Raw genomic sequence first — 57483 nt, 5'->3', positions numbered from 1 at the left:
AAACGCGAGATCTTGCCAGATCCTAAGTTTGGCAATGTCACATTAGCGAAATTTATGAACCACGTTATGATCAGTGGTAAAAAGTCAGTCGCCGAGAGAATTGTTTACGGTGCTCTTGATATCGTTGGTGAAAAGCTTAACAAAGATCCACTGGAAACATTTGAAGAAGCATTAGAAAATATTGCTCCTCTTGTGGAAGTAAAATCTCGCCGTGTTGGTGGTGCTACTTACCAAGTTCCAGTAGAAGTAAGACCTTCTCGTCGTGTTGCTTTGGCAATGCGGTGGTTAGTGGAATACTCGCGTTCTCGTAGTGAAAAGTCTATGCCTCAGCGTTTGGCTGGTGAGTTAATTGACGCTGCTCAAAGTAAAGGCGGCGCAGTTAAGAAGCGTGAAGATGTTCACCGTATGGCAGAAGCAAACAAAGCGTTTTCTCACTTCCGCTTTTAAGGTTTTTGCTAATATCCGAGTGCGTAAAAAGGCAGCTATCTATGCTGCCTTTTTGACGTTTAGCAGTTGCCTGAATGTGTTCAAAATTACTTGAAAATGCCAAACAATAATCAGTTGCTGCTTTTAAAAAGAAAACGAAAATATTGATTATACGTTTAATGACTGTTATCCCCTCCTATAATGGACTAACCGTTATTTACTAAACGAATAATTACTTTTATGTTCAATGCTCTCATCGAGGTAATAAATCGTGGCGCGTAAAACACCTATAGAACGCTACCGAAATATCGGTATATGTGCGCATGTTGACGCTGGTAAAACTACCACCACTGAGCGTGTATTATTTTATACTGGTCTATCTCATAAGATTGGTGAAGTGCACGACGGCGCAGCTACTATGGACTGGATGGAGCAAGAGCAAGAACGAGGCATTACGATTACCTCAGCTGCAACCACATGCTTCTGGCAAGGGATGCAACAGCAGTTTGACCAACACCGAATTAATATCATTGATACACCAGGGCACGTAGATTTCACTATTGAAGTAGAGCGTTCCTTGCGTGTTCTCGATGGCGCTATTGTGGTTTTGTGTGGCTCTTCGGGAGTGCAACCGCAGACGGAAACCGTTTGGCGTCAAGCTAATAAGTATGAAGTTCCGCGCATGGTTTTTGTTAATAAAATGGATCGTGCGGGCGCTAATTTTATGAGCGTTGTTGAACAGCTCAAGGATCGCCTAAACGCCATGCCTGTGCCTTTACAGATGACCATAGGTGCAGAAGATGAATTCAAAGGCGTTGTCGACCTAATTAAAATGAAGGCCATTCTTTGGAATGAAGAAGACATGGGAATGACCTTCGAATACGGCGATATTCCAGAAGATATTGCCGTCGAATGTGAAAGTATGCGCGAATATCTCGTGGAAGCTGCCGCTGAAGCTAATGAAGAGCTTATGGACAAGTACCTCGAAGAGGGAGAGTTAAGCGAAGCCGATATTAAGAAAGGTATTCGCATGCGTACACTTGCCAATGAGATCGTACCGGTATTGGGCGGCTCTGCTTTTAAAAATAAAGGTGTGCAAGCTGTGTTAGATGCGGTGATTGAATATTTGCCCGCACCAACAGAAGTTAAGGCTATCGAAGGTACGCTAGATGACGGTGAGACCAAAGACAGTCGCTCAGCAGATGATAATGCCCCTTTCTCTGCACTGGCTTTTAAGATTGCTACCGATCCCTTTGTTGGTACCCTCACTTTCTTCCGAGTGTATTCCGGTAAGTTGGAAAGTGGAACGGGTGTTTACAATTCGGTAAAACAGAAAAAAGAGCGTGTAGGTCGTATGGTGCAAATGCACGCTAATAGCCGTGAAGAGATCAAAGAGGTACTGGCCGGAGATATCGCGGCAGCAATCGGACTCAAAGATGTCACCACGGGAGATACTCTGTGCGCGGAGAACGGCAAAATTATTTTGGAACGAATGGAGTTTCCAGAGCCGGTTATCTCCGTTGCAGTTGAGCCAAAGTCTCAGGCAGACCAGGAAAAAATGGGCATTGCCTTAGGCAAGCTTGCACAAGAAGATCCCTCATTTCGTGTTAAAACCGATGAGGAAACTGGTCAAACAATTATCTCTGGTATGGGCGAGTTGCACTTAGATATACTTGTCGACCGCATGCGCAGAGAATTCAATGTGGAAGCCAATATTGGTAAACCACAAGTTGCTTATCGTGAGAGAATTACCAAGATAAGCGATATCGAAGGCAAATTTGTTCGTCAATCTGGTGGCCGCGGGCAGTTTGGCCATATTTGGGTTAAATTTGAGCCAGCAGAAGATAGTAATGCTGAAGGCCTTGAATTTGTAAATGAAATTGTTGGTGGTGTTGTACCTAAAGAATATATTCCTGCTATTGAGAAAGGCATTTCTGAGCAAATGCAAAACGGAGTACTAGCGGGTTATCCTCTTCTCGGTTTAAAAGCGACACTTTACGACGGTTCATACCACGATGTGGACTCAAGTGAAATGGCATTTAAAATTGCGGCATCGATGGCGACCAAAAAATTGGCACAAGAAGGCGGAGCTGTATTGCTTGAGCCAATGATGAAGGTGGAAGTAGTAACACCTGAAGAAAACATGGGGGACGTAGTCGGAGATCTGAACCGTCGTCGTGGTTTGATTCAGGGTATGGAAGACAACTCATCCGGAAAGGTTATTAAAGTAGAAGTACCTTTGGCGGAAATGTTCGGCTATGCAACTGATTTACGTTCCGCAACACAAGGCCGCGCAACATTTACAATGGAATTCGACAAATATGCCGAAGCACCGAAAAATGTTGCTGACAGTGTGATTGCAAAAAACACAATTGGTGAATAAAGACCTGGGCCTGTTGAAAGTTCAACAGATCCTATTTCTTTAAAGAGATAAAATTTTTTAGAGGAAATTAAGAGTGGCTAAAGAAAAATTTGAAAGAAATAAACCGCATGTAAACGTAGGCACGATAGGTCACGTTGACCACGGTAAAACAACATTAACAGCAGCCTTAACGCGCGTATGTGCGGAAGTATGGGGCGGTGACGCCGTTGCTTTTGATGGTATCGATAATGCACCGGAAGAGCGTGAGCGCGGTATCACCATCGCGACGTCTCATGTTGAGTATGACTCGCCTACGCGTCACTACGCCCACGTTGACTGTCCAGGACACGCGGACTACGTGAAAAACATGATCACTGGTGCTGCTCAAATGGACGGTGCGATCTTAGTGTGTGGTTCTACGGATGGCCCTATGCCACAAACACGTGAGCACATCTTGTTGTCTCGTCAGGTAGGTGTACCTTACATTGTGGTGTTCTTGAACAAAGCAGACCTTCTAGCAGAAGACTGTGGCGGTGTAGACTCAGAAGAATACGCAGAGATGTTGGAATTGGTTGAAATGGAATTACGTGATCTTCTTTCTGAGTATGAATTCCCAGGAGACGACACGCCCATTATTGCGGGTTCTGCTTTGATGGCGTTGAACGGTCAAGACGACAACGAATTGGGTACATCAGCGGTTAAGAAGTTGGTTGAGACGTTGGATGAATACATTCCTGAGCCAGAGCGTGCGATCGACGGTGCTTTCATTATGCCTATCGAAGACGTGTTCTCGATCCAAGGTCGTGGAACGGTTGTGACAGGTCGTGTTGAGCGCGGTATTGTTAAAGTAGGTGAAGAAGTTGAAATTGTCGGTGTTAAAGAGACGACAAAGACGACTGTCACCGGTGTTGAAATGTTCCGTAAGTTACTTGACGAAGGCCGTGCAGGTGAGAACGTGGGTGTTCTGTTGCGTGGTACTAAGCGTGAAGAAGTAGAGCGTGGTCAAGTATTGGCGCATGTAGGTTCTATTACGCCTCACACGACTTTCGAAGGTGAAGTATACGTCTTGTCCAAAGATGAAGGTGGTCGTCATACGCCTTTCTTTAAAGGCTACCGTCCCCAGTTTTACTTCCGTACCACGGACGTAACCGGTGCTTGTGAATTACCAGAAGGCGTTGAGATGGTGATGCCAGGTGATAACATTCAAATGACAGTGACGTTGATCTGCCCAATTGCGATGGACGAAGGTTTGCGTTTTGCGATTCGTGAAGGTGGTCGTACTGTAGGTGCAGGTGTTGTAGCAAAAATTATTGCGTAATTGACACTGTTTCACTGCGATAAAAAAGGCTGCCATAGGCAGCCTTTTTTGTGCGCCACTCTTGAGGAAAGAGTGCGGAGAAAAGAGTGCCGGGAAAATTTCTCGATAAAGCTTTTTGGACAGTTAAATGGTTATTATTTTGATATGGCGCAAAAAATACGCTTCCAATTATTGTAAGTCGTCTTATTTTAATGATGAACTAAAACAATAGATGTAAAGTCGAAGTTGGACAGATAAGATATCTATTGATCAGCTTATTAAAAAGATATGTTTATGATGAATGTTAATTACCGCAACATATTACAAACAGGACAAACACTTTGGTTTTGGCTGGTAGTATTTATTCTGTGCGTGGGTTTAGACCTAGGTGCATTGTTTTATCAGCATGTTTTACACGTATACCCATGCGAGTTATGTATCTATACCCGCGTATGGTTGTTCGCCATTGCTCTAGTGGCATTATTGGCGATGTTTGTTAAAACTTGGTTGCCGGCTAGAATTCTCATGAGTCTTAGCGCATTGATACTAGCATTGGGCTTAGCACTAGAAACTTGGAATTTAATTGTTGTCGAATACAGTATTGGCAATGGTGGTTCTTGTGCTTTTTTTGCTAACTTTCCTGAATGGGCACCATTAGATAAATGGATGCCAGCCGTTTTTGAAGTGCAAGATTTTTGTCAGGCGACACCAAAAGTTTTCTGGTTTATTTCTATGGCACACGTACTTGCTTTGGTCAGTTTGAGTTTGATTATTGCGTTTAGTGCAGCTTTAATTGGAGATGTACTCTCAATTGTTAACAAAGATTAGCTTCAAAGAGGGGGGTGTATAATATAAGCTCGGCTTGTTTAACTCCGAGCTTTAGCTTAGATATATAGCTTATATATTTGTTCTTTCTAAATTAACCAGCCTTTAAAGATCTACAATTTGCCATTTGCTTGGCTCAGATAAATTTGTTGTTAGAGTACGACAGTCGTTATATTTAATTTCACCACAAGCGTTGTCATTTCTGTCGCCATCTTGAACTTCTATAACTTCTCCACGGCAACTATTTCTATTAATAAATAACCTTCTGCCATCGATATTCATTGCTCTTCCTATAAAGCAGTCACTTCTAAATAAATTATCTTCGATGGTTGCTTCCCGTAAATGTCTTCCTCTTATTCCATCTGCCATGGAAGCTTGATCTCCACGAATTCTGCAGTTTTTTATAATGACACCGTGAATCATTTGAGCACTGTCATCGCCAAGGTCAAATCCATAAGAGCTATTTGGAAGACTGGGTCTGTTTAAAGTGTTAACGTCCACACTGTCGAATATTGTGCCATCGTGAGGCACTGAAATTCCGTAGCCCGCACGTTTAATGCGTTTAATTCCTGTCCATTCATTAGCATCTTTTGAACACCCCATTATGCTGCCATGCATATAACATTCTGCTTCAATAAAAGCGCCATATTTCGTTGTTTCTGTGTCAAAATTGAGAAACTCAATATGGGCACCAGCTAAATGATATATTCCTATTTCACCGCCAATATAGGCACAGTTTTCAAAGACAATATTTTCACAAACTAGGCCTTCTTTCTCCTGAATATTAATGCCATAGGGAGAAATTACCGTCGATGAAGCCGGATCATCGTTGTTACTCATAACGTTACGAAAAGTTGCTTGTACTACGCGACCGACAATCTGAACCATGCAGGAAATGTCTGTCATACCAACATTTTCAATGTGCGCGCGATAGAGGTTTGTTAAATAAAATCCGCCACCAAAGGGCCCTTTTATTCCGATTTCTAGATCTCGTACGGTAAAACCAATCTTATTCTTTGTAGCGGGTTCAAACTTAAAACCCCAATTATCTTTGCACAAGTCACCGTGGAGGGAATTTATACCGAATTTTTCAAACACTCTTGCTGGTCGGCCACTCCAATCGATATGGCCTTGAATAACAAAAGCGTCACAACCATTGCACCTGATCACTGAATTTAAACTTGATTCTCCATGCATGCCCAGTTGGCAAGGGTAGATAGACGCTGAGATTACCCAGCCACCTCCAGGTAAGTAAGGTCTGGCACCACCAACTTGATCGCCTTGATCATGAGCGGCTTGTAGCGCATACCTTACGTCTTGGTCATTTGCGGTTTCACTGCTGTATTCGTTGTAACGGGTAAGTTCTCCAGTTTTATATCTGGATAAATCGCTAGTTGTAAGGTAGCGCCTAATATCACCAGGACAATATTCTTCATTGACAGCAGTAATTCCAGAGGCTGCTTCGGCACTAGTAAGACTTGATCTATTGGTGGTTGCAGAGAGGCTAGTTTGGGTACTAGCAAGAATCCCAATTCCGCCGATAGTACTGGCACTTCTAATAAAGTTTCTTCGATTAAATTTTGACATGTTAATTCTTCCCTTGTTAGTCGAAAGCATTTTGTATTTTGTCACATTTTTTATAGTGATTTTGTTGAGCGAGTATAAGTAGTATTTAACTGATTAACTATTAAATAAGTATTTAGTGAATAACTATTTTCATCAATTGTACTTTTTTAAATGAAATTTTCAGAAATAAAGTTTTTGTGTTCTTTGAGAATGTTGCGCCCCTGGGGCATATAAATAGGTGGGTATATATAAAATTTTATTTATGTAATTTCATGTATTTATGGTTTTTCGGTTAGTCAGAATACTCTGACATCGTTATTGAGTAAGGAAATTTCCCCACTTTGTTCCGAGTAATTTTCGTATTTAAAAAATTATGAAGTTCGTTTTCTTTTTGAATTTATTTTAAGAAATAAAGAATAGTTGTCCTCGTCTATTTTTCGCTGTTGCAACAACTTATCCTCCCGCCCAAAAGGCTTCCCTATTTAAGTGCATCCCATACCCAATCTATTATTCAAAGCGTTTATATTAAATCAGATTTATAACTTGATGTAATTAAATTGGTACAAATAAAAAGTGTATGAAAGAAAGTCTTTAATAGTGTTTTTGTTAAATTTAAAGTAAAAAATTTAACTGCGAGCTAAAAACTATATGGAGTAAGAAATAGAAATAACTATTATGGTTTCCACCGAAAATAATGCCAGAAGATGAAAAATAGAAGGATAGCAATTTAAATAGTTGGGGAAATTATTCAGTTTTAAGATGTTATTGTGCGCTGTTGCCGCTTACTCTTTCTTGTTATTTTTATTTTTCATAAACTTATGAAAATAAATACTAATCTAAAATTAATAAATATATTTTGGTCATATATGTTGTGCGATTAAATTTCCTTGTATGAGTAAATTGTGAATTCGTATTTTTTATTTTCCCATATTCTTAAAAGAGCTGATATCCATTTATCGGTTTGATCACAATAAGTGAAATATGACACATTTATTACAGTAGAGAATATGTATTATCTAGATCGGTTAAGTCAAATCCATAAATATTTTTGCTATTAGTCTAGTAGAATTTTCTGATGGGTTGATTTTATGTGTATTTTAAATTTTAGGTCATAACTATTTTAACCGTAACGATAGTGATACACCTGGTTTAGCTATTATCATTTGTAATTTATAAAATTTTTTTTAACAACTTTATTTTCTTCACTCGTATCAGCTTTATATACGGTCTAGTATTTGTATATATTTAGTTGGCTTAACTTAATGTAACTATGAGAATCATATAATTTATGAAAGCAGTTCAATATTTAACAGCGATAGCCTTGTGCTTATCTTTGTTGCCATTAGGTGCTTGGGGACAGGAGGCTTTATTAGTAAATAATGTCTTCGACAATAAAGATAATAAAGAGTACTTTGTGGGTAGCTCAGAAGGTACTGAGCCTTTAGATGAGATAAATTCTCTAGATGAAGATGAAAAACTAGAAATACTGGGAAGCGACCCATCATTTTGGTGGGAAGCTCAATATAATGATCCAGATATTAGCCTTGGTGATCCAACCGAGGTTTTAATTACCTTCAACTATCGACCAGAGAAAGATTGGACAGGCAACTTTACTGCAGAGTATCGTGTAGGCGACAGTATTTTGGCATCTACAGTTTTGCCAGGTAATAGTTCGGGTAAAATTAATAATTTCGTATGGGATTTATCTTCTATTATTACGACCAGGAACCAACTGGTCGAGGGTCGGCTACGATTTATTAATGATGACCCCGATAACGGCAAAAAAATATTTATGAATTTCTCGCAAATGGATGTGGAGTTGGGGGATGCGATACCCAATCAAACGCCTAGGCCAATGTTTAGTTTTGTCTGTTCGGAATTAAGCTGTGATTTTACCAATAGCTCCAGCGATGCAGACGGTGTAATCAGAAGTTATGCCTGGAGTTTTGGTGATGGTAACCAATCAGCAGATATCAACCCGAGGCATACTTATTTAAATTCGGGTACCTACACTGTAAGCCTGACAGTAACAGACGATGATGGTTCTATGGCCAGTGTTCAGCAAGGCCTCAGTGTCTTGATGTTACCTAATGTTAATCAGGCACCTGTGGTGACTGCGGGATCTGCACAAACGATTACACTTCCCGCCACCGCATTACTTAGTGGCACCATAAGCGATGATGGTTTACCAAATCCTCCCGGAGAGGTGTCCGCTATGTGGAGTCTAGTTAGTGGCCCGGCAACCGTGAATTTTAATAATGCCAATCAAGCTAGCACCAGTGTAAGTTTTACCGAAGCAGGAAGTTATGTTTTGCAACTACAAGGGAATGATAGTGAGTTGAGTTCGCAAGCAACAGTAGCAATTAACGTTAACCCAGAACCGAGTGCTAACCAGGCGCCAGTAGTAGCAATTAGTGCGCCTGTTAATGATACACGTTTTACAGATGGCGAAACTGTTACCTTTACCGGTAATGCCAATGATTTTGAAGATGGCAATATCAGCAATAGTTTGCAGTGGACTTCAAGTATCGATGGCGCCATTGGTATGGGTGATAGTATTACTATTAACACATTAAGTATTGGAACTCATATTATAACAGCAACAGTGACCGATAGCGGTCTTCTAACTGCGAATGCAGCTATAAGCATTGTTGTTGCTTCTGCGTCAACACTGCAAGACTGGCCGGCAGAACCAGACAATCAAGCGACAGTATTAACTGATTTGGATAGTGAGTTTCGTGCAGATTTAAGTGGTGCTCATTGGAATCCAGTTACCAGAACATTGTGGGTTTGTACCAACAACGGGCCTGGTAAGTTCTGGGCGCTGAAAGAAAATGGCCGAGGTGGATTTGAGATAGATTCAAATACAAGTGGTATCGCTAAGTGGCAGCACGATGCCGACCTTGAGGGAATTACGCAGGTGGACTATCGCCAGCCCTATGTTTATCTGATGCAGGAACGAGACAATATTATTCATCAATTTGATATTTCAGAATTTGGTGTTACTAAAAGTGTGCATCGTTGGGATGTTAGTGAATATGTTGGTAATAACGGTAATAAAGGCCCCGAAGGCATTACTTTCGTACCTGATTCATGGCTGCAAAACAGAGGCTTTAGAGATGCTACGGGACAACTTTATACCAGTAAAAACGGTATGAACGGTTTAATGTTTGTGGCTCGTGAAAAAGGCGGGATTATTTATGTATTCGATCTAGACCCGAATAATGATCGTAATATTACTTTCGTCGGTAGTTATGCTACTGGACGTGAGCAAAACGCAGGGCTGGAGTTTGATCGCTCCAGTGGCATACTTTATATATTACACAATACTGGGCCTAACTATCTCGAACTTAGCGACTTAAGCTCAGTTGCATCTAGCAATGGTAACCGTCAATTTAACACAAGAGTCGAATATATCGCACCAAATAGTAGTAACTTAGAAGGCTTTGCAGTAAGCCCAAAAGATACAAACGAAAACTGGGCATTTTTTACCGATGATAATAATGCAAATAATGCCGCTTTATTATGGTTTAAACAGTTTTCTCCACCGTCTTTCTAAATCCTTTAAAGAGATAATTTAATCCATAAATCAAACAGGCAGGACTTGTTCTGCCTCAATTTTTTATTCACCATATCGAGGTAATCTTTATGAACAAACCAACATTTATTATAGCAGCGTTAATGACTCTTATATCTGCGAATGCTATCTCTGATTCTGGCTCCGCAAATAAAGTTTATGATGAAAATTCTTTACGTAGTGCCATAGAAGCAGCGAATTATGACAGCAGCATCAAAAAGATAGTCTTTCGTAGTAATAGCGAAATTAAATTAACCGCTCCTATTATCTACAGTGGCGTTCAATCATTAAAATTGATTGGTAAAAATACCGTTATCGATGGCTCGGCGGCAGGTAGTTTTATTCTTGACCCAGATTTAACTGCTATTACTGAAGATGGTACATTAGTTTTTAATACTGCCTCTGATGTTAGTATTAAAGACCTAACTATTAAAGACAGTGCTACGAGAGGGATTGTAGTCAATGTTCCTAAGGAGGCTGTAGGAGACGATATTTCAATACGTCTAACAGGTGTCAATATTGTAAATTCAGCATTGTATGGTCTGCATATAGACGACAACGCCGATGAATTTGATGAAGGAAATATTGGCTCTGAAATTGGTATTGACCTAGAAATCCGCGATTCTAGTTTTATTGCAAATGGCACCGGCGCTATAGACTTTGATGGTGTTCGTGTAGACGAGCGCAGTGGTGGTGATATTGTTACGGTTATCATTGATTCTCATATTGATAGTAACGGTGGTGATGGCATAGAGCTTGATGAAGCCGGTGACGGTGGCGTCGATTTGATGATGGTAGATTCAACCATTAACCAAAATGGAGGATTTAACCAAGAAGATTTAGATGATGGCCTAGATATTGATGAAGCAGATGGCGGTGATGTTAGTGTTTCTCTACATGGTGTCGATGTGAATAATAACCAGGATGAAGGCTTTGATGTTGATGAAGAGGGGCAGGGCAATGTGCAATTAGATTTCAACTCTATCAATGTGATCGGCAATATAGACGAAGGGATTAAAATAGATGAGGAAGATGAGGGCAACATCCGAGCGAAGATCAGAAATGCTATTATCGATGCAAATGGTGATGAAGGTATGCAGTTTACCGAAGTTGATGAAGGTAAGATAAAAGCATCATTTAAAAAGCTCAATGTTACTAATAATGCAAAAGCTGGTATTAGACTCGACCAGTTCTTTGTTGAAGACGAAGAGGTCACTGTAGAAGAAGCTGGCAGTTTAAAAGCTAAAAAAGTTATCCTTAATGGCAATGGTAAAAACGACGAAATCAGAGTTACCAATATAGAAATAAAGTAGTAGGAATAGCTTATACTGCTACTTCTATATGGAACTTTAGTAATAAATATTTGGTAATAAATATAATGGTGCTTGACCGATAAGGGTAAAATTCTATTGGTGGCATTTACAGAAAACACTGCTAGCCATTATTGGTCAATTGTATCGCTATTTTATGCGGGTAAATAATTTTTGTTTGCCCGCACATTTCTGTCTCAGATCGCCGCCTCGACCAACTGACCGAGTCCGCTCCCTTTAAAGTAAGTAATAGTGGCCGACCATTCAATATCGAGCAATAGCCCATTTTCCAGACCTCAGACGATTATTATTTAATATTCATTTAAGTGCAGTGTTTACTAAAAGATGAATTTTCTTATCGATTTGATCTAATTCTCAAGTGATCATCTCTATTTTGCAAGTTCTTGAATGTTTGTTAAGTATAACGGAAGCCTTGTTGTTAATGAGTTTTTAAAATAGGGAACTATATCTAAAAAATATTGTATTTATATAGGTATATATATTTATGATTATGGAGTTCTCATGCTTTTACGATATTTTATTATTGGAGTTGTTACTTTTTTAAGCACCTTTAACCCTGTGCAAGCAAAGCAATCCCTGGGCTTAGACTATTTGCACGGCAGTGATGACATAACCGGGCTAAGGCTAACCTATCGGCCCATAGTCAACCATGTTCCCTTTGCTAAGTGGATAGGTAAGGCTAGCATCTATTGGGAGGGAAGTATTAGTTTTTGGGAGTATGGCGCTGAAAACTCTCATCAAACCAATTTTGCACTTTCTTTATCGCCAGTCATTGTTAAACGGCTTTCTAGGGAAGGTGTGCGGCATCCTATTTTTATTGAAGGGGGAATTGGAGCGTCTCTTGTCCATGACCGTAAGTTTGCTGGAAAAGATATAGGTTCACACTACCAGTTTGAAGATCGCCTAGGTGTAATTATTGGGTTAGATAAAGAGCGCTCGAGAGAGCTCTCAATACGTTATATGCACTATTCCAATGGTGGTTTAGATTCTAAAAATCCAGGTTTGGATTTCCTTAGTGTATCTTACGTACACAATTTTTAGACATTCTCCAAATCTACTTCTAGAGCTCTCTTTGGCACTTTGCGACCAGGTTGAGAGAGGGGAAACACGCTTTGGCATCAAGATAAAAATAATAAGCTTGTGCTAACGCTAGTTTGGATCTACGCCAAAATATGTTTTCATACTCATATATCTTTCCAAAAAAATGAACAACTTCATCTTACTGCTCACTTATTAGTTTGTCGCATATGTGTTGTGCTAGGGCTTCAACTAGCATTATTAATGTATTAGGTGAGAATACTATGATAAATGCTGCCTTCAAGCTTTACGAAAGAATATGTATTTGCTTTTACTATCTAACTAATCCTCGATTTTTTGCTACGGACTTTCTCTGTTTATTGCAATACGCCGTCAGTAATCCTTTTAGCCTATGCGATAATTATAATCGGCTTTATCCTGAAAATAGAACACAATGCTATGGTGAAACACCGCTTACAACGTTAAAGCAAGTTATAGGCTCATTGGCTATTAGCTCCGATGATACTGTATACGAGTTGGGCTGTGGGCGAGGTAGGACAATGTTTTGGCTACATCATTTCATTGGTTGTCGTGTTATCGGTATTGATATTAATCCTTTCTTCATTAAAAGAGCACAAAGAGTTAAGAATATATTATCTCTACAAAACCTTAAGTTTAAACAGTCTTTTATGCACAAGGCAGATTTAAGTGATGCTAATCTAGTCTACTTATATGGCACGTCGCTTCATGATGAATACATTGTAGAACTAGTTGAAGCATTAAAAACTATCCCTACAGGTGCTCGTTTAGTGAGTGTGAGTTACTCTATCTTAGATTATGCTTCTGATTCAGATTTCGTTGTTGAAAGAAAATTTAAAGCGCGATTCCACTGGGGAAGAGCGACAGTATATGTACATAGAAGAATATAAATTCATCTAGATTCTTGGCCCAATGTAATTGTTTTTACAAGACGTGTAAATCTTCTTCCGTGAATAGTATGTGAATTCGATATGTGAAAAATAGAGTATACAGTAACTGGCCTTTAGAGATTTCAATTAAGTATAGTAGTAATAGATTTTACGTAGGTTAATGATATCCTGCCTATTAATTCAAACGACGTAGCTGTTCTTACTTTCTATTAAAACTGTTATTTCTGACTCTTTATTGTTCAATATTAATGTGAATAAACTTAGAATCATAATTTTCAACGAAAGGTCGTAATTTCACTCCGACTTCTTCCCACTCCAATTTTTACCATATAGCGCCCAACTAGGTTCCATAAATTGAACTACTAGAATGCTTTAACGTAAAGTAAGAAAACGACATGGTAAAAATAGCCCTAATACCCCCTCATTGAATGAAGAACAGCTAAATTTTGTTGGTTTGTCAGCCAATGGAGTGATCGAGGCTTAAAATCCTGCAAGCCGCTACAAGCAGCGTACAAACCCTATTAACCAATCACATCTTTGTTTAATACTCATGATGATAAGGTAACCTTTAATATTTCTAAAAATCAGAATTTCTCAGTGTTAGTACAACAAGATAATGTATGAAAAATTAGTCTGATATAAGTCATACTTTCTTATCAGCCATTGAGCTAAGAGTAGTTTGGGATGCAAAGCATAGAGGGAAGTTATCGATTTATTGTTGAGAGAATATATTATGCTAATTGACTTCCCAGTGGCCATTGATTCGGCTAAATCGGATGAGGTCACCTTACACAAACACTATAGTGTGCGTGTGGACTTTGAAAAATTCTGAGATTTATAAACCAAAATTAACTATTAATATAGAGATGGAAATGGAAGACCTAGCAATAAAAAGGCTTTGAAGTCGTAATAGGATCTGATGAACTTTGTCTAAAGAAGGCGCATCAACCATCATTATCAAATCAAATGCCTATTAGTAAATACGACTCTAATAACCTCTAACAAAAATGAAATTAAATAAACTTCTATATATGAAATTGATCTGTCTGAAACAATAGAGGCGTCAACTGAAACAGGGAAATAATATTTTACTTGTTGTAACAGAGATAGCAGCAATTAGGAGATGACTTTTGTTGCCTTGAAAGAGGTAATTGTTGATGTAAGGTTGGCAATCAAAAAGTTGAAGACGTTTACAAGTGGTAGGGTATGCGGAAAAATATATTTACTAGTTTATAAAAAATGCCGATCAAAAATAAATAAATTAATTATATTTAACAAAAAGTTTAACTATTATTATGTGTGGTAACTTTTAAAACTGATTAAAATATTTTTTAAATTAAAAAATAAATGCCATTATTGGTTAACTAATTCAAAAAATAACAATGAATGTAGTGCCGTATGTTGAGGTGGATAAGTTTAATTGCCAACTCATGGCAATGATGATAATTCTTATACTACGTACCAAAAATTTATAGTATGTCTATACTCATATCGGTCTATAATTTAAAAAAAATACGTTTTTATTTTTTTGTTAATTTCATAATTAAGATCTGCTATATGCCACAGTGGTTGATAAAAACGTCGGAATAAGTAAGTAGAATTTAGACACTTCATGTGTTAACAAACATAATAAATTTTTATTATTTTTGTTTGTAGTATAATTAAAATCCATTCCGTTCTTCCTTTATTATAACTGCCAATACTTTATTTGAGCTCGTATGTTTTTTTTCAGAAAATTTTTTTCTATTGCTTGGCCAATTTCTCTGCAGCAAATCATGATCACTCTACTTAGTGTGGTCGATATTTTGATGATTGGTCATTTAAGTAATGAAGCGATAGCTGGTGTAGGTTTGGGTAACCGCATACAATTATTTTTTAGCGTCATAATTCTCGGTTTGGTGGGGGCTGTTGGCATTTTGTCATCACAGTATATAGGTGCTAAGAAGTATGAAAAGCTTAGTAAGATAGTGGTAATGGGGCTTTTATTAAGTTGGGGCTTTCTGTTTCCTTCGTGTACGTTTCTAATTTTTAACAGCTCGGATATCCTATCTTTCTTATTTGATGATGTTACTTTAGTTAGTCATATTTCTAATTACTTAAGGTTTACGTTGCCGTCACTTTTTTTTCTAAGTTTTATAGCTGCTATAGAAAATACTATGAGAGCAAATCATCAGGTGAAATTGCCTCTTGTTTTTAGTGCATTATCTATCTTTCTAAATATTATCTTAAATTATTGGCTTATTAACGGTGGCATGGGTATCGCCCCACTAGGGGTCGAAGGAGCAGCTATTGCTACTTTACTAGCACGTATGTTTCATGCTTTTGTCATTCTCTATTACCTGAATTTGGTACAACACTTTTGTTTGCCGAAACTTAAGGACTTTTTAAGTATTATAAATTACCCTCATTGGGGTGGTTTTTTAAAAGTCGCATTGCCAATGGCTGCTAGCTTTGGGTTGTGGGCGGCTGGAAACTTAACATACCATCTTATATACGGGATTTTAGGTACTGAAGCTCTCGCGATAGTTAGTTTTTTCTTACCTATAGAAAGCATGCTAATTGCCTTGTTTTTTGGCCTCTCTTCAGCATGTAATATTATGGTAGGAAATCATCTTGGCGCAAGTAACTTTAAACAAGCTTATGACTATGCATTTAAATTTATTTTTTGTGCATGTTTTGGCGCTATTTTTATTGGCGTATTACTTTATGTTTTTCAGAGCATTTTGTTAGAAAGCATATATCCAGATGGCCTTAATTTTTCTAATGTTGTGCCTTCCATATTTTCTATAGTTAGTCTGCTAGTATGGGTGAGGGTGTTAAATATGACACTTGGTTTCGGTATTTTGCATTCTGGTGGAGATAATAAGTTTTGTATGATTGGCGATTTTGTTGGTATGTGGCTAATCGGTATTCCAACAATGTATTTTGTCGCTATATCTGGGTATTCGCTTTTTATTGTTGTTTTATTTTCCTATTTAGAAGAATTTGTAAAAGTCTTTATATTTGGCCTTAGATTTTTAAGTAAAAGGTGGTTAAGAAATTTAACGTTAGCAAATCAATAATATCTTAGGAGGCATATATGCAGCTAGCTCTTATCGGTAATCCTGTTTCTCACTCTAAGTTGCCAGAAATTTATCAATTTCTCGGTCAACAAGTTAAAAAAAATGTTGTTGTAGAACGAGTTCATACTGAAGAAGTGCACTTTTATGATGAAGTTAATAAATATCTTAAATGCGAGACGCCTAAGGATGGTTTAGTGATAACCGTCCCTTTTAAGGAAAAGGCTTATGAGATGTGTGATGTACTTACCGAACACGCGGCCAAAGCAAAATCCGTTAACTGTTTAACATTAACTGATACAGGTTTAATTTGTGGTGATAACACCGATGGTCGGGGTATGGTGCACGATTGCCAGGAAAACATAGGTTATGACTTCAAAAATAAAACCTGTTTGTTATTAGGTGCAGGTGGCGCGGCAAAGGGTATTCTTTCATCTTTATTGCATACTTCTATTGAGCATGTTTTTATTTGTAATCGCAGTACTGATAGAGCAAAAAACTTAGCGTCAAGCTTCTCTAACCAAGATAAAATATCGATCATAGAAGAAGCTGAAGCTAAAAAGATGCATTTTGATTGTATTGTTAATGCAACTTCAGCGAGCCTCAGAGAAGACTTGCCGCAAGGCTTGCCTGATAGATTGAAGAGCGATTGCCTATGCTATGACGTAGTTTACAAAGCAGGGGATACGGTATTTTCAAAATGGGCTAAAGTTAAGAAGGCATCTTATGTGCACAGCGGAGTTGGTATGTTAGTGGAGCAAGGAAAAATATTTCTTGAAAAGCTAGGTTTGCCCGAGATGGAAAGCCGTTCAGCTATTAAGGAACTTGCAGATCGCATTTTAGTAAAAAAAATGAATGATACGGAATTCAACGAAGCGATGTCACACAATATGTTGTGTGAGGGGAAATAAATGTTCTCCTTCATCATTCCTTGTTTCAATCAAACTCCTTTACTAAAAAAAGTTCTGTCAAGTTTTATCTCTCAAAAATCTAGCAATATTGATTTTGAGGTGCTTCTTATTGATAACAATTCTGATAGTGGTGTGATAGAAGAAGCTTATTATAAATATTTTGATAAAATCCCTTTATATCTGCTTAAACAACCAAAACTCGATAGTACCTACGCTCTTGCTAAAGCAAGAAACTTAGGTTTGAATTTAGCTCAATATCCCTGGGTTATAACTCTGGACTCTGATTGCCTGTTATGCCCGGACTATATACAAAAATTGAAAGAAGCGGTCTCTTCTGTTGGTCATGATAATGCTATTTTCACTGGTGAGAGATGTTTTATTCAACAAAACCTTGTAAGCGAAGATATGGTTGTTAGTAGTCATAGTGAGATTGAATCTTTACCTAAAATTGGAAGCCCTTCTAACTATGGCTTAGCTAAAGACAGGCGTTTACCAGCAATGGATAAGCTGCCAAATATTCCTCATCCCTGGTCTTACTTCCTAGGCTGTAATACTGTTTTTCAAAAAGATAAAGCATTATCTATAGGTGGTTTTGACGAAAGATTTGATGGCTACTGGGGATATGAAGATATCGATTTTGCATTTCGCTATATAACGAAATTTGATTCTCGCGCTTGTTATTCTTCAGATATTAAAGTCTACCATTGTGATCCGGAAATAACGACATCCACGGTTGATTCAGCCAGCAGATTCAACAAATCTGAAAACCCAAACTGGGAGAGAATATGCAATATAATACCTGGTTTTAAGGAGTTTAAAGAACAGCAGTATCGACGGCTAAGTAGTGAAATAGTACTTTAATATGACAAAGGTAATAGAGAAACTTTCAAATATTGCTGATAATTTTGACGTTTTTATAGTGGATCTTTGGGGAGTCATTTACGATGGAGATGTTCTTTTTGAAGAGGCTATAGATTGTCTTTCAAGACTAAAAGATAAGAGAATTGTTTTTTTAAGCAACACTCCAGGGAGAGCGCATGCTACCTTAATGAAACTTTTTCGATGTGGTCTTCCCGAGAATATAACGTCTACCATTTTAACATCAGGGGAGCTACTTAATATTTTAGCTCGTGATAAGCAGCTACATCGTCTTATTTCTATTAAGGCTGGAAAATATTTTTATTTTGGTGGTGATGAACATATAGGACTACTCGAAGATACACATTATAAAAGGACATCAGAAATTTATGACTGTGACTTTATATTAGCAACAGGTTTACCTTTAGTTGATAAGTGTGCTTTTGACTACCATGATATTTTGATGGAAGCAGTTAATAAAGATAGAAAAATGTTATGTGTTAATCCAGATATTTATATAGCAAAAAAAAATGGTGATACATATTATTGTGCTGGTCATGTTGCTGAATATTACCAAAGCCTTGGAGGTAAGGTTTTTTATGTTGGTAAACCTCACACATTAATCTATGAATACCTTTTTGATATGTTGGGTAATCCCGCAAAGGATAATTGTCTCGCTATTGGTGACGGTTTGAACACCGATATACTGGGTGCATATAAGTATGGGATAACTTCTTTAATGATTGATAATGATGCTTTTGATCAGGATTTCTCACAGCTAAATTTTCAACCTGAGTATCGTTTGTCAAAACTTATTTGGTAAATATTTCTTTTTATATTGTTAATTTCAGAGATAAGATATTATGAGAGATGTCACTATTATTACGACAGCTTGTTTGCCTTGGTTCACAGGAACATCTATCAATCCTATGATAAAAGCCTCGGAGTTGTCTAAGAATAATATTTGCGTCAAACTAATGGTTCCTTGGTTGAGTCTAGAAGATCAAAAAAAAATATATAGTGTTCAATTTAACTCTCAAAAAGAGCAGCTAGATTATATTAACAGCTATTTAGATGAACATAATTATAGTAGGATGGATATCATTTTTTATGATGGAGCCTATATCCCTTGGTATGGCATAGTCCCAAGTGAAAAGTTTTTGGATAAAGTTCCTGTTAATAACTATTTAATATTAGAAGAAATAGATCATCTACTTATTAATAAGCCATTTGCTAAATTCCTAAGGGCTAGGCCAGATTTAAGAATCATGGGGGTCATCCACACTAATTACCCTTATTATTGGCGAAAGTATTTTCGTTTCCTACCTGATTTTTTGTATAAATTTATGATTAAGAATATCTATGGGGTTTTGCACTATGCTATTTTAAAACGCAATGCTCATCGTCTAGTGGCATTGTCGCCGGCAATAGATTTTTACAGAGGTATAAGCTATCAATGTTTGCATGGCGTGGGAGATGAATTTTTCCATGAAGACTCAGTTGAAAATATGTCGGACGTTTACTTCATCGGTAAGATTATTAAAGAGAAAAGTATTGATAGTTTTATTGATGTGGCAAATGCTCTACCAGATGTGAAATTTGATCTCTGGGGGAAGTTTTTTGATACCTACGCTGATAAATTTACCGGTAACATTACACACAGAGGTGAAACAGCCGAGCCTTCGAAGTCACTAAAAAGCTATAAAATATTCTTTAACCCTTCTCAGTCTGAAGTACTTTGTACTACCACTTTGGAGGCTATTGCGATGAAGAAAATAGTGATTTTACCCGATGTTCCCTGTAATCAAGTTTTTAAGTTGTACAAAAGAGCTTACTTTTACAATAACTTACAACAGGCCATTGACCTCGTTCGCAAGATGTCGGCATCTTCTAGCTTGCCTGAGGTCAATACAGAGGGATATCGCTGGTCTAACGTTATTAAGCAATTTATTTCTCAGGAATTAGTTGCCTAACTGCAATTTTAAAGTCGAAGTATATACACAAAAAAAAGCCCTTGCTGAATGAATTCAGCGAGGGCTTTTAGTATTAACATAATAGATAATACTTACTTATTTTCTTTTTTCTCTTTAGCAGCTGCAATAACTTCTTCAGCAACTTGCGCAGGGCAAGGCATATAGTGAGAGAACTCCATAGAGAACTGACCACGACCAGAAGTCATAGTACGCAAATGACCGATGTAGCCAAACATTTCTGAAAGTGGCGCATCTGCTTTGATTCTTACACCTGTAGGGCCTGCTTCCTGATCTTTGATCATACCACGACGGCGGTTCAAATCACCTATAACGTCACCTACGTGATCTTCTGGAGTGAACACATCAACATGCATAATTGGCTCGATTAATTGAGGACCAGCTTTAGGCATGGATTGACGGAAGGCACCTTTTGCTGCAATTTCAAAAGCAACTGCCGAGGAGTCAACTGCGTGGTAAGCACCATCGTACAGCTCAATCTCAACATCTAGCACAGGATAGCCTGCAAGTGGGCCTTCTTCCATCATGCCATTAAAGCCTTTTTCAATAGCAGGGAAGAATTCCTTAGGAACGTTACCACCAACAACAGTTGAGCTGAAAGCAAAGCCTGAGCCAGGCTCACCTGGTTTAATGCGGTAATCAATTTTACCAAACTGGCCAGAACCACCAGATTGCTTTTTATGAGTGTAACTGTCTTCAATCGGCTTAGTAATCGTCTCACGATAAGCCACTTGAGGTTGACCCACTTCTAGTTCAACACCATAAGTACGCTTAAGGATATCGACTTTAATGTCTAAGTGAAGCTCACCCATACCTTTCAGGATGGTGTCGCCAGTTTCCTCGTCAGACTCAACGCGGAAAGATGGATCCTCAGCTACCATTTTACCGATAGCAACACCCATCTTCTCTGCGCCACCCTTATCTTTAGGTGTTACTGCAATAGAGATTACTGGATCGGGGAATACCATAGGCTCTAGAGTACAAGGCTCTTTAGGATCACATAATGTATGACCTGTTTGAACGTTCTTCATACCCACAACAGCAATAATGTCACCTGCTTGTGCTGAGCTCAGTTCGTTACGATCGTCGGCGTGCATTTCCACCATGCGGCCAATACGTTCTGTCTTACCGGTAAATGAGTTAAGTACAGTCATCCCTTTTTCTAATTTACCAGAGTAAATGCGGATAAAGGTTAATGCACCAAAACGGTCATCCATAATTTTGAAGGCCAGGGCGCGTAGAGGCTCGTCCACATCAACTTTAGCAACTTCGCCAGTCTCGTTACCTTCTTCATCGGTAAGCGGCTGTGGATCAACTTCTGTTGGGTTTGGCAAATAATCAACAACAGCATCCAATACCAACTGAATGCCTTTATTTTTAAAGGCAGAACCACAGAAGGTAGGGAAGAAGGCCAATGAAATTGTACCTTTGCGAATACACGCTTTAAGCTGCTCAATAGTTGGTTCTTCACCTTCCATATAAGCCATCATCAGGTCGTCGTCTTGCTCAACCGCTGTCTCAACGAGCTTCTCATGATATTCTTCAACCATGTCGGCCATATCTTCTGGAATAGCAACTTCTTCATAGTTTTCAGGAAGGCCAGAATCATCCCATACATAAGCTTTCTTATGTAAAATATCAACTACGCCTTTGAAGTCGTCTTCGCGGCCAATAGGTAGTGTCATAACTAATGGGTTAGCGGCTAGCACTTTCTCTACTTGGCCAACAACGCGCAAAAAGTCAGCACCGATTCTGTCGAGCTTGTTAACGAAAATAATACGTGCAACTTCAGACTCGTTAGCGTAGCGCCAGTTAGTTTCCGATTGTGGTTCTACACCACCGGAACCACAGAAAACACCAACACCACCATCCAATACTTTTAGAGAACGATATACTTCAACAGTGAAGTCAACGTGTCCTGGAGTATCGATAATATTGAGGCGATGATCTTTCCAGAAACAAGTTGTCGCCGCAGACTGGATAGTAATGCCGCGTTCTTGTTCTTGTTCCATAAAGTCAGTGGTGGCAGCACCATCGTGTACTTCACCAGTTTTATGGATTTTCCCCGTAAGTTTAAGGATTCTTTCAGTAGTGGTAGTTTTACCCGCATCAACATGCGCGAAAATACCGATATTTCGGTACAAAGATAGATCTGTCATTGTATCTCTCGTATGCCAGCGTAAAATTTTGGGCGGCAGTATACAGGAGTTTTGCAAGAATTTTGAACAAATTTTGCGTGAACTTGCTAGGAAAAATGTAATAAGGCCTCTTCGACCACAATTATTGGGTCAATATTGCTCATTTAGACGTTGAACGGGGCTTATTTTCCTCAAATGACACACATTTAATGGTTAAAGCCCAATTATTGGATCGCGCTTTTTTTAGACTAAAAGGGTGTTTTTTAGCTATTTCAACATGACTGCTTCTTATATATGCAATAGCTACTGAGATAATCTAGTATTTGAATCGGGGATATTTCATGATTTGTTTGAATTTTGCTCCTATTGCCGTTGACTCTTCCGTAATCAGGTTTAAGATTGCGTTCCCAATGACCTTGTATACATATAGCTTTATCCAGCTTTGCTATCCATGGTCAGAACCTATTAACTCGTTGCTGAATGTATATTGAGGAATCCGGCAGTGGCTAAAGAAAAATTTGAAAGAAATAAACCGCATGTAAACGTAGGCACGATAGGTCACGTTGACCACGGTAAAACAACATTAACAGCAGCCTTAACGCGCGTATGTGCGGAAGTATGGGGCGGTGACGCCGTTGCTTTTGATGGTATCGATAATGCACCGGAAGAGCGTGAGCGCGGTATCACCATCGCGACGTCTCATGTTGAGTATGACTCGCCTACGCGTCACTACGCCCACGTTGACTGTCCAGGACACGCGGACTACGTGAAAAACATGATCACTGGTGCTGCTCAAATGGACGGTGCGATCTTAGTGTGTGGTTCTACGGATGGCCCTATGCCACAAACACGTGAGCACATCTTGTTGTCTCGTCAGGTAGGTGTACCTTACATTGTGGTGTTCTTGAACAAAGCAGACCTTCTAGCAGAAGACTGTGGCGGTGTAGACTCAGAAGAATACGCAGAGATGTTGGAATTGGTTGAAATGGAATTACGTGATCTTCTTTCTGAGTATGAATTCCCAGGAGACGACACGCCCATTATTGCGGGTTCTGCTTTGATGGCGTTGAACGGTCAAGACGACAACGAATTGGGTACATCAGCGGTTAAGAAGTTGGTTGAGACGTTGGATGAATACATTCCTGAGCCAGAGCGTGCGATCGACGGTGCTTTCATTATGCCTATCGAAGACGTGTTCTCGATCCAAGGTCGTGGAACGGTTGTGACAGGTCGTGTTGAGCGCGGTATTGTTAAAGTAGGTGAAGAAGTTGAAATTGTCGGTGTTAAAGAGACGACAAAGACGACTGTCACCGGTGTTGAAATGTTCCGTAAGTTACTTGACGAAGGCCGTGCAGGTGAGAACGTGGGTGTTCTGTTGCGTGGTACTAAGCGTGAAGAAGTAGAGCGTGGTCAAGTATTGGCGCATGTAGGTTCTATTACGCCTCACACGACTTTCGAAGGTGAAGTATACGTCTTGTCCAAAGATGAAGGTGGTCGTCATACGCCTTTCTTTAAAGGCTACCGTCCCCAGTTTTACTTCCGTACCACGGACGTAACCGGTGCTTGTGAATTACCAGAAGGCGTTGAGATGGTGATGCCAGGTGATAACATTCAAATGACAGTGACGTTGATCTGCCCAATTGCGATGGACGAAGGTTTGCGTTTTGCGATTCGTGAAGGTGGTCGTACTGTAGGTGCAGGTGTTGTAGCAAAAATTATTGCGTAATTGACACTGTTTCACTGCGATAAAAAAGGCTGCCATAGGCAGCCTTTTTTTTTCATTAATTTTTGAGGAACCTTATTACCATGTTGCTGACTACTACATACTAGATACGTTTCTAATGAAACTAAAATTCTTGTTAAGTTTTCGTTAAATTTAAAACTCAAAATATAAACGTAATGACAAACATTTAAAAAAGCAGATATTATTTTTAGATATTTTAAAATTTTACATGTAAGAAATTTTAAATTGCAAAATATATGTTAATTAATTTATTTTTATTTTGTTTTTTTATATATGACATTTTTCTTTCAAAAATATCTAAAAAATAAAATGATTTTATTGGGACACCTTAATAGCTCTAATTTTTCACTAATATTTTTTCTTTTTTAACGTTAAAAACAACTATTTTTTATTATAAAAATTATCTCTTAGATTTCCTTTTTCTGTCTCCTTAAAATATCTCAAGCCTTATTTTTTCTACTTTTTTACTAAAAAGTGTAATTGACTTTTATATTTATTTTCTTTCATAAAGATCTTTTCTTAATTATTTAAACGCCACACAAAAAGCTGACCATTTTGACATGTTGTAACATTTTTTTAGTTAAAAAAAGCAAGTTTTTTGTTGCTAAAAAAAATTTGACAAATCGCTTTTATCTATTTTTTTATAAGAATTTAACCGCTTTTTACTATTATTAACGTCAAAAAATTATTTTTGATTAAAAATCAGACAAAATAACTTCGTTTTTTGTGATGCTGTTCTCATTGTTTGATACAAGTCAACGATGCTGATAAAAAATAGTTATTCATGTCAGGAAAACGGAGTAGCATGCTTTTCGTGACGGGAAATTGACACAGCAAGTGTGTTTTTATTAAGTATGTATTTCCTTATACCTGAAAGACAAATACATAGTTCCCTTGCATTTAGTATTTATCAATATTTATTTAACTTAAGTCGTTTTGTGTAAAAGCAGAAAGGCTATTTCAATTGTGTTGTTTAACGATTTAAAAATACTGAGTTATTGGTAGGTGCCTCTTTGTGCCTTTAAAAAGTGCAGCTCATATTGAATGTTAAACACGTTATTTTTAAACGAAAGAATTTAGTTGATGCCGTGGTCGGCTAATGCAAGTAATTACACGGAAATTTGTTAATAACTAATAAAACATTCGGTAAATTTAAGGGTTCGTGTTATGAAAAACGAAGTTAAAGTTAATGATTTAGACATGAAAAATAATTTAGTTAAAAAGAAAAAGAGTCTCGGTCAAGGTATGACTGAATATATAATTATCGTGGCTCTGATTGCAATTGCTGCGATTGCCGTATTCCGTCTATTCGGTGATACCGCGCGTAACCAGGTTGCTGGTATGGCGATGGAATTATCTGGCCAGAACGGTGCTAACGCACAACAGAAAGCTGCTAAATCTGCGACTGCTGCTGAGACTGATGCAAAAGCTGTTAGAAACTTGAGCAACTACACTGGCAACAACTAAGTTTTCTATTCTCAAAGAGGTTCGTTTGAACCTCTTTATATTATTACTAAAAATATAAGTGTATTGATTTTCTATACAACATTTTTTTCCTTCATTTTGAGGAGTTGTATTCGGTGAAAGCATTTAACATAGCTAAGAGTAAAGGACAGGCTTTAGTTTACATAATTGCTTTATTGGTTCCCTTGTCCATGGGGGCTGCCTATGTCTATAACACATTTAATCTTTCGAACGAAAAAACGCGCTTACAGAATACTGCAGATGCTGTGGCATATAGTGTCGCTACGATAGAAGCTCGCGACCTCAATTTTAAGTCTTACACCAATAGAGCTATGGTCGCTAATCAAGTTGCTATTGCTCAAACTATAGGCCTGGTTTCTTGGACAAGATGGTTGGGAACCACTGCTCAGAATTTATCTTTAGTCACGTCATGGATTCCCTATGCTAACGTCGTTACACGAGCTATTGATCGTGTAGTTCAAGCATTTGAAAGAATTGTCGAGCGAATTTCTCCGGCCATTGTTACCGGTATAGATGTACTTATTACAGCTTTAACTTCTTCGCAACAAGCCATGCATGTGGCAACAGTCGCAGTAGCAGCAGATACGGTAAGAGAAGTTTCGCGTGCAAATGACCCAAGTATTCAAACAGGACTAAGCTTTTCAAATGCCGCCTTGTTTGCAGACTACGCACGCAAGCATAACCGGTTTAGCCGCCGTTTTAGACCAGAAACAGTAAGGTCGGAGAGACGCTTTACTGAGCGTTACCGTGAACATTTTGATCGAGTAGAAGAATTTCGCGAGATTACGATGGAGTCCCGCGATGGTTTTAGTTCTCGCAGAACCTATCGTTGGTTTAGCCTAAATTTACTTGTTGTTCAATTTGCTATGAGAAGAGCCGGCGGTACAGATTTAACAGGGGAAAATTCTCGTCATCGCTATGGCAGCTGGATTGCGATGGATACGATGTCTTGGCATACCCGTACACGAGGTTGTGGTACTTTCGGAACTCGTTGGTGTCGTTGGCGAGAAACTATTCCCATAGGTTGGGGGGCTGCAAAAGCGTCTCGCCGACAAGAAAACATTAGTTTTAGGCATCGTCATAATATGCGCCGTCCTGCGGTTGGTGACAGTTGGGATAGAGGGCAGAACCCAGTTGCCTCTGGAATTGCGCATGTAGAGTTTAACGGTGCACGAGAAATCCAATTGGGGCGCGGTGGTTATAACGGTTTGCGCAGTTATTTTGATCTGCACTACGACGGTTTAATTCAAAAAGCACCTGGAATTTCCATTCTGCTGACTAAGCCACAAAACTCTGTACGTGATGCGCGAGCATTAAATTATAACCAGGGTAATTTGGATGTTGATGGCGCCGCCAATATGGCAAGAAGCCGCATGGCGGCTATGGCAGAAGCAGAGCCCTATTTCGCAAGAATCAATGACAATGGACCCGGTACTAACGGTTATCGAAGAAGCGATCGAGCGCGTGAGTATGGCAACTTGTATAACCCCTATTGGCAAGCCAGATTATCGCCAATGAGTGAGACCAGAAAACGTCTTATTCAGGGAGCAGCAGGTGTTCTGTAAAACTAGCTAATTTAGTTAATTAGGAGTACGGATATGAGCAAAATACCTAATTTTTATATGTCACAGCGTGGCCAAGGAATGGTAGGTTTTATCGTTGCTGCAACATTTTTTGTTATTCCAGCTGCGCTTGGAATCAACTATCTAGCACGTCTTGGGGATGCTAAGCACAAATCCCATGAAGCGGCTAGATATGCAACGTGGGAGCGAACAGTTTGGCATCAGAGTGATAGTAGATATAATCGTAAATCTGATATTGATATCAGCCGAGAAATAAATCAAAGAATATTTGCTGAGCAAAATCGGCCTCTTGATTCTGTGCAGGATCGTAGACGCGTTGCAGCTAATACTATCCAATATGATCGCAACCTTTATAACTGGGATTTAACTAATGGGCCCAGAGCCCCAATTATTGAAACCCCTAATCGACGCGGTGCTGAACCCAATACCCTAGCCATTGCTGATAGTCGTGCACCGGGAACATTCAGTAGTGCCGTTAATAATGTCGCCAGTGGCGTTTTCGACTTTGATCGCAACGGCTTTTACAACTCTCGCATTAGTATGCAGTTCCATAAAGATCGCCATTATACAGCGGAATTTGATGCAGCTTTAGGTGGGAGTAATACGCCTTTAATGGCGACTACTAATAATGCCATGTTAGTCGGTTCGTGGAATGCAAATGGGCCTGGTGATGTGCGTCGTAGAGTTAGTCGTATTTTGCCTACCGACTTTTTAGACAATGGTGTTGTAGATGCATTTAGAGGTGCAGCTTCATTTGCCGGCTTTCGTGAATTTAGGCAGTTGGATTTCGGTCGTGTCGATCCCGAGCGAGTGCCTTGCCAACGCTTACAAGGTATTCGAGGTCGCGGTCGTGGTTGTTAATAGATCTCTGATACTAAAAATAATAAGGTTATCGTATGTGGATAAGTAAAATACGGCATTTATTTAGCATATTAAGTTTATTCATACTCTCAACAGCTGTCCACGCAAAGTGGCCTGAAATTCCTCTACCAAAAGATGCTCGTTTGACGGTAGTATCTGATCAGATGATTTTAAATGGTGTTGAAATGAAGTCTTGGGCAATAAATTCCTGGATGCCTGCCGAAAAAACCGTAGAGTTTTATAAAAAAACTTGGGAAAAGCCCACTATAGAAAATGCACCAGGGTTTGTAGAGTCTGCCTTTGAAGGTTGGCATATTATCAGCCGCTTAGAAGGGGATTACCAAATAACGGTGCAGCTTGATGACTCTGTTTTGCAAACCACCAAAGGCTTAGTTGCAATATCTAAATTGCCTGCGTTAAAGAATCCTCCTGCTATTGGTCGAGGTTTTCCGAAAGTAGGGGAAATGCAATTTATTAATGACATTAAAGCTGTAGATCAGAATAAAAAATCTCGTACTATTGTTGCTAGAACAACCGCTTCAGTTAAGAAAAGTGTTGAGCATTACAGAAGAGTCTATAAAAGGAAAGGATGGGAAGAGCAGACACACCAGTTTGCTTATGAAGGTCAGAATAAATTTGGTTTGTTATTTAACAAGCGTGGTAAGGAACTTAATTTAACTATTACTCGAACCAGTGATAAGACAGATATTGTAGCTGTATTAGTTGACTATTAATTATTGGGGTTTTGAAGGTAAAAATGAAAATAATAAATAGAAACAAACAACAGGGAGCCGCCTCTATCGAATATATTGTCGGCAGTATCTTTGTGCTTGCCGCTTTGTTGATGCCTGTGCTTCCAGCTGAAGGCGGCGATGGCAGAACAAGTGCAGCAGAAATGTTGATTGCTGCCATTAGAGAGAACTACCAGGCCTATGTTTGGGCAATGTCAATTCCAATTTAATAGCATAAAAATACGAGGGTGTAGGTAGTAAAATATGAAGAAGTATCGATCACTGGGGTTATTGGTAGTTGCGATTGTATTCTCCGGTCTTGCAGGCTTTGCCTCTGTTAAATACCTGGAGCATCGTGAGCAAGCTCTCATTGCTGAGTTTGATGAAAAGGCAAATTACACTGAGGTTATCGTCCCTAATAAAGACCTTTTGGTAGGGGATTTAATTAGCTTAGATACGGTTTCAGTAAGGCCTGTGCCTGCCACCTATCTTTCTAACGGTACCTTGTTTCCCAATGACTTTGATTCTATTGTCGGCTTGACTTTGAAAGAACCCGCCGGCGCTGGTAAACCCCTACTAAGAAGTCAGTTAGATGGCTTGACAGGTGTGGAGAAATTCTCTCAGTTGTTAAGCCCAGGACAGAGAGCTTTAACATTATCGATAGATGAGCTGCAATCCAATGAAAATATGTTAATGCCAGGGGATTATGTTGATATTTTGGTAAAAATAACCTCTGACTCTGGTGCAAAAACGGTTAACGTAACAAGTTTATTAGATAAGGTATTAGTTCTTGCGACGGGAATTACTACTGTTGCTGACCCCTCTTACTATCAAGCTCAGGCGGCACAGCAAGGTTATGGTTCTGTCACTGTTGGCGTTGCTTCTAAAGATGTTTCTACACTGCTTTCTGCTCAAACATTAGGTGAATTGATTTTCTTATTACGTAATCCTGAAGATGAAAGTAAAGGCCGCTTTGCTGATGGCTCTGGTTTATTTAATAACAGTAAAGATAATCGTATTCGAGTGTTTTCTAAAAGCAATGCTACTTCAGGGGTATTGACAGGTTCTTATCGTGTTTCAGGCAGTGGACAAAAGAACCTTTGGGGGAATGCGCAAGATACTGGTCGTCTTTATAAAAAGTATCAAGGCAAAGCACCAGAAGAAAAAGAAATAAAAATCGGGCAGCGATAATTTAACATCTGAATATTACTTTTGGACTAATTATTCGTGTTGATGTTGATATATATCATAGGACTGAATGTGTGAAGAAAGTTGTTTTTGTTGTAGTTTTTATTGTAGTGACCTGCTCAGCATCGTTTGCTTTATCCGCAAATTACAGATCGATAGAAATGCACCTTGGGGAAGTTAAAGTATTAGATGTGCCCGATGTTGAGCAAGTTGCCATTGGTGATGAAAAAATTGTTCTATACCGACCATTAGAAAATGGCGAAATGATACTTATTGGTGCCGGCTTAGGACAAACTAATTTACATGTTTGGCAGAAAGGTGGAAGACAGAGAATCTATAAGGTGAGTGTTATCAACCAAGATGTCTCAAGGAACTTAAAACTAGCACGCTACTTGGCTGAAAATATTGCGGGCTTAAAAGTTAGTGAGAAAGATAACCGAATTGTTTTTAGTGGCAATGTTTCTATTTCTCAAAAGGATAATTTTTTAGCCATTTTAGGACAGTTTTCTAATCCAATATCATTGGTGACTTACAGTAGTTTTGTGTTTCAGCCTGTTGTACGAATAGATGTCACTTTATTGGAAATAAAACAACGAGCGGTAAGGGATTTAGGCATCGACTGGGATGATGCTATTTCAGGACCCATTGTTGGTGTTCATAGGACATTCTCTCGTAATGATTTTTTTCGTATTGCAAGGGATATAGGCAATGATGGCGATGAAGTCGCATCAGGTATTATCGATCCTGATACTGGTGTGCCGAATGATTACAACTTTTATTCTTATGGTGGTCTTACAACGGTTCTAGGTTCAATAATCAATCTCTTAGAAGAGACCGGTGATGCTGAAGTAATTTCTTCGCCACGTTTGATGGCAAAAAGTGGTGAGTCGGCATCATTTTTATCTGGCGGCGAGTTTCCCGTTGCAGTATTGAATAACCAGGGACAAGTAGAAGTTGAATTTAAACAATATGGGGTTCGGCTGGAAATAAGCCCTCAAGTAGACTCAGAGGAAAATATTAATACTTTGATATTTACTGAATTAAGTTCTATTGACTTTGCGAATGTGGTTAATGGTGTGCCGGGACTAGTATCTAGAAACTCGGAAACTACAGTAAATTTACGCCATGGAGAAACCTACGCTATATCAGGCTTGGCTCTGGCAGAGAAGTCTGAACAAAATACAAAAGTCCCATTTTTGGGTGATATTCCATATTTGGGACAGCTTTTTAGAAGCACCAATACTGATGCTGATTCGACAGAATTGGTCATCATGGTAACACCGTATTTAGTTACGCCCGATTCAAAAATTAACAAAGACCTAATAGAAGCGGGTAATCCAATAAGAGAAAGTTTTAAAAACTTTGACTGGAAAACAAAAATTCTAGAGTAATTTGTATGTATAGAGTTGATGTTAATACTAAAAGTGGGACTAAGGTTTCTTCGTTTACTTGGAGTGAAGAAGAATGCCAAATAGGCCGCTCCAAAAGTAATCATATTGTTTTACACGGCTGGCGAGTTAGCGGCGTTCACGCCATTATCCGTAATATGTCAGAAGGCGCTTTTATCAGTGCTAGTGTTGACTCGAGAAATATTGTCGTTAATAAAAAGAAGTTTGCTGAGTACGGGCCTATTCAAGAATCCGATATTATTCAAATCGGTGACTATGTTATTCGCTTAAAGCCTAAAGGTGATCAGAAGGAAGTTGCATTTCAGAGTGGCGCTGGTGATAAAAAAACTACAAATACAAATCAAACATCATCAACAGATAACACGCAAGTAAATAACTCTACACAGCAACAGGAAGATCATGCTGGAAGCATAGATGATTCATTAAAAATGCAGTCGCATGAGTGGCGCTCGAAGATACATCGCCAATTATTCCAGATTATGGATTTGCGCCGCGTTAATATTAGTGAAATGGATGATGTAGAATTGCGTGAGTTTACACGCAATACTATCGATGAAATTTTAAAAGATCTTAATGATTTCCCTGATACTTTAGATGCTAAACAACTTGGTTATGAAGTGCTGGCAGAAGCGGTAGGTTTAGGGCCGCTTGAAGATCTTCTCAATAATGAGCAGGTCAGCGAGGTCATGGTTAACGCTTGTGATGAAATATTCTATGAGGAAGCAGGCCAACTTAAAAAATCGAAGATTACTTTCACTAATGACCGTTCAGTGATTGGTGCAATTGAACGTATTGTTGCACCTCTGGGCCGTCGTATCGATGAAAGTTCGCCAATGGTTGACGCTAGACTTAAAGATGGTTCACGTGTTAACGCCATTATTCCGCCTCTGGCTCTAAAAGGCCCTAGTATCACTATCCGAAAATTTATGAAGAATCGTCTTACCTCAGATGATTTGATTCGTTTTGGCTCAGCCAATAGTGATATGGTTAAGTTTCTCGAAACAGCGATTGTTCGCAAAAGAAATGTTGTTATTTCTGGTGGCACAGGTTCTGGTAAAACAACGTTGCTTAATATCCTATCAAATTATATTCCAGATAATGAACGTATCGTTACGGTGGAAGATGCGGCGGAACTTAAACTCTATCAGCCTAATCTTGTTTCTTTGGAAGCTAGACCGCCAAATCAGGAAGGGAAGGGTGCGATTCATATTCGTGACCTTGTAAAAAATTGCCTGCGTATGAGACCAGACCGAATTGTTGTAGGAGAGTGTCGGGGCGGTGAAGCATTGGATATGCTACAGGCGATGAACACAGGTCATGATGGGTCGTTAACAACTATCCATTCCAACTCTCCACGGGATTGTATTTCGAGGATGGAGGTACTGGTATTGATGTCTGGAATGGATTTGCCGGTGCGTGCCATCCGCGAACAAATTTCTTCTGCCGTCAATATTATTGTACAACAAACACGTTTCTCTTGTGGTAGTCGCCGTGTAACCAGTGTGACAGAAGTAACTGGAGTAGAAGGGGATACAGTGCAGTTGTCGGAAATTTTTCGCTTTCGTCAAACTGGATACGACTCCAATGGAAAAATTGAAGGTCGCTTTGAGTCTACTGGTTTAGTTCCTGAGTTTTATGAGGATCTGCGTCGTCGTGGTATTGAAGTAGATATGAGTATATTTAGAGAGGAGCATAATTCTTAATGACAACTCCTATACTTATTGGTATCGCTGCATTTCTTAGTTCGTTAATACTGGTTAGCGTTGGTTTCTCCCAGTTGTTGGCGGCGGGAAATAAATATCAAGAGTTATTTACTCAATCGGCCAATACCAATCTTACGGAGATGTTTATTTTCATCGACCCTAAGAAAATTTACGTACTCAACTTATTAGTGTTAGTGGCTGCATTTTTACTTATATGGCTATTAACGAAGTCTTGGCCAATAGCCCTTATTGCTTCAATTTTTTTAGGTGCTTCCCCTAAATTTTTCTGGCGTGTTTTGAAAGAAAAACGTAATGATCGCTTTTTAGGTGATTTGCCCGATGCACTAACTTCTATGTCTACCATGATGCGTGCTGGCGCCAATATGAATATGGCTTTGGAAACAGTAGTGGCTGAAACTCCTGGGCCTATATCTCAGGAGTTTGGTCTTTTTTTGCGGGAATTACGCATCGGTATCGACTATCACGAAGCGCTGGATAACCTACAAGAAAGGATGCCATTACAGGAATTAGAATTGGTGATCGCAGGGATGAAAATTAGCCGTGAAATTGGTGGGAGTTTAGCGGATGTTCTTTATCGCCTAGCCGATACCTTGAGACGAAAATTAGAAATGGAAGGAAAGATAAGAGCGTTAACTGCTCAAGGGAAAGCGCAAGGCTATGTGATGACGGGTTTGCCGGTATTTTTGGCTGTGGTGCTCATGAAGCTTGAGCCTGAAGCGATGGGAAGGTTATTTACGGAAGTCATAGGCTGGGTTGTATGTGCAGTTTTTTGTATTTTCCTATTTATTGGATATAAATTCATTAAAAAAATTGTGAGTATCGATGTTTGAGTTAGATATTGTTGCCTTAAAAATGTTGATTGGCATGGCCTTTTTTGTCGGCCTTGTTTGTTTTGTCTTTTCAATATCTGGCATTAAACAAGATATGCCTACTGATGATCGCCTTTATATGGATCCTTTACCTGGCACCTTAAGATCCATTTGGCCATTAGTAAATTTTTTCTCGTTTTACATTGGTGACCGATTTCCTGTTGAGATGTTAGTGAAAATAAGTAAGGATCTTCAGCGTAGTGGCGTCAGTTACTTGATGACTCCAGAGCAATATATTGGCTTGAAAATTACAGGCGCTGTGCTAATGGCCATATTTGCTTTTATCTCAATGCTATTGCTTGAGACATACAGTGGTTATGCACTTTTTTTTGCAGCAGTTTTAGGCTTTTTCCTACCTAAGATATCTTTAAGGGATCTCAAGAAAAAGCGCGAGAAAGCCATTATCCGGGCGTTGCCGACTTACCTAGATTTCCTAACTATGGCGGTACAAGCTGGCATGAATATGACAGGCTCTATTCAGCAAGCTGTGGATAAGGGGCCGCAGGGGCCACTCAATGTGGAATTTAAGAAAGTATTACGTGATATTAAAGCGGGCATGCCTCGCACGGATTCAATTCGTGAGCTTTCTGAGAGAAACAATATTAAAGAAATTACTGCTTTTGTGACGTCGGTAATTCAGGCAGAAAAAACGGGCGCGAGTGTTGGTAACACTTTAAAAGTACAGGCGGATCAGCGCCGCGTGGAGCGTTTCCAACGAGCTGAAAAACTCGCTATGGAAGCTCCCGTTAAATTAATTTTTCCTTTGGTAGTATTTATCTTCCCTATGACCTTTTTGGCTTTGGGATTCCCTATCGTGATGAAGTTTATGTATGAACTTTAAAGGAGAGTTTAAAAAACTGAGTGTTGTCAGTGATGGAGAACATTTACTTAATATAGCCATGGCTGATGGTATTTTGACTAGGGCGCGAGGCCTGCTATTCCATCAACCACTAAATGAAGAACAAGGACTTTTGCTGTCTCCGTGTAATGCTGTACATACATTTTTTATGCGCTACAGAATTGATGTGTACTTTATTGACGAGCATAGAAAAGTATTAAAAGTCTGCAAAAACTTGAAGCCATGGCGTCAAGCTATGTGTTTGTCAGCAAAGTATGTTCTTGAAGTGAAAGAAAATAATGCACGAATGAGCAATATTTGTGTCGGTGAAAAGTTAGTTTGGGCTTGATTATTAATTCTCAACATTATCAATGCCCAGAGAGTGTTAGGAAAATTTATGCGTAGTTTTGCCTTAAAAGTGCTATTAGTTTTACAGTTTTTATTTCTTGTTGCATGTGCATCTACTGATAGCAGCAGCAAAAAGTCTTTAGACGCCCTAGCACTTGTTGAAATAGCTAATGATTATTATGAGAAAGGCTTGCTGTCAGATGCAGAGGCTAAATATAGAAGAATTACTCGCGAATATCCCAAATATCACGAGGCATGGTTGAAGTTAGGCAATATTTATATACGCACCGATCAGCTCGATGCAGCAATTATTGCCTATGAGACTTGTAATAAAAAGCAACCCGAAGATGTTAGGTGCTGGAATAATCTAGCATTGGCCAGGGTAAAACAAGCAGTTTCCAGCCTCGATGTAGGTAAAGCTGCGATGATGAAAAACTCTGATGAGTACTTGGGCCTTGAGAATTTTCAAATGAAATTGATAAGTATCTTGGCTACAGAATGATAAGTCTTGGAAAGTGTGAGGTATGATTATGGCTCGATATAATACGCGCTCTAGCTCGCATATCCCGAAAAGGATATTTTCGAAAGGGCTAAAATCTCAGGGTGGTCAAGCACTCGTTGAACATATTATTTTGTGGCCAGCATTGGTCATTGTTGTCTTAGGTACATTGCAAGCTGTATTTTTATACCGAGATAAAGCTACCTTTAACGATGTTGTACTGCGGGCTGCCAGGGAGGGCGCTTTACACAACGCTCGTGTAGGCCCTATGCAGCAAATGATGGTTAAAGGATTAGTACCTTTGTATTTAAAACGCAATCCCAATGCTGCCAACTATCTTTTGGCTGAGGGCCGTGCGTATTTAGATAATCAGATTAATCCTAGAAATGGTAATCGAATTGGTAATGCGCCGATACGTATGCAAGTGATTTCGCCGAACGCAGATGTTTTTAGGCGCTTTGCTCGCGATATGTTCCAACTGCAAGATGGGTGTGAAGAAAATATTCGTCGCCGCCGAGGTAATGATATTACACGCTGTCGAGAGCAGCGATTCAGGCAAATACCTAATGATAATTTAAATATCCGTAGCGCAGGTACAACCAATGTTCGTGTTGAGGGGCGCACGGTTAGAATGAATTTGCAGGACGCCAATATATTGAAGGTGCGAGGCCATTGGTGCGCGCCATTGACAGTCCCTTTCATGCGCGCCGCATTTTATAACACACTATTTCGTTTCAATATGTTGTGGAGTCAAGATTTTTGGTTCTTCTATGCATCAAAAAGAGAAGTACGCGACCATCCCCATTGGGGAGCATGTGCCGCTAAGACAGTGCGCAATGCAGGTCTCGCTGCTGCAGGGGTAGAAAGTAGAAAATATTATATCCCTATTTCTTCAGATGCTGTTGTACGTATGCAGTCGCCGGTAAGGCAATAAATTTAATTTAATAACTTGATTATTTTACGATGAATAAAGCACCGAATATATTATCCCTCAATGTGTTAATGGTTTTTTTTGCGTGTTTACTCACAACCAAAGCCTTTGCTGAAATTGACTTAATTTCGCTATACCCAAAAGCGACAGTGTTTAAAAAGATCAACAAGGAACATCAACGTTACCAGGTTATTCAGAGTGATATTCAATATATTACAGATCTCACTGGCGATTCCGAAGAAGGCTATTTTCCAGCAAAATCCATGATGCTCGACGGTGTTGTAGAACGTACAGTATATGATCATACAGAGACAGACGCGGCTATAGAAATAGCCAAAAATATGCGTGACGAGATGAAGAGAAAAGGCTTCGAAATCTTATACGAGTGTGCGCGGGATGAATGCGGTGATGTTGCAGGATGGCGTTTATACCTGAGCCGTCACGTGGATGGCTATGTCGATAAACAATATTATATTTTAGCGCAGCATCCAGATAAAAAAGACGGTGATTGGTATGTGGCATTCTATGTTAACGAATTTACCAATATTCCTCGTTCAATAATTCATGTACTAAACACAGGTTCAATCGATTTTAAAAATTACGTCATCAATGTACGCAACTTGGGCGTTTGGCTCTCTCGGGGTGATAGTGTTCCTCTAGAGGGTCTATTTTTTGAATTTGACAGTGCAGATATTACCAAAGAGTCATACGTAGTATTGGATAACTTGGTTGAGGTACTCAATGAAACGCCTGAGATGACTATTTCAATCGATGGTCATACAGATGAACTTGGTTCGGAAAAATACAATTTAGATCTTTCCTTACGTCGCGCTGAATCAGTAAAAAATTACTTGATAAAAAAAGGTATTAAGGATTCCCGCCTGGTTGTTGCAGGTTACGGTGAAGGTCGGCCTAAAACTTTGTCAAAAGATAGTAAAGCTAGAGCCCAAAATCGCAGAGTAGAAGTGGTGAGAACTAATGGATAATAGTAAAAAATTTGTTATTTTAATTTTAATTTTCGGAATCTCTGGATTTTCAGGCCTAATCTATCAATCTATTTGGGCAAGCTATCTAAAGTTATTCTTAGGTCATTCTGCTTATGCTCAGACCTTAGTGCTTTCTATTTTTATGGGAGGTATGGCAATTGGTGCGTGGTATGTAGGTAAACGAACCGCCGATTTAAAACGTCCTGTATTATGGTATGCCATCACCGAAGCGGCTGTAGGTGTGCTTGGCATAGTATTCCATGCAGTTTATATGTCTGTAACATCTTTTTCTTATGAACATGTTGTCAGTGGCATGTCTTCCCCTGAACTTATAGGCTTATATAAATGGACTTTGGCGACGTTATTGATATTGCCACAATCAATTCTTTTAGGAGCGACTTTTCCTCTGCTTGCCGCAGGTTTAGTGCGAGCAGCACCGGCGAAGAATGGACGCTTGATCTCCCTGCTTTATTTCTCAAATAGCTTAGGTGCTGTGGTAGGCGTTTTAACTAGCGGTTTTGTTCTTATTCAAAATTATGGTCTACCTGGCACAGTCGCGATAGCCGGTTTTGTTAATTTATGGCTTGCCGCTCTAGTATGGGTTATCAATAACAAATGGGAAATTGATGATATTGGTCTCGAAAAAATAACGCTTATCAATACTGAAAAGCTAAGTAACGATAACGCTATTGTGCCTAGCACATTAAAACTCATGATTTTATGTGCTGGTTTTACTGGGATGGCATCATTTTTCTACGAGCTAGGTTGGATTCGCATGTTGAGCATGGTTCTGGGTAGCTCGACACATTCTTTTGAACTGATGCTCAGCGGTTTTATTCTGGGTATTGCCATTGGTGGCTTTTGGATTAAAAACAGAATTGAAACACTAGTCGATCCGGTTAAAACACTAGCCTATATTCAATTAACAATGGGAGCACTTGCAGCACTATCACTGTTTGTTTATGACCAGACGTTCTCTCTGATGTCCGTGCTCATGAGAGCATTGGATCAGAGTGAACCGGGATATCTATTTTTTAATCTATCATCCCATTTCGTTGTGCTACTGCTGATGTTGCCCACAACGATTTGTGCCGGTATGACTTTACCTCTCATTACCTACTCATTAATGAAAACTTCGGTAGGTGAAAAGAGTATTGGTATGGTCTATTCAGCTAACACTCTTGGCAGTATTTTAGGTATTTTATTAGTTGTGCACATGATATTACCTGTACTCGGTTTAAAAGCTGTTATTATTCTAGGTGCAGGAATTGACATTGTGGTCGGCTTCTTTTTACTGCGACCTACCGCTATCAGTTTTAAACACCCGCGAATAGCTGCTCCTGTTGCTGGTGCGGCGCTAATTGTTTTATCCGCTGTTGCTTTTTTCGAATTAGATCCTAACAAAACTTCATCATCTGTTTTTAGAAACGGGCGCGCTTTAAGCTCGGGCGAAAACATAGCACGCCTTGATGGCAAGACTTCATCTATTGATGTATATACCGTCGGTAAGGATGAAGAGGAGCGAATGGTTATTGCGACCAATGGCAAACCTGATGCTTCTATTACGGTTGACCCGAAAGGCGATACTTCTCCTGATGAAATTACTATGATAATGGCTGCTGCGCTTCCTTTAGCAATGCACGATAACCCCGAGTATGTAGCCAACATCGGTATTGGTTCTGGTTTAACTGGGCATACTTTAATGGGGGATAAGCGCATTAAACGCTTAGACTCAATTGAAATCGAGAGCAAAATGGTTGAAGGGGCGAAGTTTTTCGGTGATAAAGTTTCCCGTTCATTTACCGACGAGCGTTCAAAAATTCATATAGAAGATGCGAAAACATTTTTTTCTTACAACAACCATAAATATGATGTGATTGTTTCTGAACCATCTAACCCTTGGGTGAGTGGTGTCGCGACCTTATTCTCTTCTGAGTTTTACAATCATATTAATCAGTATATTGCTGAAGATGGAATATTTGTTCAGTGGTTACACTTGTACGAAACAGATTTACACACGGTTGCCAGTGTTATGAAAGCTCTGGGTGAAAAGTTTAATCACTACAACGTTTATTCGAGTAATACTGTAGATATGTTAATTGTCGCCTCTCAATCTCAAGAGGCCATTAATGTTGATGTAGATATTTTTAAAAATTACGAAGATTTAGAGCTATTAGAGCGAGTAGGTTTGAGTGATCTTAATGATATTAAATTTCATTTTTTAGCTTCTAAACGTGTATTGGCTCCTTTCTTTGAAAGTTTTGATGTTGCAGCTAATTCTGATTTTTATCCGGTAATCGATACCCGTGCAGTGAAAGCTCGTTTCTTAAAATTGGATGCCCTTGAGATTACGGGGTTATATCGCACGCCGTTTACTATGGAGAATTTATGGCCAGGTAATGAGCCGGCAATGACAGAAGAAAGTAGTGTTGTGTCTAGCCAGTCAAAGCATTTTTCTCCGTCAGTTGGTGCCATGGAAGCCAAGCAAGTATATGAGTATTACTTTAACCAGACAGCACTTAAACAAGATCTGCCCGACAAGCTCTACTTTGCTTCACAACTATTTTATTCTGCTGAAACATGCCATAAAAATCTAAATGAAAACTACGTTGTTAAGAACCTGAGTTATATGGCCAGTATGTCTCTTGCTTTTTGGAATAAGGGAACAAATAAAAAACTTGTTGAGCATTTAGATCAGTTACCTTGTGTACAAGCATCTGAATTGGTTTCTAATATGGTTGCTACCATTAATTATACCTTGACTGATGAATATGCGAGCCTCAGTGCAGTAACAGCAGAATTACTGGAAACGCTCGTCCCTAAAGACAAAAAGGTTCACGATAATCTTTCAGTGTTTTTATTATCCATGAATATGTACGCCTCTTTTATGGATAAAAACTTTAATGCAACAATTGCAGCATTTGATGAATACGAAAGTGTTGGCGTAAATATGAAAAAGCACCGTCAGGCGATTGCCATGCCCATTATCTATCAGCATGCCAAGCAAGAGCTAATTGAGCAGGGTGGTATAGCGTCATCTGACTAAATAATAATGTAGATACTTAAGGTGTATGACATGTTGTTATATTCGATTGGTTATCTGTTAGGAAAATTGATTTTTGCCTATATTGCAGTTTGCCTCATTTGTTTTTTTCTCAGCAAATTTCAATATAAAAATGCGGTAGCCCTTGCTCATGGAAAAAAAGGCTTAGTTGCTATTTCTCTGTTCTTTGCAGTGCCTTTTATTACAGGACTTAGTAGTAGTCTTGCGTAATTAACATTTATCAAAAATCTAATATTTAAGAAATAGTGATTTGTAGGAACGCTATGATCATGAAAATTAAATACCGCTTTATGTTTTATATAAGCATGTTGGCGTTGATGTTTAGTCCTAGTGCTTACTCTGAGTTACCAGTGCAATCTCGGGAATTGCAGTATATCTGGGTAAAAGATGGCTATCAGGTGGGGGTAGATAATGATCCTCCATGGCAATGGAAATATTTAGAAGACACTAATGGAGGAGAGTTTGTTGCTATGTCACCGGATTCTTATTATCCACCTGCTGCTATTACCATCAGAACGCATAACAGTATAGAAGTGGATCGCGGTGAACATTTCTTTAAACGCATGGCACTTGTTGCAATTAATACCGCGATGAAAAGCTATGGTACAGATTTCCAATTTAAGTTGAGTGATTTGGAAAAAAATGAATATGGAGGATTAAAAGGCTACTCAGTAGAGTTTTTATCCAAGAGCAAGGACGTGAAACATGATGTAAAAATTTTTGTTGCTAGAAACAGTATTAATAAAGTTTTGTCTCTCACAGCTTCAACTCTGGAGGGGAAGTTACCGCATTTATCTCCAGTGTTGGACAGAATGTGGAGCAATATCTCATTTGCACAAGCTAACAAATACCAAGAAAAATAACTGGAATCTACACTATGAAATATAAAAATAGGTTTGTAGGTAAAAGCCTTGCGAGGCAAGCAGGGGCAGCGATGAGCGAATATTTACCTTTGCTAGGTTTCGTTCTAACGATTATCGCTGGCGGTATAGGACAGTACGGCGATGTTGTTCGGGATCAAGGTTCTAATGTCGCTGTAGAATTGTCCGGAGGACAATATGCTCCTGGCAGTGGTTCCGGCGGCGGTGGAGGCACTGGCGGCGGTGGCGGAACTGGCGGCGGTGGCGGCACTGGCGGCGGTGGAGGCACTGGCGGTGGTGGAGGCACTGGCGGTGGTGGAGGCACTGGCGGCGGGGGAGGCACTGGCGGTGGTGGAGGCACTGGCGGTGGTGGAGGCACTGGCGGCGGTGGAGGCACTGGCGGCGGGGGGGGCACTGGCGGCGGTGGAGGCACTGGCGGCGGTGGAGGCACTGGCGGCGGTGGAGGCACTGGCGGCGGTGGAGGTACCGGCGGTGATGGAGGCGACGCTGAAGATGAAGAAAGTCTAATTGAAGAAATTCTTGATTTTACCTCTAACTTTGTACGTGGCCTGTGGGACGGCATCCTTACTCAGTTTTGGGATTTAGTTAACTTCTTATTGAATCCGATTGAGACTGCACGCCAGTTGCGAGATCTGGCCGTCGCATTGTTTACCGATTTTGAAGCGACCATGCAGGCGATTATTGATCAGCTGGGTGATGATATAGCTGCTGTTATCAGTGGTGATCCCTACCGTATTGGTCAACTTGTGGGTGAGAATATTAGCCCCGCTGCATTAACTAGTATTGTGACTCGAGTACGACGCTTGGCCGGCTTTTCCCGCACAGCGCGAAGGCTAGATGTTGGTTGTAGTAGCTTCCTTGAAGGCACCATGGTGTGGACAGAAACAGGGATGCGGCCAATAGAAACACTCAAGGTCGGTGATCGAGTGTATTCGCGAGATGAGAATACTTTCGAGGATGGTATTAATCCTATTACGCAGCTATTCACCCGTGAGGTGGAAGGTTACTACGAAATAAAAACCGGCTATGACCATATTCAAACCACTGCTGAACATCCATTTTGGCGCCAAGGTGAAGGTTGGGTATTTGCTGCTAATTTAGAAAAAGGTAATGCCCTTGCTGCCGCTGAAGGCGATATCTTAGTGCGCAGTGTGAAATACGCTAAAGGTCCTGTGAGTGTTTACAACTTTGAAGTAGAGAAGCATCACAGTTACTTTGTTAGCACCAATAAGCTCTGGGTGCACAACCCCAATGATGCATGTGATATTGCTGCTCGTACTGGGCGAGTCAATGCCGCTGTTGATCAAGCGTTGGATCTATTACCAGCCGCAAAACGAGATCGCTTTGGCAGGATGTTGGACGACAATCCTAATATTCGCGATGCAATTATTGAAAACCCCGAACTTGCACGTGCATGGGATATAGCAGATGACGCTGGTTATTCTGACTTTGGCAGATTAGGACCAGAATCATTAGAGAGTGTTCATCGTTTATTAGAAAATCGACGCTTGGACGATATAAATCTTGATGGCGATAATTTAAGGCGTTTATTAGCGGCTAACCGCTCAGCAGGATCTGGCGCTTTAGGCCTACAAGAGTTAGCGGATGGCTTGCATGATTTGGCCGACGCTGGTGTTGAAATAGGTGATATCACGCCACTTATTGGTGATCTTGAACGAGGGGGTAATTTCGCTGTTGGTGCTGGGTTTACTTTAAAACATATCACTGATAACCCTGCGCAGTTTGCTGATTTGGAGCTTCGTTTCGAAGTTACTGCTCCGGGTAGACGTGTAGATGTGGAGGTTATTGATGAAGGCTTCTTTAGCAGCAGGACTATCCGTTATGAATATAAATCTGTTCAAAATTTGCCACCGCAAGAATTTGGGAGACAATTTGTAACAGATTTACAACAAGCTGACCTTGACGATATACGCTGGATTTTTGATAGAGACAAGCTAAGCCGTAACGGTCAATCTCTAAGTGCTTCAAGGCAAGATATGTTAGATACTATAAGGGAGGAGATGAGAAGTATGCGTACTGAGGAAAGCGAAGCTATATGGAGGAAATTTGGGGCTCGAAATCAGGAGCAATTCGATAGTATACTTTCCAGTAATTTTACTAATATTTTTAGGGCTGAATAATGTTCGAATGTACCTCTTTTTTAAGTAACGTAAAGCTCCTTGGTATCTTAGGTAATGATGTGCCAATACTTTACGGCGACTTAGTGGGGGCTGAAAAATCCTGCTGTGTTATGGACTTGGAAAAGGGTACATTTGAAAAACGGTTTAGTTATGATTATTCAAAATGTTTAACTAATAATTTTGCAGGTCATCTTTATATTCATGATCTTGAAGGAAAAAGCGAACTACTCGTTGCAAGTGCTCATGATGTTAAAAACTACCCCGCCTTAAAGCCTGAACACAGAGTTAAGTCCGTGCTGGGTGGCTGTATTTTGTTTGAAGAGCATAAACAAGATATTCGTCACTTAATATCTCTACAAGAGAGGGAAAAAATTCAGAGTTTTTCCATGAGTGAGGAGTATTATTATTTGTTGGAACATCCCGACTCTGAGCGCTTGTTTTTTGTTAATCAGGTTGGAAGTATTGTTACCTGTGTGCAAGGTGCTAGTGGCGATATCTTGTGGCAAGTATCTTTTCCTGATCACATTACAGTTGATAGCCGGTGGACTATAAAGCAATACGGTGATGCCCTTGTGTTTAATGGTCATGCCGTATTGACGGAGCCTACTAATGTAGGAGAAATACAATTTAAACCTCGAGGTGGCCAAGAGAAAGTAAGAGCCATGATGTCTATAGATATTAATAGTGGTGATATCTTATGGATACAAGCTCCGGTATTTGGCGGTGACAGCGGTAACCTAAATGCCTGTTATAACTTAGATTCTTCAAATAGCAACTTGACGATTCTTTGGTCACATGGGTGTCATACTATCGATCTTAAAACTGCTGAAACGGTGGATCTGACCATCTTTGACAAAAAGATAATCAAGCAACATAAAATAGACTTCTCTTCTGTATATAAAAACTATGTAGTAGGCGCCGGTAAACGTGGTGATTTGGTAATTTTCGATAGAGATACGAAAGAAATCGTCCAAAGTGATAAAGGTAAATGGGGTCAAAGCCTAATGAAAGCCCCTATTATTTCTAACGATTTCTTACTGGTGTGTGAAGATGATCTAGGAGTTGAACTTCCTTATTCTGTTTCAATTTTTTCTCGAAGCTAACTGGCCTAATCCTTCCGTATAAATAAATGGTGAATTTATGAAATTATTGTTTAACTCAACAATATGCGCACTGTTATTGACTTCTAATATTGTATTCGCCCAAGGCTCAGTAGGTATGCTCAGCGATGAAGAGCTGCGTCCCTTTTGTGAAAATGAGTCAATCTGGAAGCAATACAGTGTCACCGCTGAGCAATGTATGGAAGCTTCTAAAACCTGTGCTAAAGCTAATGCGGAAGCCCAACTGGATTTTATGGCTGCTACTCAAGCACTTTATGGTTGTGTGTTCAAAAAGTTAGGTGTGAAAGGGCAAGTAAGTTTTGGTGCGGATGGGGAATAAGAGGGTAATAGCAAGAAGCTAGTAGATAATCGCCATAAGCCATTGATAAGTTAACTCTAATGAAAGTTAGTAAAAGCGTGCTAAGCCTTAAAAAAGAATTCGCACTTATTAGTATCTGTGCTTTTTCTTCTCTAGCTTTTCCTTATCGGGCAGTGGCGAGTGTTGAAGAGGTGCACAGTAAAGTCAGCTATATCCAGAATTTGGTGGTTCCCCTGCAGCAGGGTGCTGCTAATATACTGCAAGTCTATAGTGATTATTACCAAGTTAATAACTTTGATCCTAAAAGACCTTTGTCCAAAAACTTAGTGAAGCGTTTAGAGAATGATATCAGTACTTTCTTCAGCAAGTATGATCAAGCTATCGAGCTGTCTGGCCCACTTATCTCTCCATCCAAAACGACAAGCTGCCAAGAATCTCTAACTAAGTTTGATCGACGTTTTGTTTCTTCCCTAAAGAAGCAGGCCAAAGATATAGAAACAGTAAAATATGGTATGCGAGATAACTTTGCCTATCTGTTTCTATCAACCGCACAAGGTTTATCATCCATTCTGATAAGCGATAGATGCCTATAAAATTGGGATCGGATAGCCTTTGCGCTCTGGCGCGATTTGTCATTTTCCTGCTGTATTCCTTATTTACTCTTTACGCTATCTTTCTTATATAGATAATCTTTCTTATATAGTAGAAGGAGCGGTAATTTCAGCTTCCAAATAAAAGTTAATAAACGAGGCTAAATCCTGCAGATTAGTTACTGCTTTGTTCCAAAAATGCATAATCATTAAATATCTGAATATTTAGTAGATAAGTGCTTGACACCTATAGGGCTTGTCATTATGATTGCGCCCTCATTTCAGGGGGGTATTTCGTATACTCTTAACTGATTGTTCTTTAAAAAGATTTGGAGTTTGGTTCAGATGCAGAATCAGCGTATTCGCATTCGATTGAAAGCATTCGATCACAAGTTGATAGATGCTTCAACACTAGAGATTGTAGATACCGCAAAGCGCACAGGTGCACAGGTAAGAGGTCCTATTCCATTGCCTACTCGCAAGGAGCGTTTTACCGTATTGATCTCTCCCCACGTAAACAAAGATGCGCGCGATCAGTACGAAATTCGTACTTATAAGCGTTTGCTCGACATTGTCGAGCCGACTGAAAAAACTGTAGATGCTTTGATGAAGCTAGATTTAGCGGCTGGCGTCGAAGTTCAAATTAGTCTGGGCTAAGGCTTCAGATCACAGCTAAAAGTTTAACTTTTAGTTTGTGTAACGCTCTGCAATGGGCGGCCATAGCGGGTAATAGCCCCGTACACTGAGAGGTTCACAATGACAATAGGTATAGTCGGCCGCAAAAGCGGTATGACCCGCATTTTCACAGATGAGGGAGCTTCAGTTCCAGTAACTGTAATCGAAGTATCTCCTAATCGCGTTACTCAAGTGAAAAGTATAGAAGTTGATGGTTACTCTGCTATTCAGGTTACAGCAGGCGAAAAACGTTCTTCACGAGTATCAAAATCAGAAAAAGGGCACTTTGCAAAAGCTAAGGCTGAAGCTGGCCGTGGTCTTTGGGAATTCAGAAATGAAGGCGAAGACTACCAGGTAGGCTCAGAAATAACTGTTGAGCTTTTCGAAGCTGGCCAAAAAGTAGATGTTACAGGTGTATCAAAAGGTAAAGGTTTTGCCGGTGGCGTAAAGCGTTGGAATTTCAGAATGCAAGACGCAACCCATGGTAATTCATTATCTCACCGCGCTCCTGGTTCTATTGGTCAATGTCAAACACCTGGCCGTGTTTTTAAAGGCAAGAAAATGGCAGGCCACTTGGGTGCTGAGCAGGTAACTACACAAAATCTTGAGATTGTGAAGATCGATGTTGAGCGCAGTTTGATTCTTATTAAGGGTGCTGTTCCCGGTGCTCCTGGTGGCGATGTGATGATTCGTCCTGCCATCAAAAAGCGTAACAACGGTTAAGTTTCCTAGGAGTCGACCATGGAATTAAATATTGCTACACCGCAAGGCGCTAAGGGTACCGTTGCAGTATCTGATGTCGCTTTCGGCAAAGAATTTAATCAAGACCTTGTTCACCAAGCGGTTATTGCTTATATGGCAGCTGCTAGACAGGGTTCTAAAGCACAAAAAACTCGTTCTGAAGTATCTGGTGGCGGCAAGAAACCTTGGCGTCAAAAAGGTACTGGTAGAGCTCGTGCGGGAACTATCCGTAGCCCTATATGGCGTTCTGGCGGTGTTACTTTCGCTGCTAAACCAAGAGATCACGAGCAAAAGTTCAACAAAAAGATGTATCGAGGTGCGCTTCGCTGCATCTTGTCTGAGTTAGCACGTCAAGAGCGATTAATTGTTGTTGAAGAGTTCACTGTAGACTCTCCAAAAACAAAAGGTCTTATCCAAAAGCTAGCTCAATACGATCTTTCGGACGTACTGATTGTTTCTGAAGATGTAAGCGAAAACTTATATCTAGCTTCACGCAACTTGCATAAGGTTGATGTGAGAGATGCAGCAGGTATTGATCCTGTAAGTCTTGTTGGCGCTGAGAAGGTATTAGTGACTGTTCCCGCGCTTAAAAAGCTTGAGGAGGCTCTCGTATGAACAAAGAGCGTTTATATAAAGTGATACTTTCACCTGTTATTTCAGAGAAGTCTACAATGGCTGCTGAAGTATCAAATCAGGTGGTTTTCAAAGTTATCTCTGATGCTAACAAAGCAGAAATTCATGCTGCTGTTGAAGAAATGTTCAGCGTTAAAGTAGATGACGTACGAGTATTAAATGTTAAAGGAAAGACAAAGCGTACTCGTTTCGGTATGGGTCGTCGTAGCGATTGGAAAAAAGCTTACGTACGATTAGCTCAAGGTCAAGAAATTGACTTTGCAACAGCGGAATAAGGAGCGATAAGATGCCGTTATTAAAACGTAAACCCACATCAGCTGGTCGTCGCTTCGTCGTTAACGTTGTTAGCCCAGATCTACATAAAGGTAAGCCTCATGCGCCTTTACTAGAAAAGAAATCAAAGTCTGGTGGTCGTAACAATGCCGGACGAATTACTACCCGCCATATTGGTGGTGGTCATAAACAACACTATCGTGTTATCGATTTTCGTCGTAATAAAGATGGTATCCCTGCGAAAGTAGAGCGTATTGAATACGATCCAAACCGCAGCGCACATATCGCTTTGGTATGCTATTTAGACGGTGAGCGTCGTTATATTATTGCTCCTAAAGGCGTTAAAGCTGGCGATAGAGTTGAGTCAGGTAACCTTGCTGCAATAAAAGTTGGCAATAGCTTACCCATCAGAAATATACCAGTGGGTAGTACTATTCACTGTGTTGAGCTTAAGCCCGGTAAAGGTGCGCAAATAGCTCGCTCTGCAGGTGCTTCTGTACAACTAGTGGCAAGAGAAGGCCAATACGCAACATTGCGTTTACGCAGTGGTGAAATGCGCAAAGTATTATCTGATTGTCGAGCAACTCTCGGTGAGGTATCGAATAGTGAGCACAACCTACGTTCACTAGGTAAAGCAGGTGCTTCACGCTGGCGTGGTGTTAGACCAACTGTTCGCGGTGTTGCAATGAACCCCGTAGATCACCCACATGGTGGTGGTGAAGGCCGAACTTCTGGTGGTCGTCACCCAGTTACACCTTGGGGCGTTCCAACTAAGGGTTATAAAACACGTAAAAACAAGCGTACTGACAATATGATTGTTAGACGTCGTAACAAGAAATAAATAGACGCTTAAGTAAAGAGGATATAACAGTGCCACGTTCGCTGAAGAAAGGCCCATTTATTGATCACCACTTACTTAAGAAAGTGGAGACGGCCGTTGAAAAAAATGACCGTAGACCTATTAAAACTTGGTCGCGTCGATCAATGATCATGCCTGAGATGGTTGGTCTTACTATTGCTGTACATAATGGTCGTCAACACGTGCCTGTGTTGATTAACGAAGAAATGGTTGGTCACAAGTTAGGTGAGTTTGCAGCTACTCGCACTTACCGTGGCCACGTCGCTGATAAAAAAGCGAAGCGTTAAGCGAGGGGCGATGATGGAAGTAGCAGCAAAATTACGCGGAGCTAATATCTCCGCACAGAAAGCACGATTGGTGGTGGATATGATCCGTGGCCAGTCTGTTGAAGAAGCTTTGGATGTTTTAACTTTCAGTACAAAAAAAGGTGCTGATTTAGTTAAGAAGGTACTTGAATCAGCAATTGCAAATGCTGAGCACAATGAAGGTGCCGACGTTGATGAGCTAAAGGTGTCCACAGTATTCGTGGATGAAGGGGTAACCATGAAGCGTATTAGGCCACGTGCTAAAGGGCGAGCAGATCGTATCCTGAAACGCACATGCCACATTACCGTTAAAGTAGCGGACGAGTAGAGAGCGAACTTATGGGTCAGAAAGTACATCCAACCGGGATTCGTCTTGGCATAGTTAAGAAGCACACGTCAACTTGGTATGCAAGTAAAGGCGACTATGCAGATAAATTGAATATAGACTTAAAAGTTCGTCAATATATTCAAAAGACTTTGGCTAATGCATCCGTTAGTCGAGTTGATATCGAGCGTCCTGCTAATACTGCACGTATAACAATTCACACGGCTCGCCCTGGTATTGTTATCGGTAAAAAAGGCGAAGATGTTGAGAAGCTACGCACTGAGCTTAGTAAGCAAATGGGCGTATCTGTTCACATTAATATCGAAGAGATTCGTAAGCCTGATTTAGACGCAACATTGGTTGCACAAAGTGTTGCACAGCAGCTTGAACGTCGCGTTATGTTCCGAAGAGCAATGAAGCGTGCTGTACAAAACGCTATGCGTCAAGGTGCAGAAGGTGTGAAGGTTCAAGTTGGTGGTCGTCTAGGCGGTGCCGAAATCGCTCGTAGTGAATGGTACCGTGAAGGTCGTGTACCGCTTCATACTTTGCGCGCAGATATCGATTATGCAACTGCAGAAGCTTCTACAACATATGGAATTATCGGTGTAAAAGTTTGGATCTTTAAAGGTGAAGTTATCGGTGGTATGGAAGAGGCTGAGCCTCCTGCAAATACCAAAAAGAAAGCCGCAAAATAAATCCAACTTTATAGAAAGTCGCAAAATACAAGCGACGTAGATAAAGTTCTTAAGAATTGAATTAAGGGTTAAGCAAATGCTTCAGCCAAAGCGAACAAAATTTAGAAAGCAAATGAAGGGGCGTAATCGCGGTCTATCTAATCGCGGTTCAAAAGTCAGCTTCGGTGAGTTTGGATTGAAATCCGTTGATCGCGGACGTATTACTGCTCGTCAAATCGAAGCCGCTCGTCGAGCAATGACCAGACACGTTAAGCGTGGTGGGAAAATTTGGATTCGAGTTTTTCCTGACAAGCCTATTACCGAAAAGCCTTTGGAAGTGCGTCAAGGTAAAGGTAAAGGTAATGTTGAATATTGGGTAGCCCAAATTCAACCTGGTAAAGTTTTGTATGAAATGGAAGGTGTTTCCGAAGAATTAGCTAGAGAGGCATTTGCTCTAGCGGCAGCGAAATTGCCTGTTAATACAACATTTGTGAAGCGGTCGGTAATGTAATGAAAGCGAAAGAACTCAACGAAAAATCTGTTGATGAGCTAAATGAAGAATTGTTAAATCAGTTGAAAGAGCAATTTAAATTTCGCATGCAGAAATCAACTGATCAATTAAATCAAACTCATTTGTTAAAGCAAACTCGACGAAACATTGCACGTATTAAAACTGTGCTTAATCAAAAGGCGGGTAATTAAGCATGGTAGATGAAAAGAAATTAGTGCGTACACTAACAGGTAAAGTTGTTAGTGACAAAATGGATAAATCCATAGTGGTTTTAATCGAGCGCCGAGTAAAACATCCCGTTTACGGAAAGTACATGAGTAAATCTTCAAAGCTTAAAGCTCATGATGAAAACAACGACTGTAAAATCGGTGATACAGTAACAATCGCTGAATCTCGCCCGCTTTCTAAAACAAAGTCTTGGGCTTTGGTAAACATAGAAGAGCGTGCGACACAAATTTAGTGTCGGTAGTCCTGAGAAGAGTTTTGGAGATAGACGATGATTCAAACACAAACATATTTGGACGTTGCCGACAATAGTGGTGCACGCCGTGTTATGTGCATTAAGGTTCTCGGTGGTTCACATCGCCGTTATGCCAGTGTTGGCGATGTAATTAAAGTTACCGTTAAAGAAGCGATTCCTCGCGGTAAAGTAAAAAAAGGTCAAGTGATGAAAGCCGTAGTTGTTCGCACTAGAAAAGGTGTCAGAAGACAAGACGGTTCTTTAATTCGCTTTGATGACAACGCTGCAGTGTTGTTAAACAACCAAGAAGCACCAATTGGTACTCGTATATTCGGGCCGGTAACTCGCGAGCTTCGCAGTGAAAAATTCATGAAAATTATTTCATTGGCGCCAGAAGTGCTGTAGGGCGAGAGGGTTTAGATAATGCGTAAAATTAAGCGAAACGACGAAGTGATAGTTATCGCAGGTCGTGATAAAGGCAAACGTGGCAAGGTGAACCGCGTATTGGCTGACAATCGTTTGATTGTTGCTGGTGTTCAAATGATTAAGAAACACCAAAAGCCAAATCCACAGTTGGGTGTATCTGGCGGGATAATCGAGAAAGAAGCACCAATCCATGTTTCAAATGTGGCAATTTTTAATCCAACTACGAAGAAAGCTGATCGTGTTGGCATTAAATTGTTAGAAGATGGGAAAAAAATTCGGGTCTTCAAATCTAATGGCGAGTCAATTGACGCCTAATTAGATTTCGATTTCAAAGTTAATATATAACAGCCAAATTGAGTAAAGAAAATGGCCAGGCTTAAAGAACTGTACACAAAAGAACTCGCTTCCAAGCTAAAAGAGGAACTGGGTCTAAGTAATGTGATGGAAATACCTCGCATTACTAAAATCACCATAAATATGGGTGTTGGTGAAGCTATCGCGGATAAAAAAGTACTTGAGAATGCAATTGCCGATATGGAAAAAATTGCAGGTCAAAAGCCGGTAGTAACCAAAGCTCGTAAGTCTATAGCAGGTTTTAAAGTTCGCGAAGGATGGCCGATTGGCTGTAAAGTAACTTTGCGTCGTGAAAAAATGTACGAGTTTTTAGATCGATTAATCAGTATTTCTATTCCTCGTATTCGTGACTTTCGTGGTATTAGCCCTAAACAATTTGATGGTCGTGGAAACTTCTCAATGGGTGTAAATGAGCAAATCATTTTCCCTGAGATCGATTACGACAAAGTTGATAAGTTACGCGGGCTCGACATTTGCATTTCTACAACTGCAAAAAATGACGATGAAGGTCGAGCATTATTAAAAGCGTTTAGCTTTCCATTTAAAGGTTAGGAATTAAACAGGTATGGCTAAGAAATCAATGATAGCTCGCGAAGTTAAGCGTGCAAAAAATATTGCCAAATATGCACAAAAGCGTGCTGAGCTAAAAGAGATCATCAATGGTGTTGAATCAAGTGATGATCAAGTGTGGGAAGCAATGTTGAAATTACAAAAACTTCCGCGCGACTCCAGCTCTTCTAGGCAACAACGTCGTTGTCGAGTAACTGGACGGCCACACGCTGTTTATAGAAAGTTTGGTTTATGTCGAAACAAATTACGTGAAGCCGCTATGCGCGGTGATGTACCTGGCTTAGTTAAAGCAAGCTGGTAAGCTACAGACGTAAGTAGGAGCAAAGTTTATGAGCATGCAAGACCCATTAGCAGATATGCTAACCCGGATTAGAAATGCGCAGATGGTTGGCAAGACTAGTGTTACTATGCCTTCATCGAAGTTAAAAAAGAGTGTTGCTGAGGTGTTGGTAAAAGAAGGTTATGTCGCCTCTTTTTCTGTATCTGAAGGCACAAAGCAAGAGCTTACCATTGAGTTGAAATACTTCGAAGGTAAGCCTGTTATAGCGGAAATTGATCGCTACAGCCGTCCAGGCTTGCGAGCATACGCTGGTAAAGACGAGTTACCTTCAGTAAGAGGTGGCTTGGGTGTCGCAATCGTTTCAACAAGTAAGGGCGTAATGACAGATCGTGCTGCTCGCTCTGCTGGTGTTGGCGGCGAAGTGCTTTGCACCGTTTTCTAATAGTGTCTTGTTGAACAGGTTTTTGGCGAGTAATTAGTTATGTCACGAATTGCAAAAAGTCCGGTTGATTTACCTGATGGCGTTGATATTAAAATCAATGGTAAGGAAATCACTGTTAAGGGCAAGAAGGGTACCTTGTCTTTAGTAATAAATAACGATGTTGATATCAAGCAGGAAGATAATGTACTTACTTTCTCTTCCACTAATGCTAGTAAGCAAGCGATTGCTTTAACAGGTACAACTCGTTCATTGGTTAACAACATGGTTGTCGGTGTTAGCCAGGGTTTTGAAAGAAAGTTAATATTGAATGGCGTTGGTTATCGTGCGAAAGCATCTGGTAATGTGTTAAATCTTACTTTAGGCTTTTCTCATCCCATCGACTATGCATTACCTGAAGGTGTAACTGCAGAAACTCCTAGTCAGACGGAAATCGTTTTGAAAAGTAGTGATAAACAGTTACTTGGTCAAGTTGCAGCAGATGTGAGAGCGTTCCGTCCACCCGAGCCCTATAAAGGCAAAGGCGTGAGATATGCCGATGAATATGTGCGTCGTAAAGATGCCAAGAAAAAGTAATTCGCGGTAATTAGTGAATACGCTTATCGAGATCAGGTGATATTAATATGAACACGAAAAAACAATCAAGATTAAGGCGAGCAAAGAAGTCGCGCGCCAAGATTAGCGAGTTGCGTAAAACTCGTCTTTGTGTAAATCGCACACCACGTCATATATACGCACAAATCATAGCCGCTGAAGGTGGCAGTGTTTTGGCATCGGCATCTACGTTAGATAAAGATTTACGTGGTGATAAAACAGGAAACATTTCGGCAGCTGAAGCTGTGGGAAAATTGATCGCAGAGCGAGCTAAAACTGCTGGTATTTCTAAAGTAGCTTTTGACCGTAGCGGTTATAAGTACCATGGGCGAGTTAAGGCACTTGCAGATGCAGCTCGCGAAGGCGGATTAGAGTTTTAAGGTTCAACTATGGCGCAATCAAATAAAGAAGAGAGTGCAGCTGAAGGCTTGCAAGAAAAACTGGTTCAAGTTAACCGTGTGGCTAAAACTGTAAAAGGTGGCCGTATCTTCGGTTTCACTGCATTAACTGTTGTTGGCGATGGAAACGGCAGAGTAGGTTTTGGTCGAGGTAAGTCTCGTGAAGTGCCTATTGCTATTCAAAAAGCAATGGAAGCTGCCCGCCGGAATATGATCCAAGTTGAGTTGAATGGTGATACTATTCAATACCCTACTAAGGGTCGTCACGGAGCTTCTAAGGTATACATGCAGCCAGCTTCTCAAGGTACTGGTGTCATTGCTGGTGGTGCGATGCGTGCTGTTTTAGAAATTGCTGGCGTACAAAACGTATTGGCAAAGTGCTACGGATCAACCAATCCAGTGAATGTAGTTCGTGCTACTTTCGAAGCATTACGTGCTATGGCATCACCTGAGTCTGTGGCGTCAAAGCGTGGTAAGTCTGTAGAAGAAATATTGAATTAATTGTAGGTGTCGCCTTGTGGGCGATGCTTTAAACTGGTGGAAGAGCCATGGCTAAGAAAACCGTAAAAGTTACTCAAATAAAGAGTTCATCTGGACGCTTAAAGAACCATATTGCAAGTATTCGTGGTCTTGGTTTGCGTCGCATTGGTCACACGGTGGAGTTAGAAGACACACCTTCTGTGCGCGGTATGATCAATCAAGTTTATTACATGGTTAAGGTTGAAGGGGAATAAGATGCATCTTAATACTTTGAGTCCTGCACCTGGTCGTGTAAAGGCAAAAAAACGTGTAGGTCGTGGAATTGGTAGCGGTGTTGGTAAAACTGCTGGTCGCGGTCACAAAGGTTTGAAATCTCGTTCTGGTGGTAGTGTTAAGCCAGGCTTTGAGGGTGGTCAAATGCCACTCCAGAAGCGACTGCCTAAGTATGGCTTTACAAGTCGCATCAGCAAGGTGACAGCAGAAATTCGATTGGCTGAACTCAACAAGGTTGATGCTGAAGTAATCGATATTGACGCTTTGAAGACAGCTAATTTAGTCAATGAAAATATCAAGCGTGCCAAGGTATTTTTATCGGGTGAACTAAAGAAAGCTGTTACGCTCAAAGGTTTGGCTGTGACTAAAGGCGCTAAGGCTGCTATTGAAGCTGCTGGCGGCAAAGTCGAAGAATAACACTTTGAATTTGAGAGGAATCGATGGCTACCCAAGGTAACTCACCGTTAGGAAGTCAGAAAGGTTTAGGCGAACTTTGGGTTCGCCTTAAGTTTTTATTGCTGGCGATTATGGTTTATCGCTTGGGTACTCATATTCCAGTTCCTGGTATTGACCCAGAGCAAGTGGCTAATTTGCTGAGTCAAAACCAGGGAACCATGCTTGGCATGTTTAACATGTTTTCAGGCGGCGCTTTCGAGCGTATGAGTATTCTGGCTCTGGGCATCATGCCTTACATCTCTGCGTCTATCATTATGCAAATGATGACCGCGGTAACTCCCACACTCGAAGCTCTAAAAAAAGAGGGTGAGGCAGGAAGAAGAAAAATTAGTCAGTATACTCGTTATTTAACCGTTTGTTTGGCTTTGGTTCAGGCGTTTGTGATGGTTAGAGGTCTGGCTGGGCAAGGCATGGCTTATGCGGAGTATTCCGCTCTAAGTTTTTATGTTATCGCTGTGGTATCTCTTGTTACTGGTGCTGTATTTATGATGTGGCTTGGTGAACAAGTAACCGAGCGCGGCATTGGGAACGGCATTTCCATGCTTATCTTTGCTGGTATTGTGGCAGGTTTGCCAGCTGCAGTTGGTTCTGCATTTGAAAGTGCGCGACAAGGTGATATTCATTTGTTGATGTTGCTTGCAATAGCCTTTGCCGCAGTAGCGGTTGTTTGGTTTGTTGTTAGAATGGAGCGTGGGCAGCGAAGAATTACTATTCAATATGCTCGTAAGCAAGTGGGTAGAAGCGGCCAAGTTGCAACACAGACAAGTCATCTGCCACTTAAGATAAACATGGCGGGCGTTATCCCCGTGATCTTTGCCAGTAGTATATTGTTATTCCCAACCTCTATTGCACAGTGGATGGGAAGCTCAAGTGAAGGTAAAGGTGGAGAGTTGCTACAAGATTTTGCTGCGATGATAGGCCCTGGCCAACCTTTGAACTTCGTGTTGTTTGGCGTATTGATTATCTTGTTCTGTTTCGTTTACACGGCAATGATGTATAACCCTAAAGAAGTGGCAGATAATCTTAAAAAAGGTGGCGCTTATATTCCAGGAATTCGTCCTGGAGAGCAGTCAGCGAAGTACATTGATAATGTATTAACGCGTTTGACTGTTGTTGGCTCTCTCTATATTGCGGCAGTAGCCTTATTGCCTCAGTTTTTGACTGCATCGGCGAACATACCTGTTTATGTAGGTGGTACATCGTTATTGATCGTTGTGGTAGTGGTTATGGACTTTATGTCACAAGTTCAATCCCATTTAATGACACATCAATACGACTCAGTCATGAAGAAAGCGAATTTGCAAAGTTATGGACGCACTCGCTAGTTGCCGTCTATTTTGATAGTTAGAGGTTAGAAAATAAATGAAAGTACGTGCTTCTGTTAAAAAAGTTTGCCGCAATTGCAAAGTTGTTCGGCGCAAAGGTGTAGTACGTGTGATCTGCTCTGCAGAACCACGTCATAAGCAACGCCAAGGTTAATTTTATCAAGTTTTACCAGGCGCTGAATTTCAAAACAGGTGCAGTCGTAATTGTTTAGAAATGAAGAGCCTTTTAAGCTTTCATAGCTTAATAAATATAGAGATGTTAACTGTCGCTTAGAGAGAAATTTCTAAGCTATTGCTTTTTGATCAATTTACCGCTATTCTTGCGCGCTTTTTGGGGTAGGCCCCAAAAAGAGCGTGGAATGGTGTTTTTGGTTGTTAACATCATAGTTCATATCAATCTGGAGTAAAGTGAATGGCTCGTATCGCTGGTGTCAACATACCAGACCATAAGCATGCCGTAATTTCCCTGACCTACGTTTACGGGGTTGGTCGCAGCATTGCAAAGCAAATTTGTGCGACTACAGGAATTGCTGAAGCAACTAAAATTGGTGATTTATCTGAAGAGCAGATGGATGCTATTCGTGGAGAAGTTGCAAAACTATCGGTTGAAGGTGATCTTCGACGTGAAGTCTCTATGAATATCAAACGTTTGATGGACCTTGGCGCTTATCGCGGCCTTCGTCATCGTCGTAATCTACCAGTTCGTGGTCAGCGTTCTAAGACAAATGCGCGCACTCGTAAAGGTCCTCGTAAACCTATCAAGAGATAAGTTTTAGAGTAAACATTAAACAGAATCGTTTGGGAAAAAATTGTTATGGCTAAGCCATCCAAAAGTTCGACAAAGAAAAAGGTCA

62 protein-coding genes (2 of these 62 only partly in view) are annotated in these 57483 nt (G+C 40.2%); 60 read left to right on the top strand and 2 right to left on the bottom strand.

Annotation, left to right across the window (positions count from 1 at the left end; genetic code table 11):
• The 4 genes from rpsG to BVC89_RS21720 form a co-directional block, all read left to right on the top strand.
• A protein-coding gene (gene rpsG, locus BVC89_RS21735) for a 30S ribosomal protein S7 (RefSeq protein ID WP_086933221.1) crosses the window boundary here: on the top strand, window positions 1-447 show its 3' portion. The gene continues 24 nt to the left of window position 1, outside the view; only the last 447 of its 471 coding nucleotides appear in the window; the start codon falls outside the window, past its left edge; its stop codon occupies window positions 445-447.
• Between the two features lie 250 nt (window positions 448-697).
• Window positions 698-2809, top strand: coding sequence for an elongation factor G (fusA, locus tag BVC89_RS21730; RefSeq protein WP_086933220.1), 2112 nt, complete (start codon window positions 698-700; stop codon window positions 2807-2809).
• Between the two features lie 73 nt (window positions 2810-2882).
• The gene (gene tuf / locus BVC89_RS21725; RefSeq protein ID WP_086933207.1) at window positions 2883-4106 is read left to right on the top strand and encodes an elongation factor Tu; all 1224 of its coding nucleotides are present in this window, start codon (window positions 2883-2885) and stop codon (window positions 4104-4106) included.
• Window positions 4107-4379: 273 nt separating this feature from the next.
• Entirely contained in the window at window positions 4380-4913 is a 534-nt protein-coding gene (locus BVC89_RS21720) for a disulfide bond formation protein B (RefSeq protein WP_245929185.1), read from the top strand.
• Between the two features lie 102 nt (window positions 4914-5015).
• Here the strand turns inward: BVC89_RS21720 and BVC89_RS21715 are convergent, their stop codons facing one another.
• A complete protein-coding gene (locus BVC89_RS21715) occupies window positions 5016-6497 on the bottom strand; it encodes a hypothetical protein (RefSeq protein WP_086933219.1) in 1482 nt (493 codons plus the stop codon).
• Window positions 6498-7764: 1267 nt separating this feature from the next.
• Between BVC89_RS21715 and BVC89_RS21710 the strand changes: the two genes are divergently transcribed.
• From BVC89_RS21710 to BVC89_RS21670, 9 genes are all read left to right on the top strand, one after another.
• Window positions 7765-10035, top strand: coding sequence for a PKD domain-containing protein (locus BVC89_RS21710; protein ID WP_086933218.1), 2271 nt, complete (start codon window positions 7765-7767; stop codon window positions 10033-10035).
• 89 nt (window positions 10036-10124) lie between these two features.
• Entirely contained in the window at window positions 10125-11366 is a 1242-nt protein-coding gene (locus BVC89_RS21705; RefSeq protein ID WP_086933217.1) for a hypothetical protein, read from the top strand.
• Between the two features lie 519 nt (window positions 11367-11885).
• A complete protein-coding gene (locus tag BVC89_RS21700; protein WP_086933216.1) occupies window positions 11886-12425 on the top strand; it encodes an acyloxyacyl hydrolase in 540 nt (179 codons plus the stop codon).
• 260 nt (window positions 12426-12685) lie between these two features.
• Window positions 12686-13330 (top strand): class I SAM-dependent methyltransferase, encoded by a 645-nt coding sequence (locus BVC89_RS21695; protein WP_158658066.1) that lies wholly within the window; start codon window positions 12686-12688, stop codon window positions 13328-13330.
• 1718 nt (window positions 13331-15048) lie between these two features.
• Window positions 15049-16392, top strand: a complete 1344-nt coding sequence (locus BVC89_RS21690; RefSeq protein WP_086933213.1) for an MATE family efflux transporter — start codon at window positions 15049-15051, stop codon at window positions 16390-16392.
• Window positions 16393-16409: 17 nt separating this feature from the next.
• Complete coding sequence (gene aroE, locus BVC89_RS21685) at window positions 16410-17300, top strand: shikimate dehydrogenase (protein WP_086933212.1); 891 nt, start codon at window positions 16410-16412, stop codon at window positions 17298-17300.
• Entirely contained in the window at window positions 17301-18161 is an 861-nt protein-coding gene (locus tag BVC89_RS21680; RefSeq protein WP_086933211.1) for a glycosyltransferase family 2 protein, read from the top strand. It abuts the gene before it with no gap.
• Window position 18162: 1 nt separating this feature from the next.
• Window positions 18163-18981, top strand: a complete 819-nt coding sequence (locus BVC89_RS21675) for a TIGR01459 family HAD-type hydrolase (protein ID WP_086933210.1) — start codon at window positions 18163-18165, stop codon at window positions 18979-18981.
• Between the two features lie 40 nt (window positions 18982-19021).
• A complete protein-coding gene (locus BVC89_RS21670; RefSeq protein WP_086933209.1) occupies window positions 19022-20131 on the top strand; it encodes a glycosyltransferase in 1110 nt (369 codons plus the stop codon).
• Window positions 20132-20223: 92 nt separating this feature from the next.
• On the opposite strand, the gene fusA (BVC89_RS21665) is transcribed toward BVC89_RS21670, so the two are convergent.
• A complete protein-coding gene (gene fusA / locus BVC89_RS21665; protein WP_086933208.1) occupies window positions 20224-22308 on the bottom strand; it encodes an elongation factor G in 2085 nt (694 codons plus the stop codon).
• A 481-nt stretch (window positions 22309-22789) separates the two neighbouring features.
• Between fusA (BVC89_RS21665) and tuf (BVC89_RS21660) the strand changes: the two genes are divergently transcribed.
• The 47 genes from tuf (BVC89_RS21660) to rpsK all read left to right on the top strand — a co-directional run.
• Window positions 22790-24013, top strand: coding sequence for an elongation factor Tu (tuf, locus tag BVC89_RS21660; RefSeq protein ID WP_086933207.1), 1224 nt, complete (start codon window positions 22790-22792; stop codon window positions 24011-24013).
• A 1185-nt stretch (window positions 24014-25198) separates the two neighbouring features.
• Complete coding sequence (locus tag BVC89_RS21655) at window positions 25199-25498, top strand: pilus assembly protein (protein WP_245929183.1); 300 nt, start codon at window positions 25199-25201, stop codon at window positions 25496-25498.
• Window positions 25499-25611: 113 nt separating this feature from the next.
• Window positions 25612-27081, top strand: coding sequence for a Tad domain-containing protein (locus BVC89_RS21650; protein WP_086933206.1), 1470 nt, complete (start codon window positions 25612-25614; stop codon window positions 27079-27081).
• 33 nt (window positions 27082-27114) lie between these two features.
• On the top strand, window positions 27115-27960 hold the full coding sequence (locus tag BVC89_RS21645) for a hypothetical protein (protein ID WP_086933205.1): 846 nt from the start codon (window positions 27115-27117) through the stop codon (window positions 27958-27960).
• A 35-nt stretch (window positions 27961-27995) separates the two neighbouring features.
• The gene (locus tag BVC89_RS21640) at window positions 27996-28694 is read left to right on the top strand and encodes a hypothetical protein (protein ID WP_086933204.1); all 699 of its coding nucleotides are present in this window, start codon (window positions 27996-27998) and stop codon (window positions 28692-28694) included.
• A 23-nt stretch (window positions 28695-28717) separates the two neighbouring features.
• Window positions 28718-28921, top strand: coding sequence for a hypothetical protein (locus tag BVC89_RS21635; RefSeq protein ID WP_086933203.1), 204 nt, complete (start codon window positions 28718-28720; stop codon window positions 28919-28921).
• 34 nt (window positions 28922-28955) lie between these two features.
• Complete coding sequence (gene cpaB / locus BVC89_RS21630) at window positions 28956-29882, top strand: Flp pilus assembly protein CpaB (RefSeq protein ID WP_086933202.1); 927 nt, start codon at window positions 28956-28958, stop codon at window positions 29880-29882.
• 71 nt (window positions 29883-29953) lie between these two features.
• A complete protein-coding gene (locus BVC89_RS21625) occupies window positions 29954-31270 on the top strand; it encodes a type II and III secretion system protein family protein (RefSeq protein WP_086933201.1) in 1317 nt (438 codons plus the stop codon).
• 5 nt (window positions 31271-31275) lie between these two features.
• Window positions 31276-32991 carry a TadA family conjugal transfer-associated ATPase gene (locus BVC89_RS21620; protein ID WP_086933200.1) on the top strand — a complete coding sequence of 572 codons (1716 nt, stop codon included), beginning with the start codon at window positions 31276-31278 and terminating at the stop codon, window positions 32989-32991.
• On the top strand, window positions 32991-33842 hold the full coding sequence (locus BVC89_RS21615) for a type II secretion system F family protein (RefSeq protein WP_086933199.1): 852 nt from the start codon (window positions 32991-32993) through the stop codon (window positions 33840-33842). Before BVC89_RS21620 ends, BVC89_RS21615 begins: the two co-directional genes overlap by 1 nt.
• Complete coding sequence (locus tag BVC89_RS21610) at window positions 33835-34722, top strand: type II secretion system F family protein (protein ID WP_086933198.1); 888 nt, start codon at window positions 33835-33837, stop codon at window positions 34720-34722. Before BVC89_RS21615 ends, BVC89_RS21610 begins: the two co-directional genes overlap by 8 nt.
• A complete protein-coding gene (locus tag BVC89_RS21605) occupies window positions 34712-35068 on the top strand; it encodes a DUF192 domain-containing protein (protein ID WP_086933197.1) in 357 nt (118 codons plus the stop codon). Before BVC89_RS21610 ends, BVC89_RS21605 begins: the two co-directional genes overlap by 11 nt.
• A gap of 48 nt (window positions 35069-35116) precedes the next feature.
• Window positions 35117-35569: a tetratricopeptide repeat protein gene (locus tag BVC89_RS21600; RefSeq protein ID WP_086933196.1), complete on the top strand. Its 453-nt coding sequence runs from the start codon at window positions 35117-35119 to the stop codon at window positions 35567-35569.
• Window positions 35570-35597: 28 nt separating this feature from the next.
• Complete coding sequence (locus BVC89_RS21595) at window positions 35598-36500, top strand: TadE/TadG family type IV pilus assembly protein (protein WP_158658064.1); 903 nt, start codon at window positions 35598-35600, stop codon at window positions 36498-36500.
• A gap of 29 nt (window positions 36501-36529) precedes the next feature.
• Complete coding sequence (locus BVC89_RS21590) at window positions 36530-37483, top strand: OmpA family protein (RefSeq protein ID WP_086933194.1); 954 nt, start codon at window positions 36530-36532, stop codon at window positions 37481-37483.
• Window positions 37476-40529 (top strand): fused MFS/spermidine synthase, encoded by a 3054-nt coding sequence (locus tag BVC89_RS21585; protein ID WP_086933193.1) that lies wholly within the window; start codon window positions 37476-37478, stop codon window positions 40527-40529. Before BVC89_RS21590 ends, BVC89_RS21585 begins: the two co-directional genes overlap by 8 nt.
• Window positions 40530-40559: 30 nt before the next feature.
• On the top strand, window positions 40560-40757 hold the full coding sequence (locus BVC89_RS21580) for a hypothetical protein (RefSeq protein WP_086933192.1): 198 nt from the start codon (window positions 40560-40562) through the stop codon (window positions 40755-40757).
• A 59-nt stretch (window positions 40758-40816) separates the two neighbouring features.
• The gene (locus BVC89_RS21575; RefSeq protein WP_086933191.1) at window positions 40817-41410 is read left to right on the top strand and encodes a hypothetical protein; all 594 of its coding nucleotides are present in this window, start codon (window positions 40817-40819) and stop codon (window positions 41408-41410) included.
• A gap of 14 nt (window positions 41411-41424) precedes the next feature.
• Window positions 41425-43569, top strand: a complete 2145-nt coding sequence (locus BVC89_RS21570; protein ID WP_086933190.1) for a polymorphic toxin-type HINT domain-containing protein — start codon at window positions 41425-41427, stop codon at window positions 43567-43569.
• Window positions 43569-44672 (top strand): hypothetical protein, encoded by a 1104-nt coding sequence (locus BVC89_RS21565; RefSeq protein ID WP_086933189.1) that lies wholly within the window; start codon window positions 43569-43571, stop codon window positions 44670-44672. The genes BVC89_RS21570 and BVC89_RS21565 overlap by 1 nt, the downstream gene beginning before the upstream one ends.
• 37 nt (window positions 44673-44709) lie before the next feature.
• Window positions 44710-45009, top strand: a complete 300-nt coding sequence (locus tag BVC89_RS21560) for a hypothetical protein (protein ID WP_086933188.1) — start codon at window positions 44710-44712, stop codon at window positions 45007-45009.
• Window positions 45010-45068: 59 nt separating this feature from the next.
• Complete coding sequence (locus BVC89_RS21555; RefSeq protein ID WP_086933187.1) at window positions 45069-45581, top strand: hypothetical protein; 513 nt, start codon at window positions 45069-45071, stop codon at window positions 45579-45581.
• A 342-nt stretch (window positions 45582-45923) separates the two neighbouring features.
• Window positions 45924-46235 carry a 30S ribosomal protein S10 gene (rpsJ, locus tag BVC89_RS21550; RefSeq protein ID WP_086933186.1) on the top strand — a complete coding sequence of 104 codons (312 nt, stop codon included), beginning with the start codon at window positions 45924-45926 and terminating at the stop codon, window positions 46233-46235.
• Window positions 46236-46334: 99 nt separating this feature from the next.
• Window positions 46335-46976, top strand: a complete 642-nt coding sequence (gene rplC, locus BVC89_RS21545; protein WP_086933185.1) for a 50S ribosomal protein L3 — start codon at window positions 46335-46337, stop codon at window positions 46974-46976.
• Window positions 46977-46994: 18 nt separating this feature from the next.
• A complete protein-coding gene (gene rplD / locus BVC89_RS21540; RefSeq protein ID WP_086933184.1) occupies window positions 46995-47609 on the top strand; it encodes a 50S ribosomal protein L4 in 615 nt (204 codons plus the stop codon).
• Entirely contained in the window at window positions 47606-47902 is a 297-nt protein-coding gene (gene rplW, locus BVC89_RS21535; protein WP_086933183.1) for a 50S ribosomal protein L23, read from the top strand. The genes rplD and rplW overlap by 4 nt, the downstream gene beginning before the upstream one ends.
• Window positions 47903-47913: 11 nt before the next feature.
• On the top strand, window positions 47914-48741 hold the full coding sequence (rplB, locus tag BVC89_RS21530; protein WP_086933182.1) for a 50S ribosomal protein L2: 828 nt from the start codon (window positions 47914-47916) through the stop codon (window positions 48739-48741).
• Window positions 48742-48770: 29 nt separating this feature from the next.
• Entirely contained in the window at window positions 48771-49046 is a 276-nt protein-coding gene (gene rpsS / locus BVC89_RS21525) for a 30S ribosomal protein S19 (protein WP_086933181.1), read from the top strand.
• A 13-nt stretch (window positions 49047-49059) separates the two neighbouring features.
• Window positions 49060-49392, top strand: coding sequence for a 50S ribosomal protein L22 (gene rplV / locus BVC89_RS21520; protein ID WP_086934706.1), 333 nt, complete (start codon window positions 49060-49062; stop codon window positions 49390-49392).
• 11 nt (window positions 49393-49403) lie between these two features.
• Window positions 49404-50084, top strand: coding sequence for a 30S ribosomal protein S3 (gene rpsC / locus BVC89_RS21515; RefSeq protein WP_086933180.1), 681 nt, complete (start codon window positions 49404-49406; stop codon window positions 50082-50084).
• 76 nt (window positions 50085-50160) lie between these two features.
• A complete protein-coding gene (gene rplP / locus BVC89_RS21510) occupies window positions 50161-50574 on the top strand; it encodes a 50S ribosomal protein L16 (protein WP_086933179.1) in 414 nt (137 codons plus the stop codon).
• Window positions 50574-50765 (top strand): 50S ribosomal protein L29, encoded by a 192-nt coding sequence (gene rpmC, locus BVC89_RS21505; protein ID WP_086933178.1) that lies wholly within the window; start codon window positions 50574-50576, stop codon window positions 50763-50765. Before rplP ends, rpmC begins: the two co-directional genes overlap by 1 nt.
• 2 nt (window positions 50766-50767) lie before the next feature.
• The gene (gene rpsQ, locus BVC89_RS21500) at window positions 50768-51034 is read left to right on the top strand and encodes a 30S ribosomal protein S17 (RefSeq protein ID WP_086933177.1); all 267 of its coding nucleotides are present in this window, start codon (window positions 50768-50770) and stop codon (window positions 51032-51034) included.
• A gap of 36 nt (window positions 51035-51070) precedes the next feature.
• On the top strand, window positions 51071-51439 hold the full coding sequence (gene rplN, locus BVC89_RS21495) for a 50S ribosomal protein L14 (RefSeq protein ID WP_086933176.1): 369 nt from the start codon (window positions 51071-51073) through the stop codon (window positions 51437-51439).
• A gap of 18 nt (window positions 51440-51457) precedes the next feature.
• Complete coding sequence (gene rplX, locus BVC89_RS21490; RefSeq protein ID WP_086933175.1) at window positions 51458-51775, top strand: 50S ribosomal protein L24; 318 nt, start codon at window positions 51458-51460, stop codon at window positions 51773-51775.
• A 51-nt stretch (window positions 51776-51826) separates the two neighbouring features.
• Window positions 51827-52366, top strand: coding sequence for a 50S ribosomal protein L5 (gene rplE, locus BVC89_RS21485; protein ID WP_086933174.1), 540 nt, complete (start codon window positions 51827-51829; stop codon window positions 52364-52366).
• A gap of 13 nt (window positions 52367-52379) precedes the next feature.
• Window positions 52380-52685, top strand: coding sequence for a 30S ribosomal protein S14 (gene rpsN / locus BVC89_RS21480; protein ID WP_086933173.1), 306 nt, complete (start codon window positions 52380-52382; stop codon window positions 52683-52685).
• Window positions 52686-52713: 28 nt separating this feature from the next.
• On the top strand, window positions 52714-53106 hold the full coding sequence (rpsH, locus tag BVC89_RS21475) for a 30S ribosomal protein S8 (protein ID WP_086933172.1): 393 nt from the start codon (window positions 52714-52716) through the stop codon (window positions 53104-53106).
• 39 nt (window positions 53107-53145) lie between these two features.
• Window positions 53146-53679 carry a 50S ribosomal protein L6 gene (gene rplF, locus BVC89_RS21470; protein WP_086933171.1) on the top strand — a complete coding sequence of 178 codons (534 nt, stop codon included), beginning with the start codon at window positions 53146-53148 and terminating at the stop codon, window positions 53677-53679.
• Between the two features lie 47 nt (window positions 53680-53726).
• Complete coding sequence (gene rplR / locus BVC89_RS21465) at window positions 53727-54077, top strand: 50S ribosomal protein L18 (RefSeq protein ID WP_086933170.1); 351 nt, start codon at window positions 53727-53729, stop codon at window positions 54075-54077.
• Window positions 54078-54086: 9 nt separating this feature from the next.
• Window positions 54087-54596: a 30S ribosomal protein S5 gene (gene rpsE, locus BVC89_RS21460; RefSeq protein ID WP_086933169.1), complete on the top strand. Its 510-nt coding sequence runs from the start codon at window positions 54087-54089 to the stop codon at window positions 54594-54596.
• A gap of 47 nt (window positions 54597-54643) precedes the next feature.
• A complete protein-coding gene (rpmD, locus tag BVC89_RS21455; RefSeq protein WP_086933168.1) occupies window positions 54644-54829 on the top strand; it encodes a 50S ribosomal protein L30 in 186 nt (61 codons plus the stop codon).
• Window position 54830: 1 nt separating this feature from the next.
• Window positions 54831-55265: a 50S ribosomal protein L15 gene (gene rplO, locus BVC89_RS21450; RefSeq protein WP_086933167.1), complete on the top strand. Its 435-nt coding sequence runs from the start codon at window positions 54831-54833 to the stop codon at window positions 55263-55265.
• 23 nt (window positions 55266-55288) lie between these two features.
• Entirely contained in the window at window positions 55289-56629 is a 1341-nt protein-coding gene (gene secY, locus BVC89_RS21445) for a preprotein translocase subunit SecY (RefSeq protein WP_086933166.1), read from the top strand.
• A 37-nt stretch (window positions 56630-56666) separates the two neighbouring features.
• Window positions 56667-56783 (top strand): 50S ribosomal protein L36, encoded by a 117-nt coding sequence (gene rpmJ / locus BVC89_RS21440; RefSeq protein WP_086933165.1) that lies wholly within the window; start codon window positions 56667-56669, stop codon window positions 56781-56783.
• 258 nt (window positions 56784-57041) lie between these two features.
• Window positions 57042-57398, top strand: coding sequence for a 30S ribosomal protein S13 (rpsM, locus tag BVC89_RS21435; protein ID WP_086933164.1), 357 nt, complete (start codon window positions 57042-57044; stop codon window positions 57396-57398).
• Window positions 57399-57443: 45 nt separating this feature from the next.
• Window positions 57444-57483: the 5' portion of a 30S ribosomal protein S11 gene (gene rpsK, locus BVC89_RS21430; RefSeq protein ID WP_086933163.1), read on the top strand. 353 nt of this gene lie beyond the right edge of the window; 40 of the gene's 393 nt are visible here — the first part of the coding sequence; the start codon lies at window positions 57444-57446; its stop codon lies beyond the right edge, outside the window.

The organism is Agarilytica rhodophyticola, from assembly GCF_002157225.2.
Taxonomy (GTDB): Bacteria; Pseudomonadota; Gammaproteobacteria; order Pseudomonadales; family Cellvibrionaceae; genus Agarilytica; species Agarilytica rhodophyticola.
Note: the sequence above shows the minus strand (reverse complement) of the source record. Positions and strands in the feature narration are given on the sequence as shown.

What these genes read in the sequence shown, in the direction of transcription:
- BVC89_RS21670 (WP_086933209.1), top strand. Translation starts at nt 19,022, where the DNA reads ATGAGAGATGTCACTATTATTACGACAGCTTGTTTGCCTTGGTTCACA.
- rplB (WP_086933182.1), top strand. Translation starts at nt 47,914, where the DNA reads ATGCCGTTATTAAAACGTAAACCCACATCAGCTGGTCGTCGCTTCGTC.
- BVC89_RS21620 (WP_086933200.1), top strand. Translation starts at nt 31,276, where the DNA reads ATGTATAGAGTTGATGTTAATACTAAAAGTGGGACTAAGGTTTCTTCG.
- BVC89_RS21585 (WP_086933193.1), top strand. Translation starts at nt 37,476, where the DNA reads ATGGATAATAGTAAAAAATTTGTTATTTTAATTTTAATTTTCGGAATC.
- BVC89_RS21575 (WP_086933191.1), top strand. Translation starts at nt 40,817, where the DNA reads ATGAAAATTAAATACCGCTTTATGTTTTATATAAGCATGTTGGCGTTG.
- BVC89_RS21610 (WP_086933198.1), top strand. Translation starts at nt 33,835, where the DNA reads ATGTTTGAGTTAGATATTGTTGCCTTAAAAATGTTGATTGGCATGGCC.
- BVC89_RS21615 (WP_086933199.1), top strand. Translation starts at nt 32,991, where the DNA reads ATGACAACTCCTATACTTATTGGTATCGCTGCATTTCTTAGTTCGTTA.
- cpaB (WP_086933202.1), top strand. Translation starts at nt 28,956, where the DNA reads ATGAAGAAGTATCGATCACTGGGGTTATTGGTAGTTGCGATTGTATTC.
- BVC89_RS21720 (WP_245929185.1), top strand. Translation starts at nt 4,380, where the DNA reads ATGATGAATGTTAATTACCGCAACATATTACAAACAGGACAAACACTT.
- secY (WP_086933166.1), top strand. Translation starts at nt 55,289, where the DNA reads ATGGCTACCCAAGGTAACTCACCGTTAGGAAGTCAGAAAGGTTTAGGC.
- rplO (WP_086933167.1), top strand. Translation starts at nt 54,831, where the DNA reads ATGCATCTTAATACTTTGAGTCCTGCACCTGGTCGTGTAAAGGCAAAA.
- BVC89_RS21565 (WP_086933189.1), top strand. Translation starts at nt 43,569, where the DNA reads ATGTTCGAATGTACCTCTTTTTTAAGTAACGTAAAGCTCCTTGGTATC.
- BVC89_RS21645 (WP_086933205.1), top strand. Translation starts at nt 27,115, where the DNA reads ATGAGCAAAATACCTAATTTTTATATGTCACAGCGTGGCCAAGGAATG.
- BVC89_RS21710 (WP_086933218.1), top strand. Translation starts at nt 7,765, where the DNA reads ATGAAAGCAGTTCAATATTTAACAGCGATAGCCTTGTGCTTATCTTTG.
- BVC89_RS21680 (WP_086933211.1), top strand. Translation starts at nt 17,301, where the DNA reads ATGTTCTCCTTCATCATTCCTTGTTTCAATCAAACTCCTTTACTAAAA.
- BVC89_RS21605 (WP_086933197.1), top strand. Translation starts at nt 34,712, where the DNA reads ATGAACTTTAAAGGAGAGTTTAAAAAACTGAGTGTTGTCAGTGATGGA.
- BVC89_RS21555 (WP_086933187.1), top strand. Translation starts at nt 45,069, where the DNA reads ATGAAAGTTAGTAAAAGCGTGCTAAGCCTTAAAAAAGAATTCGCACTT.
- rplC (WP_086933185.1), top strand. Translation starts at nt 46,335, where the DNA reads ATGACAATAGGTATAGTCGGCCGCAAAAGCGGTATGACCCGCATTTTC.
- rpmD (WP_086933168.1), top strand. Translation starts at nt 54,644, where the DNA reads ATGGCTAAGAAAACCGTAAAAGTTACTCAAATAAAGAGTTCATCTGGA.
- BVC89_RS21580 (WP_086933192.1), top strand. Translation starts at nt 40,560, where the DNA reads ATGTTGTTATATTCGATTGGTTATCTGTTAGGAAAATTGATTTTTGCC.
- BVC89_RS21675 (WP_086933210.1), top strand. Translation starts at nt 18,163, where the DNA reads ATGACAAAGGTAATAGAGAAACTTTCAAATATTGCTGATAATTTTGAC.
- BVC89_RS21715 (WP_086933219.1), bottom strand. Translation starts at nt 6,497, where the DNA reads ATGTCAAAATTTAATCGAAGAAACTTTATTAGAAGTGCCAGTACTATC.
- BVC89_RS21560 (WP_086933188.1), top strand. Translation starts at nt 44,710, where the DNA reads ATGAAATTATTGTTTAACTCAACAATATGCGCACTGTTATTGACTTCT.
- rplD (WP_086933184.1), top strand. Translation starts at nt 46,995, where the DNA reads ATGGAATTAAATATTGCTACACCGCAAGGCGCTAAGGGTACCGTTGCA.
- BVC89_RS21595 (WP_158658064.1), top strand. Translation starts at nt 35,598, where the DNA reads ATGGCTCGATATAATACGCGCTCTAGCTCGCATATCCCGAAAAGGATA.
- rpsN (WP_086933173.1), top strand. Translation starts at nt 52,380, where the DNA reads ATGGCTAAGAAATCAATGATAGCTCGCGAAGTTAAGCGTGCAAAAAAT.
- rpmC (WP_086933178.1), top strand. Translation starts at nt 50,574, where the DNA reads ATGAAAGCGAAAGAACTCAACGAAAAATCTGTTGATGAGCTAAATGAA.
- BVC89_RS21635 (WP_086933203.1), top strand. Translation starts at nt 28,718, where the DNA reads ATGAAAATAATAAATAGAAACAAACAACAGGGAGCCGCCTCTATCGAA.
- BVC89_RS21640 (WP_086933204.1), top strand. Translation starts at nt 27,996, where the DNA reads ATGTGGATAAGTAAAATACGGCATTTATTTAGCATATTAAGTTTATTC.
- BVC89_RS21590 (WP_086933194.1), top strand. Translation starts at nt 36,530, where the DNA reads ATGAATAAAGCACCGAATATATTATCCCTCAATGTGTTAATGGTTTTT.
- rpsH (WP_086933172.1), top strand. Translation starts at nt 52,714, where the DNA reads ATGAGCATGCAAGACCCATTAGCAGATATGCTAACCCGGATTAGAAAT.
- BVC89_RS21600 (WP_086933196.1), top strand. Translation starts at nt 35,117, where the DNA reads ATGCGTAGTTTTGCCTTAAAAGTGCTATTAGTTTTACAGTTTTTATTT.
- rplX (WP_086933175.1), top strand. Translation starts at nt 51,458, where the DNA reads ATGCGTAAAATTAAGCGAAACGACGAAGTGATAGTTATCGCAGGTCGT.
- rplF (WP_086933171.1), top strand. Translation starts at nt 53,146, where the DNA reads ATGTCACGAATTGCAAAAAGTCCGGTTGATTTACCTGATGGCGTTGAT.
- BVC89_RS21700 (WP_086933216.1), top strand. Translation starts at nt 11,886, where the DNA reads ATGCTTTTACGATATTTTATTATTGGAGTTGTTACTTTTTTAAGCACC.
- rpmJ (WP_086933165.1), top strand. Translation starts at nt 56,667, where the DNA reads ATGAAAGTACGTGCTTCTGTTAAAAAAGTTTGCCGCAATTGCAAAGTT.
- rpsE (WP_086933169.1), top strand. Translation starts at nt 54,087, where the DNA reads ATGGCGCAATCAAATAAAGAAGAGAGTGCAGCTGAAGGCTTGCAAGAA.
- fusA (WP_086933208.1), bottom strand. Translation starts at nt 22,308, where the DNA reads ATGACAGATCTATCTTTGTACCGAAATATCGGTATTTTCGCGCATGTT.
- BVC89_RS21570 (WP_086933190.1), top strand. Translation starts at nt 41,425, where the DNA reads ATGAAATATAAAAATAGGTTTGTAGGTAAAAGCCTTGCGAGGCAAGCA.
- rplV (WP_086934706.1), top strand. Translation starts at nt 49,060, where the DNA reads ATGGAAGTAGCAGCAAAATTACGCGGAGCTAATATCTCCGCACAGAAA.
- rpsM (WP_086933164.1), top strand. Translation starts at nt 57,042, where the DNA reads ATGGCTCGTATCGCTGGTGTCAACATACCAGACCATAAGCATGCCGTA.
- rplN (WP_086933176.1), top strand. Translation starts at nt 51,071, where the DNA reads ATGATTCAAACACAAACATATTTGGACGTTGCCGACAATAGTGGTGCA.
- rplW (WP_086933183.1), top strand. Translation starts at nt 47,606, where the DNA reads ATGAACAAAGAGCGTTTATATAAAGTGATACTTTCACCTGTTATTTCA.
- aroE (WP_086933212.1), top strand. Translation starts at nt 16,410, where the DNA reads ATGCAGCTAGCTCTTATCGGTAATCCTGTTTCTCACTCTAAGTTGCCA.
- BVC89_RS21695 (WP_158658066.1), top strand. Translation starts at nt 12,686, where the DNA reads ATGATAAATGCTGCCTTCAAGCTTTACGAAAGAATATGTATTTGCTTT.
- BVC89_RS21655 (WP_245929183.1), top strand. Translation starts at nt 25,199, where the DNA reads ATGAAAAACGAAGTTAAAGTTAATGATTTAGACATGAAAAATAATTTA.
- rplE (WP_086933174.1), top strand. Translation starts at nt 51,827, where the DNA reads ATGGCCAGGCTTAAAGAACTGTACACAAAAGAACTCGCTTCCAAGCTA.
- rplP (WP_086933179.1), top strand. Translation starts at nt 50,161, where the DNA reads ATGCTTCAGCCAAAGCGAACAAAATTTAGAAAGCAAATGAAGGGGCGT.
- BVC89_RS21705 (WP_086933217.1), top strand. Translation starts at nt 10,125, where the DNA reads ATGAACAAACCAACATTTATTATAGCAGCGTTAATGACTCTTATATCT.
- rpsC (WP_086933180.1), top strand. Translation starts at nt 49,404, where the DNA reads ATGGGTCAGAAAGTACATCCAACCGGGATTCGTCTTGGCATAGTTAAG.
- rpsJ (WP_086933186.1), top strand. Translation starts at nt 45,924, where the DNA reads ATGCAGAATCAGCGTATTCGCATTCGATTGAAAGCATTCGATCACAAG.
- rplR (WP_086933170.1), top strand. Translation starts at nt 53,727, where the DNA reads ATGAACACGAAAAAACAATCAAGATTAAGGCGAGCAAAGAAGTCGCGC.
- rpsQ (WP_086933177.1), top strand. Translation starts at nt 50,768, where the DNA reads ATGGTAGATGAAAAGAAATTAGTGCGTACACTAACAGGTAAAGTTGTT.
- BVC89_RS21690 (WP_086933213.1), top strand. Translation starts at nt 15,049, where the DNA reads ATGTTTTTTTTCAGAAAATTTTTTTCTATTGCTTGGCCAATTTCTCTG.